The sequence below is a fragment of the Actinacidiphila sp. bgisy160 genome (assembly GCF_965342435.1).
GTDB lineage: Bacteria > Actinomycetota > Actinomycetes > Streptomycetales > Streptomycetaceae > Actinacidiphila.
Genome location: NZ_CBDRCM010000061.1, coordinates 1 through 43,820 on the forward strand (window position 1 = coordinate 1; position 43,820 = coordinate 43,820).

At 70.1% G+C, this 43,820-nt stretch carries 51 protein-coding genes, 2 tRNA genes and 1 pseudogene; 31 read left to right on the forward strand and 23 right to left on the reverse strand.

Annotated features, from left to right (window positions below; translation table 11 throughout):
* The 3 genes from ACRWNP_RS31555 to ACRWNP_RS31565 all read left to right on the forward strand — a co-directional run.
* Positions 1 to 485: hypothetical protein (locus ACRWNP_RS31555; protein ID WP_431967439.1), on the forward strand; the 485-nt coding region annotated here is incomplete at its 5' end.
* 91 nt (positions 486 to 576) lie between these two features.
* Entirely contained in the window at positions 577 to 738 is a 162-nt protein-coding gene (locus ACRWNP_RS31560) for a hypothetical protein (RefSeq protein WP_431967440.1), read from the forward strand.
* 1,761 nt (positions 739 to 2,499) lie between these two features.
* Positions 2,500 to 3,258 carry a DUF6928 family protein gene (locus ACRWNP_RS31565; RefSeq protein WP_431967442.1) on the forward strand — a complete coding sequence of 253 codons (759 nt, stop codon included), beginning with the start codon at positions 2,500 to 2,502 and terminating at the stop codon, positions 3,256 to 3,258.
* A gap of 137 nt (positions 3,259 to 3,395) precedes the next feature.
* On the opposite strand, the gene ACRWNP_RS31570 is transcribed toward ACRWNP_RS31565, so the two are convergent.
* From ACRWNP_RS31570 to ACRWNP_RS31590, 5 genes are all read right to left on the reverse strand, one after another.
* Positions 3,396 to 3,755 carry a MafI family immunity protein gene (locus ACRWNP_RS31570; RefSeq protein ID WP_431967444.1) on the reverse strand — a complete coding sequence of 120 codons (360 nt, stop codon included), beginning with the start codon at positions 3,753 to 3,755 and terminating at the stop codon, positions 3,396 to 3,398.
* 159 nt (positions 3,756 to 3,914) lie between these two features.
* Positions 3,915 to 4,496, reverse strand: a complete 582-nt coding sequence (locus tag ACRWNP_RS31575) for a hypothetical protein (RefSeq protein ID WP_431967446.1) — start codon at positions 4,494 to 4,496, stop codon at positions 3,915 to 3,917.
* Between the two features lie 182 nt (positions 4,497 to 4,678).
* Positions 4,679 to 4,957 (reverse strand): hypothetical protein, encoded by a 279-nt coding sequence (locus tag ACRWNP_RS31580; RefSeq protein WP_431967448.1) that lies wholly within the window; start codon positions 4,955 to 4,957, stop codon positions 4,679 to 4,681.
* Positions 4,958 to 5,317: 360 nt separating this feature from the next.
* Positions 5,318 to 5,701 carry a hypothetical protein gene (locus ACRWNP_RS31585; protein ID WP_431967450.1) on the reverse strand — a complete coding sequence of 128 codons (384 nt, stop codon included), beginning with the start codon at positions 5,699 to 5,701 and terminating at the stop codon, positions 5,318 to 5,320.
* Positions 5,698 to 6,168, reverse strand: a complete 471-nt coding sequence (locus tag ACRWNP_RS31590) for an NUDIX hydrolase (protein WP_431967452.1) — start codon at positions 6,166 to 6,168, stop codon at positions 5,698 to 5,700. The genes ACRWNP_RS31585 and ACRWNP_RS31590 overlap by 4 nt, the downstream gene beginning before the upstream one ends.
* Positions 6,169 to 6,186: 18 nt before the next feature.
* Between ACRWNP_RS31590 and ACRWNP_RS31595 the strand changes: the two genes are divergently transcribed.
* From ACRWNP_RS31595 to ACRWNP_RS31650, 12 genes are all read left to right on the forward strand, one after another.
* The gene (locus ACRWNP_RS31595) at positions 6,187 to 6,966 is read left to right on the forward strand and encodes a GntR family transcriptional regulator (protein WP_431967454.1); all 780 of its coding nucleotides are present in this window, start codon (positions 6,187 to 6,189) and stop codon (positions 6,964 to 6,966) included.
* A 140-nt stretch (positions 6,967 to 7,106) separates the two neighbouring features.
* On the forward strand, positions 7,107 to 7,457 hold the full coding sequence (locus tag ACRWNP_RS31600) for a hypothetical protein (RefSeq protein WP_319133853.1): 351 nt from the start codon (positions 7,107 to 7,109) through the stop codon (positions 7,455 to 7,457).
* 3 nt (positions 7,458 to 7,460) lie between these two features.
* Complete coding sequence (locus tag ACRWNP_RS31605; protein ID WP_431967456.1) at positions 7,461 to 8,819, forward strand: FtsK/SpoIIIE domain-containing protein; 1,359 nt, start codon at positions 7,461 to 7,463, stop codon at positions 8,817 to 8,819.
* Between the two features lie 86 nt (positions 8,820 to 8,905).
* Positions 8,906 to 9,571, forward strand: a complete 666-nt coding sequence (locus ACRWNP_RS31610; RefSeq protein ID WP_431967457.1) for a DUF2637 domain-containing protein — start codon at positions 8,906 to 8,908, stop codon at positions 9,569 to 9,571.
* 20 nt (positions 9,572 to 9,591) lie between these two features.
* Positions 9,592 to 9,786, forward strand: coding sequence for a hypothetical protein (locus ACRWNP_RS31615; protein WP_431967459.1), 195 nt, complete (start codon positions 9,592 to 9,594; stop codon positions 9,784 to 9,786).
* Between the two features lies 1 nt (position 9,787).
* Positions 9,788 to 9,979: a mobile element transfer protein gene (locus ACRWNP_RS31620; RefSeq protein WP_431967461.1), complete on the forward strand. Its 192-nt coding sequence runs from the start codon at positions 9,788 to 9,790 to the stop codon at positions 9,977 to 9,979.
* A gap of 11 nt (positions 9,980 to 9,990) precedes the next feature.
* Positions 9,991 to 10,146: a hypothetical protein gene (locus tag ACRWNP_RS31625; protein WP_431967463.1), complete on the forward strand. Its 156-nt coding sequence runs from the start codon at positions 9,991 to 9,993 to the stop codon at positions 10,144 to 10,146.
* Positions 10,147 to 10,157: 11 nt separating this feature from the next.
* Positions 10,158 to 10,481, forward strand: coding sequence for a SpdD-like protein (locus ACRWNP_RS31630; protein WP_431967465.1), 324 nt, complete (start codon positions 10,158 to 10,160; stop codon positions 10,479 to 10,481).
* 94 nt (positions 10,482 to 10,575) lie between these two features.
* Positions 10,576 to 10,764: a hypothetical protein gene (locus ACRWNP_RS31635; protein ID WP_431967467.1), complete on the forward strand. Its 189-nt coding sequence runs from the start codon at positions 10,576 to 10,578 to the stop codon at positions 10,762 to 10,764.
* On the forward strand, positions 10,761 to 12,152 hold the full coding sequence (repSA, locus tag ACRWNP_RS31640; protein ID WP_431967469.1) for a replication initiator protein RepSA: 1,392 nt from the start codon (positions 10,761 to 10,763) through the stop codon (positions 12,150 to 12,152). Before ACRWNP_RS31635 ends, repSA begins: the two co-directional genes overlap by 4 nt.
* The gene (locus tag ACRWNP_RS31645) at positions 12,149 to 12,340 is read left to right on the forward strand and encodes a helix-turn-helix domain-containing protein (RefSeq protein WP_329187345.1); all 192 of its coding nucleotides are present in this window, start codon (positions 12,149 to 12,151) and stop codon (positions 12,338 to 12,340) included. The genes repSA and ACRWNP_RS31645 overlap by 4 nt, the downstream gene beginning before the upstream one ends.
* Complete coding sequence (locus ACRWNP_RS31650) at positions 12,340 to 13,494, forward strand: tyrosine-type recombinase/integrase (RefSeq protein WP_431967471.1); 1,155 nt, start codon at positions 12,340 to 12,342, stop codon at positions 13,492 to 13,494. Before ACRWNP_RS31645 ends, ACRWNP_RS31650 begins: the two co-directional genes overlap by 1 nt.
* 71 nt (positions 13,495 to 13,565) lie before the next feature.
* Here ACRWNP_RS31650 and ACRWNP_RS31655 read toward each other — a convergent pair.
* Both ACRWNP_RS31655 and ACRWNP_RS31660 read right to left on the reverse strand, forming a co-directional pair.
* Positions 13,566 to 13,638: transfer RNA gene (locus ACRWNP_RS31655), tRNA-Arg, on the reverse strand.
* Between the two features lie 88 nt (positions 13,639 to 13,726).
* Positions 13,727 to 14,236 (reverse strand): MarR family winged helix-turn-helix transcriptional regulator, encoded by a 510-nt coding sequence (locus ACRWNP_RS31660; protein ID WP_431967473.1) that lies wholly within the window; start codon positions 14,234 to 14,236, stop codon positions 13,727 to 13,729.
* 100 nt (positions 14,237 to 14,336) lie between these two features.
* Between ACRWNP_RS31660 and ACRWNP_RS31665 the strand changes: the two genes are divergently transcribed.
* From ACRWNP_RS31665 to ACRWNP_RS31675, 3 genes are all read left to right on the forward strand, one after another.
* The gene (locus ACRWNP_RS31665; RefSeq protein WP_431967475.1) at positions 14,337 to 14,747 is read left to right on the forward strand and encodes an organic hydroperoxide resistance protein; all 411 of its coding nucleotides are present in this window, start codon (positions 14,337 to 14,339) and stop codon (positions 14,745 to 14,747) included.
* A 249-nt stretch (positions 14,748 to 14,996) separates the two neighbouring features.
* Complete coding sequence (locus ACRWNP_RS31670; RefSeq protein ID WP_431967477.1) at positions 14,997 to 15,626, forward strand: TetR/AcrR family transcriptional regulator; 630 nt, start codon at positions 14,997 to 14,999, stop codon at positions 15,624 to 15,626.
* A 121-nt stretch (positions 15,627 to 15,747) separates the two neighbouring features.
* Positions 15,748 to 17,259 carry an MFS transporter gene (locus ACRWNP_RS31675; protein ID WP_431967479.1) on the forward strand — a complete coding sequence of 504 codons (1,512 nt, stop codon included), beginning with the start codon at positions 15,748 to 15,750 and terminating at the stop codon, positions 17,257 to 17,259.
* A 112-nt stretch (positions 17,260 to 17,371) separates the two neighbouring features.
* Here the strand turns inward: ACRWNP_RS31675 and ACRWNP_RS31680 are convergent.
* Both ACRWNP_RS31680 and ACRWNP_RS31685 read right to left on the reverse strand, forming a co-directional pair.
* A pseudogene (locus ACRWNP_RS31680) lies at positions 17,372 to 18,140 on the reverse strand (dioxygenase family protein).
* A gap of 10 nt (positions 18,141 to 18,150) precedes the next feature.
* The gene (locus ACRWNP_RS31685; RefSeq protein ID WP_431967481.1) at positions 18,151 to 18,801 is read right to left on the reverse strand and encodes a GTP cyclohydrolase II; all 651 of its coding nucleotides are present in this window, start codon (positions 18,799 to 18,801) and stop codon (positions 18,151 to 18,153) included.
* 100 nt (positions 18,802 to 18,901) lie between these two features.
* On the opposite strand from ACRWNP_RS31685, the gene ACRWNP_RS31690 reads away from it, so the two are divergent.
* Positions 18,902 to 19,402 (forward strand): MarR family winged helix-turn-helix transcriptional regulator, encoded by a 501-nt coding sequence (locus ACRWNP_RS31690; RefSeq protein ID WP_431967483.1) that lies wholly within the window; start codon positions 18,902 to 18,904, stop codon positions 19,400 to 19,402.
* 12 nt (positions 19,403 to 19,414) lie between these two features.
* Here the strand turns inward: ACRWNP_RS31690 and ACRWNP_RS31695 are convergent, their stop codons facing one another.
* Positions 19,415 to 19,942, reverse strand: a complete 528-nt coding sequence (locus tag ACRWNP_RS31695; RefSeq protein WP_431967485.1) for an N-acetyltransferase family protein — start codon at positions 19,940 to 19,942, stop codon at positions 19,415 to 19,417.
* 188 nt (positions 19,943 to 20,130) lie between these two features.
* On the opposite strand from ACRWNP_RS31695, the gene ACRWNP_RS31700 reads away from it, so the two are divergent.
* On the forward strand, positions 20,131 to 21,117 hold the full coding sequence (locus ACRWNP_RS31700; protein ID WP_431967487.1) for a sigma-70 family RNA polymerase sigma factor: 987 nt from the start codon (positions 20,131 to 20,133) through the stop codon (positions 21,115 to 21,117).
* Between the two features lie 199 nt (positions 21,118 to 21,316).
* A complete protein-coding gene (locus ACRWNP_RS31705; RefSeq protein ID WP_431967489.1) occupies positions 21,317 to 21,526 on the forward strand; it encodes a hypothetical protein in 210 nt (69 codons plus the stop codon).
* Between the two features lie 11 nt (positions 21,527 to 21,537).
* On the opposite strand, the gene mscL is transcribed toward ACRWNP_RS31705, so the two are convergent.
* Both mscL and ACRWNP_RS31715 read right to left on the reverse strand, forming a co-directional pair.
* A complete protein-coding gene (gene mscL / locus ACRWNP_RS31710; protein WP_431967491.1) occupies positions 21,538 to 22,017 on the reverse strand; it encodes a large conductance mechanosensitive channel protein MscL in 480 nt (159 codons plus the stop codon).
* Positions 22,018 to 22,205: 188 nt separating this feature from the next.
* Positions 22,206 to 22,787, reverse strand: coding sequence for a hypothetical protein (locus ACRWNP_RS31715; RefSeq protein ID WP_431967493.1), 582 nt, complete (start codon positions 22,785 to 22,787; stop codon positions 22,206 to 22,208).
* 220 nt (positions 22,788 to 23,007) lie between these two features.
* On the opposite strand from ACRWNP_RS31715, the gene ACRWNP_RS31720 reads away from it, so the two are divergent.
* Positions 23,008 to 23,691, forward strand: a complete 684-nt coding sequence (locus ACRWNP_RS31720) for a helix-turn-helix domain-containing protein (protein WP_431967497.1) — start codon at positions 23,008 to 23,010, stop codon at positions 23,689 to 23,691.
* A 38-nt stretch (positions 23,692 to 23,729) separates the two neighbouring features.
* On the opposite strand, the gene ACRWNP_RS31725 is transcribed toward ACRWNP_RS31720, so the two are convergent.
* The 5 genes from ACRWNP_RS31725 to ACRWNP_RS31745 all read right to left on the reverse strand — a co-directional run bounded on the left by ACRWNP_RS31725 (position 23,730) and on the right by ACRWNP_RS31745 (position 29,239).
* Entirely contained in the window at positions 23,730 to 24,590 is an 861-nt protein-coding gene (locus tag ACRWNP_RS31725) for a universal stress protein (protein ID WP_431967499.1), read from the reverse strand.
* A gap of 88 nt (positions 24,591 to 24,678) precedes the next feature.
* Positions 24,679 to 25,692, reverse strand: a complete 1,014-nt coding sequence (locus ACRWNP_RS31730) for a zinc-dependent alcohol dehydrogenase family protein (RefSeq protein ID WP_431967501.1) — start codon at positions 25,690 to 25,692, stop codon at positions 24,679 to 24,681.
* 121 nt (positions 25,693 to 25,813) lie between these two features.
* The gene (locus ACRWNP_RS31735; protein WP_431967503.1) at positions 25,814 to 26,146 is read right to left on the reverse strand and encodes an FmdB family zinc ribbon protein; all 333 of its coding nucleotides are present in this window, start codon (positions 26,144 to 26,146) and stop codon (positions 25,814 to 25,816) included.
* A 66-nt stretch (positions 26,147 to 26,212) separates the two neighbouring features.
* Positions 26,213 to 27,568 carry an MFS transporter gene (locus ACRWNP_RS31740; protein WP_431967505.1) on the reverse strand — a complete coding sequence of 452 codons (1,356 nt, stop codon included), beginning with the start codon at positions 27,566 to 27,568 and terminating at the stop codon, positions 26,213 to 26,215.
* A gap of 171 nt (positions 27,569 to 27,739) precedes the next feature.
* Positions 27,740 to 29,239: a potassium/proton antiporter gene (locus ACRWNP_RS31745; protein WP_431967531.1), complete on the reverse strand. Its 1,500-nt coding sequence runs from the start codon at positions 29,237 to 29,239 to the stop codon at positions 27,740 to 27,742.
* A gap of 166 nt (positions 29,240 to 29,405) precedes the next feature.
* On the opposite strand from ACRWNP_RS31745, the gene ACRWNP_RS31750 reads away from it, so the two are divergent.
* On the forward strand, positions 29,406 to 32,231 hold the full coding sequence (locus tag ACRWNP_RS31750; RefSeq protein WP_431967507.1) for a penicillin acylase family protein: 2,826 nt from the start codon (positions 29,406 to 29,408) through the stop codon (positions 32,229 to 32,231).
* Between the two features lie 65 nt (positions 32,232 to 32,296).
* Here the strand turns inward: ACRWNP_RS31750 and ACRWNP_RS31755 are convergent, their stop codons facing one another.
* Entirely contained in the window at positions 32,297 to 32,893 is a 597-nt protein-coding gene (locus ACRWNP_RS31755) for a 5-formyltetrahydrofolate cyclo-ligase (RefSeq protein WP_431967509.1), read from the reverse strand.
* Positions 32,894 to 32,973: 80 nt separating this feature from the next.
* Here ACRWNP_RS31755 and galU point away from each other — a divergent pair, with 80 nt between their 5' ends.
* From galU to ACRWNP_RS31790, 7 genes are all read left to right on the forward strand, one after another.
* Positions 32,974 to 33,882, forward strand: a complete 909-nt coding sequence (galU, locus tag ACRWNP_RS31760) for a UTP--glucose-1-phosphate uridylyltransferase GalU (RefSeq protein WP_431967511.1) — start codon at positions 32,974 to 32,976, stop codon at positions 33,880 to 33,882.
* On the forward strand, positions 33,879 to 35,222 hold the full coding sequence (locus ACRWNP_RS31765; protein ID WP_431967513.1) for a molybdopterin molybdotransferase MoeA: 1,344 nt from the start codon (positions 33,879 to 33,881) through the stop codon (positions 35,220 to 35,222). The genes galU and ACRWNP_RS31765 overlap by 4 nt, the downstream gene beginning before the upstream one ends.
* 56 nt (positions 35,223 to 35,278) lie before the next feature.
* Positions 35,279 to 35,761: a cyclic pyranopterin monophosphate synthase MoaC gene (gene moaC / locus ACRWNP_RS31770; protein WP_431967514.1), complete on the forward strand. Its 483-nt coding sequence runs from the start codon at positions 35,279 to 35,281 to the stop codon at positions 35,759 to 35,761.
* Positions 35,758 to 36,246 carry a MogA/MoaB family molybdenum cofactor biosynthesis protein gene (locus ACRWNP_RS31775; protein WP_431967516.1) on the forward strand — a complete coding sequence of 163 codons (489 nt, stop codon included), beginning with the start codon at positions 35,758 to 35,760 and terminating at the stop codon, positions 36,244 to 36,246. The genes moaC and ACRWNP_RS31775 overlap by 4 nt, the downstream gene beginning before the upstream one ends.
* Positions 36,243 to 36,863 carry a GNAT family N-acetyltransferase gene (locus ACRWNP_RS31780; RefSeq protein WP_431967533.1) on the forward strand — a complete coding sequence of 207 codons (621 nt, stop codon included), beginning with the start codon at positions 36,243 to 36,245 and terminating at the stop codon, positions 36,861 to 36,863. Before ACRWNP_RS31775 ends, ACRWNP_RS31780 begins: the two co-directional genes overlap by 4 nt.
* A gap of 140 nt (positions 36,864 to 37,003) precedes the next feature.
* Positions 37,004 to 37,873 carry a divisome protein SepX/GlpR gene (gene sepX / locus ACRWNP_RS31785; RefSeq protein WP_431967518.1) on the forward strand — a complete coding sequence of 290 codons (870 nt, stop codon included), beginning with the start codon at positions 37,004 to 37,006 and terminating at the stop codon, positions 37,871 to 37,873.
* Between the two features lie 61 nt (positions 37,874 to 37,934).
* Positions 37,935 to 38,008 (forward strand) — tRNA-Ala (locus ACRWNP_RS31790).
* A gap of 252 nt (positions 38,009 to 38,260) precedes the next feature.
* On the opposite strand, the gene ACRWNP_RS31795 is transcribed toward ACRWNP_RS31790, so the two are convergent.
* A complete protein-coding gene (locus ACRWNP_RS31795; protein ID WP_431967520.1) occupies positions 38,261 to 40,030 on the reverse strand; it encodes a hypothetical protein in 1,770 nt (589 codons plus the stop codon).
* Complete coding sequence (locus tag ACRWNP_RS31800) at positions 40,027 to 41,007, reverse strand: hypothetical protein (protein WP_401973403.1); 981 nt, start codon at positions 41,005 to 41,007, stop codon at positions 40,027 to 40,029. The genes ACRWNP_RS31795 and ACRWNP_RS31800 overlap by 4 nt, the downstream gene beginning before the upstream one ends.
* On the opposite strand from ACRWNP_RS31800, the gene ACRWNP_RS31805 reads away from it, so the two are divergent.
* The gene (locus ACRWNP_RS31805; protein WP_431967523.1) at positions 40,990 to 41,361 is read left to right on the forward strand and encodes a helix-turn-helix domain-containing protein; all 372 of its coding nucleotides are present in this window, start codon (positions 40,990 to 40,992) and stop codon (positions 41,359 to 41,361) included. The two genes, ACRWNP_RS31800 and ACRWNP_RS31805, sit on opposite strands and share 18 nt — an antisense overlap.
* A gap of 190 nt (positions 41,362 to 41,551) precedes the next feature.
* Here ACRWNP_RS31805 and ACRWNP_RS31810 read toward each other — a convergent pair whose 3' ends face one another.
* The 3 genes from ACRWNP_RS31810 to ACRWNP_RS31820 all read right to left on the reverse strand — a co-directional run bounded on the left by ACRWNP_RS31810 (position 41,552) and on the right by ACRWNP_RS31820 (position 43,556).
* Positions 41,552 to 42,115, reverse strand: coding sequence for a hypothetical protein (locus ACRWNP_RS31810; protein ID WP_431967525.1), 564 nt, complete (start codon positions 42,113 to 42,115; stop codon positions 41,552 to 41,554).
* Positions 42,116 to 42,493: 378 nt separating this feature from the next.
* Entirely contained in the window at positions 42,494 to 42,976 is a 483-nt protein-coding gene (locus ACRWNP_RS31815; RefSeq protein WP_431967527.1) for a hypothetical protein, read from the reverse strand.
* 112 nt (positions 42,977 to 43,088) lie between these two features.
* Positions 43,089 to 43,556, reverse strand: a complete 468-nt coding sequence (locus ACRWNP_RS31820) for an NUDIX domain-containing protein (protein ID WP_431967529.1) — start codon at positions 43,554 to 43,556, stop codon at positions 43,089 to 43,091.
* Positions 43,557 to 43,820: the final 264 nt, after the last annotated feature.

A 43,820-nucleotide genomic window follows, 5' to 3' on the forward strand; every position in this document is an offset into this window, starting at 1 on the left:
CTGCTGCACCCGAGATCCAAGCAGAGGTGACTATGGAACGGCACCTGCTGGAATCGCTGTTGGCCGGTGACGACCAGGCGTCCGTGATGGCTCTGGCCACCCTCCGCAGCGGCGCCACCTACTGGGTGGCAGACCGTGCACAACCCGCAGGCCAGCATGCCGGAGTCTTCAAGCACCGACTGCAGCGCATGCGGATGCACGGACTCGAACCCCTTGGACTGGAAAGAGCAGTGCAGCTCATCCGCGAACATGGCCGGCCGGTGCGCACAGGGCTGATCGATTCTGCCGACCGGACATGGATCACCCTGCTCTTCCTCACCGAGGACGGCAGCGCACTAGTGGCCTGCGCTGGCTGGCCGCTGCCGTTGGTGGCCCAAGAGCCACCACTTCAGGAGCGAGGTGGGGCGATCACCGGCCTGAACTGTGGATTCCCCGCCTTGGACGGAGTGGCCGGCGTGTTCCCCTGCACACCGCGATGCCCCTGACTCCCCGTCCGTTCTGGCACGAGAGTGGCACGGGCCCGCACGCCAGGGCAGGAGCGAGGGAGCTCTAGCTAGGATCTTGCGGGGAGGACTTGTGACTGACGAAGACCCAACTGCAAGCGCATCCCTTGGCGTTCGTGGAGCTGCAGGCGTGATCCTGCTGATTCTTGCGCTCGTTGCCGGGGTGCTGATCGTCCTTCTGCTGCCCTACTTGCCGGCACTCGTGGAATGGGCACTCGTGGGCGAGGAAGTTTAACGCCTGCCCCGCTCCACCCGCGACCGTCCCGGCCACGCCGACCGGGGTCCGATAGCCACGGATGCCTACCGGGTCGGTACCCACAGCATGACGACTATGAAGATCCACACCGGAATGGCGAGAGCCACGACCATCCCAGCAAGAGACCCCACACGGTCAGTCTGGCGCTCGTTCTCGCGTAGTCGTCGCTCTTGGGCACACCTCATTCGACCGTTACTGGGGTCTGCTGCACGCCCGACCGAACATACCCGCGTATGGATTGTGCTCACCGGTGTCGGGGTTGATGCCTACTGCCAATAGGCGACGGGCCTCACGCACGTGAACGAAGCACGGAATCCGCCTCCGGCGCTCCACATGCCGAACTCACCCTGGAAGAGACGGAGGAGGTACTCGACCACGCCGCAGTCGTGGAAGTGCCCTCCCAGGTCGCCACGGCTCCACCCTGCCACGGGCCAGTCGGGCCGCCGGTGGTCAAGAGTGGTTGCGGCGGTTGCTGTATTTCACTGCTGTACACGCTGCCATGCCGGGACTCGCTGCTGGCACCAAGCCAAGCGATCTGTCACGGGCAATCCGGGGTGCCTGTCGACAACCTACGTTCGTGGTCGATGGAGCTGAGGAGGGGCCAGGATCGCCAGCCCGTGATCACCGAGCCTCCCGCTCGCGTTCCTTCGGTCGGCGCCGAGACGGCCCGGGCGGCCTGCCCGTCCGATCAGAGCGACGCGCTCGGCGGCGTCGTCGCTCCCGCCACCGGCGCCCCGCATCGGAGATCGGCCCACCAGCCATCAGCAGGCCCGCAAGGAACGCACAGTCCGCGAGACTCTTGGCCACGCCTAGCAGTCGTGCTAGGTCCCATGACCCGATGGTTATCAACGGCCAGGCGACCAACACCGGGCCCGCCATTCTCCGCCACAGCGGGCGCCTCTCTTCCATGTGCCGGACGGTACCTGGCCGCTGCGGCGCGGTTCTCACGCGGTCGGTGCGTAGAGGCTTTGGGCGGGAGCCGCCATGGGGCGAGAGATCGGGGCCCGTACGCTGGCCGCGAATCGGGCTGGCTCCTTGCCTGCCCGCAATAGCCCGATGTGGGCCACGATCTTCGAGGCTCGCCCCGTGGTGGCTGCCTAAAGCATCGGAGCGTCGGCCGCCCCAGCCACCGCGGTTCTCGCCTTCATGCTCTCGGCCTACCCATGCTGGCGCGCGGCGGCGGACGGCCGTGCCGAGCGGGACGGAGGCAGGAGCGTGGGCGCGGCCGGACGCGGGCCGCGCGCCCGGCGGAGCGTGAGCGACGCCGGGTGCCTTGATGAAGTAGAGAAACTCTTACCGCGCTAGTGCCTCAGTGTCGCGAGGCTGCCTTGGTTGAGCGCGATGCGTGTGGCGAGGTCGTGTAGTGAACACTCGATCTGAGCGTTCGGGATGGGCCTGAGGTCCGTGATGTCTGGGGCCCGTCAAAAAGGCCCGCACCATGATCGGTGCGGGCCTTTTCCCTTGTGCCCCAGGCAGGATTCGAACCTGCGACACCCGCTTTAGGAGTTCGATCGGGGCCTGAGGCAGCGTGCCGGAACGGGCCCTCGTGGCTACTCGGCAATCCGGTTGGAGATGCTGCTGTCCGCCCTTGTTCCGGGTCGTTGATGTCAGCTGGTGATGTCAGCCGTGCGGCCTGCGCGCTAACGGGCAGTGCTGTTGCCCGCTCGCGGCTTTGGGTGCGTGTCAGTGTGTGCGGCTATGGTGCGTCTGCCACCAAGGGCAACACTCTGGGGAGGGGCTTTGGGCGCCAAGACGGGACTGCTGGTGTACGCCGACGGCGATGTACCGGGGTTGCTGCGACGAGTGGGGGCGGCGGACCTTGATCGGACGGCCACCATGATGCGCCGGCTCTACCCGGGCTGGGGGATCGAGGAGTGCGAGGGCTCGACCCTCTGGGACGGCGTGTACCCCCCGAAGGGGACGGCGTACGCGGCCAGCTGGCCGGGCGTGGAGGTCATCGGAGATCAGAGGGTGATGATCGACGCACCTTCCCAGCTCCCCGAACACCTCGTGGCGGCAAGCGCCGGCCGACGGCTCGTCCTGCACGCCATGCACAGCGTCGTCGACTGGCTCGCGTTTGCCGTGTGGGAAGACGGACGCCTCGTCCGCTCCCTGAGTCTGTCGCCGGACAGCGGCGTCATCGAGAACATCGGCGAACCGCTCCCCTTTGAACTGCCCTACTGGGCCGGAGACCGCCCGGCCGACGTCGTCCCGTGGCCGGGCGAGGAGGAAGAGCCGTACGCCCTGCCCTTTCACCCCTTGGATCTGGGCGAAGACGCGCTGCGCGCGCTCTGCGGCTTCATCCAGGAGGGCCGTCCCGAGCCCGATGACGTCGACGCAGACGCCATCAAGCTGTACGGATTCCATGTGCGGGACCCACAAGGGCCTGATCCTGCGGAACAGGAAGCGGAGTTGCGCAGAGCTGTGGAAGCCATGGATCCGCCGCGCGTCTACACACTGGGCCCTGACGGCTCACTGATAGAGCGCGACGGCCTTTAGTTCACGACCTCTTCGTCCCGAAGCAATGCGCGCGACCCTGTGACCTGGGGTCGAATGATCCGTGACCTGCGGGAACTGTTCCTGGGCGTCCGTGGTTGTCCGCATCGGTGCGGGGTCGTTGTAGCGCAGTTAGACACTCAGCCCGGCTCGGCGCTGGGTTCGACTCTGGCGCTTGGTTGCTCGTTTTCGGAGGCTGCGGCGAGATGACGGCGGCAGAGGTCGGCGGCCGTGAGGTGGGACTCGTGTAGAGCGTGGCTGTATAGCCGCATCTCGCGGGCCGCGCGGTCCAGGTGCTGCCAGAAGATGAGCGGGAGGTTCAGGTCGTAGCCGAGATCGACCAGGCAGTCGAAAGCGAGTCCGAATTCGTTGTGATCCAGGAACTCGACCGTGGTTGATAGGTCGAGGCTCGGGAGCCCCGCCAGTTGGTCCTGGGCCGCAGCGAGGTGGGCGCGTGTCCGGTTCCAGCTGACCTGGAGGCTCTCGCGGTCGTCGTTCATTGCGCCAGTGTCGCCGGTGCTGGTGGTGTCACAGCGGATGACCCTCTCGATGCGAACTATGGGCGCGATGGTCGCTGAGGTCGGGCAGCTACGTCGGCCGGTCGTCCAAGGTTCGTGGCGGTTGGTCGAGGGCGCGGTGGTTGCTGTACTTCGCTGCTGTCAATCGAGAAAGTAAGACCAGAACGGGATCTGGACGTATCGGTGGTCATCGGGCGTCGGCACAGGGCGGCCAAACTCGTGATGGAAGTAGTCGACCAGATCGGTGCCGTAGTAAATGATGTCCGTCTGGTACATCGACAACACTGGCGTACCGGTCCGGTCTGAATCGCCCAGTAGGTACCGGTGTGAGTAAATCGGCACCATCACGGGGACTTTGGCCATGTAGGTGCGGGCCAAGTCCAACGCGTCTTGAGCGGCCGCCGGCCGCGGAACCCAGTCTGGGTGCCAGAAACCGTTTCGCTCCACGTCGAACAGCACGCCCTCCACCGGCCAGGACAGGCGCCCCGCCAGATCCTCTGGGTCCCCGTCGCGCCAATCGGGCCAACTCTGGCTGCCTACCGGCAGACCCTCACCGAGAAGGGCCCGATGCTCCGGAGCGAAACGGAATCCCCAGCGCTCCTCGACTCCATCGAGTTCCCGCTCGCTCATGCCCTGCTCGATCTCGACCCCGGCATGGAGCATGGAGAGCAGTGCGCGGGCATCTTTCGGGGTCAACGGGTTCTCAGGGCTGATTGCAGTCATGATCGGAACGGTAGAGCATCCGGGCGGCGACCAGGAAGGTCAGTTCTTCTGGAAGTGGTGCGGCAAGCGTCCCACCTGGGCGGGTCTGTCGCGCCCGGCTTATGACCTGCGTCGATGCCGTGAACGGTTGTCATCGTGTGTCAACGTTGGCTCACCTCGGACGGCCCGGAGACGGCCCACGTTCAATCGGACTCGTGTACCTCTTGATCGTCGTCATCCTCGGCCGAAGCTGCGATCAGGCGCCGACGAGCTTGCTCAAGTCGACCAACGTAGTCCGGCATGAAGATCTCTGGCAGCGTGGTTTCTAGGGTGCCCGAGATCGCGTACACAGCAGACCAGACTGCCTTGTCTGGCACGATCGCGCTCAGCTGGTCGGACTTCATCATCACTTCGTACAGCCAGTCCGACAGCACGAACGCTTGATCGCGGGTGAGCTTTATGATCACCGGTTCCTCGTCCACCCGGGCACCGTACCTCGCGGTCGGTGTGGAGAGGCTTTGGGCTGGAGCTGCCATGGGGCGAGAGATCGGGGCCCGTAAGCTTGCGGCGACTCGGGCGGTCTGTGGACCTGCCCGCTAAGGCCCGATGTGGGCCCCGATCTTCGAGGCTCGCCCCATGGTGGCTGCCTAAAGCATCGGAGCGCCGGCCGTCCCAGCCACCGCAGTTCTGACCTCATGCCCCTCGGCCTACCCTCGCTGGCGCGCGGTGGCGGACGGCGCGCCGAGCGGGGCGAAGACTGGAGCGTGGGCGCGGCCGGACGTCGGCCGCGCGCCCGGCGGAGCGTGAGCGACGCCGGGTGCCTTGATGAAGTAGAGAAAGTCTTACCGCGCCACGTTCTGGGCTGTGTTGCCGCGTTCCGCGCGGAACTCGTCCAAGAGGCTGAAGAACAGATCCAGGGGCGGAGTGCCCGCCGCTTCTGCTGCCAGTTCGATCTCCCTTGACCAGCCTAGGGAGCTCTCGTAGCCCAAGTCGAGCCGCAGCCCGAGCCACTTGTTGAACGGTCCGCCGGGGTCGAAGTCTGTCGTCGACGGAATCCCGTTGATCTCGCATGCCACGCGGTACCCGTACAGGACCGAGGCGAGGTGATGGATGGAACTGCCTCGCACGTACATGCCTGGCCGTAGGCGCACGTCATCGAGGTAGTCGTGTACGTCCTTCAGCTCGTGCAAGGGTCTCGGCCGGGGGAGCTTGGGACTGCTGGTCATGCTGATGCCTCCAGGAGCCGCCGGCCGTCGTGACTTCGGACGTGCGGCCCTGCTCCGTCCAGTGCATCGAGCAGGCGGACCGCGTAGACCTCGCCCATCCGCTCGGAGACTTCTTCGGGCGTGAGCCAGTCGACTGCCGTGGACTCGTCGGAGGTGCGCTCGGTGCCGCCGGAGGGCTTGCAACGAAAGACCAGGGCGACGATGCCGCGGGTGGTGTTCTTGTAGACCCCGGTGAGCTGGTCGACCTCGACGTGGATGCCGGTCTCTTCCCAGACTTCGCGCTTCACGCCGTCTTCGGGTGCCTCGTCCAGTTCCAGGACGCCGCCCGGGAGTTCCCAAGTTCCGTTGTCGGCACGGCGGATCGCCAGGAGCCGGCCGTCTTCGCGCACTACGGCTCCCGCCACTGATACGGAGTGCAGCGCTGGCGTCGGTGTGGGCCCCTGCGATTTACTCATGTACAGGAGCATAGGAGGGGGAGAAGGACTATGGGAACTGCGGTAGGAGGGGCGAGGTCGGTGCCTCGGTATGTGGAGATCGCCGATGAGATCGTTCTGCAGATCCGGCAGGGTGTTCTCAAGCCTGGCGATACGGTGCCGAGTGAGTCGGAACTGATGGACCGCTACGGCGTCTCCGGTGGCACGATCCGCCGAGCGATGACGGAGGTCCGCGCGAGCGGCCTGGTGGAGACCCGGCACGGCAAGGGCTCGACGGTCAAGGACCGCCCGCCTGTGCGGCATCGGTCGTCGGACCGCTTCCGTCGCTCGCTTCGCCGGGGTGGCAAGGCCGCGTACCTGGCCGAGTCCGAGCAGTCCGGCGCAACGGCGAAGGTCAGCGTCCTCTACATCGGCCCCGTGGAGGCCCCCGAGGACATCGCCGAACGGCTCGGTGTGGAGGCCGGCGCCAAGGTGCTGGCCCGGCGGCGGCTCTACTTCCGCAACGGCACCCCGGTCGAGACGGCCACTTCGTACCTGCCGTGGGACGTGGCAAAGGACATCCCCGAGCTGTTCGCCGAGAACCCGGGCGGCGGTGGCATCTACGCCCGACTGGAAGACCACGGCCACGAGTTCGCAGAGTACGTCGAGACCTTGCAGGCCCGGCCGGCCTCCAAGGCAGAGTCCTCGGAACTGGCGCTCAGCCCCGGTGCACCGGTGATCCACCTCATCCGCAACGCGGTCACCGTGGACGGCCGGGTCGTGGAGGCGTGCGACACGCTCATGGCCGCTGACCAGTTCGTCTTCACCTACCGCATCCCCGCCGTCGACTGACGCTTACTCAACTCCTTGCAGCCCGCCGTGATTTCTTCTTCGCGGCGGGTTGACTCATGTATAGGAGTCGGGCACTCTTCTTCATGTCACTCCTGTGCATGAGTGACTGAGTCGAAGCCTCTATAGAGGAGTGATCTCCTGTGCGTCAGATCCCCGTCGACACCTCCGCCGCCACCGTGATGGTCGCCCAGCCGCCCCAGCCCAAGGTCCGCGACCGCCGCACCGGCGAGATCGCCACCGACGCCGAGACCGGCGCGACGCTGATGACCGTGGACGTGATGTTCGCGGCGAACGGAGAGGTCGAGATCCTGTCGGTCACGGTCCCGCAGCCGGGCATTTCCGGTGAGCTGGTGATGGGCACCCCGGTCGCGATCACCGGCCTGGTCGCCCGGCCGTGGGAGAACGAGTTCAACGGCCAGCGCCGCCACGGGATCAGCTTTCGCGCGGTCGCGGTCACCTCGCTCGCCGCCGGCACCGCGAAGGCGGCCTGACCCATGACCCGCCTCGCGGTCGCGCTGCTGCTGGTCGCCGCCATCGCCCTGATCCTGCGGTGGCGGCGCCCCGCCTGGTACTGGCTGACCTTCGGCGTCACCCTCGCCGTCCTACGGGTCCTGGTCCGCTACGGCTCAGTGATGGAGGCGTGCGGGCTGACCGTGCCTCCGTCCCGCTGGCGCCTGGCCCTCGCCCGGGTTACCAACCGCCCCGCACCCACCTCGCGGGCCCCGCGCATCCTGCGCCTGCGCCCCACCCGCACCGGCCTGGTCCTGCGGTTAGGACTGCGCCCGGGACAGGACGCCTTCGACGTCGCCGCCTCCTGCGACCGGCTGCGGCACTCGTTCGGCATGTACGGCGTCACCTCACGCGAGCTGCGCTCGGGGGTGGTCGAGCTGCGGATGACCGGATACGACGTCCTCAAGCGGGTGCAGATGCCCGCGAAGATCGAGCGCACCCCGATGCGGGTCCCGGTCGCCCTGCGCGAAGACGGCGCCGTCCACTACCGCGACTACCGCACCGTCCCGCACGCCCTGACCCTCGGGGCAACGAAGTCCGGGAAGTCGGTGTACCAGCGGAACCTGGTCGCCGAACTGGCCGCGCAGGATGTCGCCCTGGTCGGTATCGACTGCAAGCAGGGTGTGGAGCTGTTCCCGCTGGCCCGCCGGTTCTCCGCACTCGCTGACAACCCCGACACCGCCGCCGACCTCCTCGACGCCCTCATCGACCGGATGGAGGCCGTCTACCAGCTCATCCGCGCCGAGCAGCGGATCACCGCCGACGTGCCCGATGCGGAGATCGCCGCCGACATCTGGGACCTGCCCGACCACCTGCGGCCGACCCCGGTCGTGGTCCTGGTCGACGAGGTCGCCGAACTCGCCCTGTTCACCACCAAGGACGAAGAGAAGCGCCGCGACCGCATCATCACCGCACTGGCTCGCCTCTCTCAGCTCGGCCGCGCCGCTGGCATCTACCTGGAGATCTGCGGACAGCGCTTCGGCTCCGAACTCGGCAAGGGCATCACCATGCTCCGCGCCCAGCTCACCGGCCGCACCGCACACCGCGTCAACGACGAACCCAGCGCGAACATGGCCTTCGGCGACATCGCCCCCGACGCCGTCCTCGCCGCCATCCAAATCCGCCCCGACACCCCCGGAATCGCCGTCACCGGCGACTCCACCGGCGGATGGGCCCGCATCCGCACCCCCCACACCACGCTCCGCCAGGCCGTCAACGCCTGCAACCGGCACGCCGACCGCACCCCGGACGTGCCCGAACTCGCATCGTTCCGGCCCGCCCTGGCCAACCTCGCCCCGGTGACCGCCCTGGCCGCCAAGACGACGGCCCCGGCTGCGGCCTGATCTCTCCGCGCCCCAACGGCCGGCGCGACCGCCTCGCGCCAAGGTCCCTACCCCTCCCATGCCGCATACCAGGAAGGAGACCGACGATGCCCCGCAAGCTCCGCGTGGACGCCGTCCTCGTACAGGCCGTGATCGCCGGTGCCCTGTCCTTCGCCCACCTGCACGACCTCGCAGCCGCCGCCGGACAGAGCGGCTGGAAAGCCTGGGCCTACCCGGTCTCCGTGGACCTGCTCCTCGTTGCCGCCTGGCGACGGCTCCGCATCCTCCGAACCGACGGTGCCCCGGTGCGTGCCGCGTGGCTGTGGTTCGCGGTGGCCCTGTCCGCCTCCCTCGGGGCGAACATCGCCACCGCGGGGCTCCTCGACCTGGACCACGTTCCGGGCTGGCTGAGCATCCTCGTGGCTGGCTGGCCCGCCCTGGCCTTCCTCGGCGGCACCCTTCTCGTCCACGCCCCCCGCCACCAGACACCGGCACCCGCTCCGGCCCCGGAGTCTTCCGAGACGGCCAGCGTCGAACGCGCCCCTGAGCCCGCGCCGGTGCCGGAAGCCGTCGAGGCAAGCGAGCCCGTCCCGGCCCTGCCCGCCCCCGCGCCGGCCCTTCCGGCGGTCCCGGCCGCGCTCGTGGCCCACGCCCGCAAGGTCGCCGACGACCATTACGCCCGCACCGGGACTGCGATCGACACCGACACGCTCCGCGTCCGGCTCGGCGTCCCCGCCCAGCTGGCCGACGCCATCGCCGCCCAGCTCGCCTGACCCGGAAGGAACTCGCCGCCATGACGCGTGACCCGGCCGGCCTGACCGCCGCCGACTACCTCGACAGCGCCCGCGAGATGACCACCGCGGGTCGGCCCTACCTCGCCCACCTGCTCGCCGAGGAAGCCGCCCGCCTCACCGCCGACCCGGCCACCGCCGCCAGCATCCGCGCCTCGTTCCCCGACCCGGCCACGACCCGAAAGGAGACCGACTGACATGCCCGCCCGCGACTTCTTCCACTCCGTGATGCGCATCGGCCCGGTGCAGATCGGCACCCACCGCGACCGGCACGGCCAGACCAAGCACGCCGCGGTGTGCACCAACGACCGCTGCGGCTGGTCCGCCGACTACTCCAGCCAGTCAGCCGCCCAACTGGCCGCCCGCACCCACCGCTGCACGGTCCGATAGGAGGCAGACCCGTGGACGTCCCGCTCTGGTTCGCCCTGATCGTCGTCGGCTACCTCGGCTGCAAACTCATACGCCCGCCGCTCTGGCTCGTCCTGGTGCTGCTCCTGGGCGGCTACCTCATCGCCGACAGCCTCCTCGCCCCTGCCATCGACACCGTCATCAAGTAGGGAGACCGCTCATGCTCCGCCCGAAGATCCCCACCAACCCCACACCTACCGGCACCGTGATGCCGCTGCCCGTCGAGCCCGTCGTCGGTGTCGTCCAGCCCACCCCGGCGCCGGCACCCGCGCCTGTTCCCATGGCTGCGACGTCGTCCCGGCCCGTCGTGCAGCTCACCCCGGGCGCCCTGATCGCGCTCGTCGGCAGCGGCACCGCCGTGGTCCTGGTCGTCGGCACGGTCCTGGTCTCCATGCTCCTGGCGGTCGCCGTCACCGCCGCCTCGGTCGCCGTCTGCGCCGTCGTCCTGCGCTCGATGCTCAACGGCCAGCACAAGCACCGTTGACCGGCCCCCGGGGCGGCCTCGATACCGCCAAGCATCACACCGCCCCGGGAGCCGTGCCCCTGCCCGAACCAGAGATCCGGAAGGAACCCCCATCATGACCCACCCCACACCCCCGGCACGGATCTGCCCGGCCTGCGACGGCTTCGCCTCCGCCGCCATCACCCTCGGCGGCCGCGACCGGCACGGCCACCTGCGCACCCTCACCGTCCACTGCCCGAACTGCCACGGCACCGGCACCCGCTCCCCCCGCACGGCTGCCTCAATCGCCGGGGGCCGCGCGTGACCGACACCGCGACCCTCGCGGGCCTGGACCCGACTACCCTCGGCGACCTGCTGCGGGTGGCCGGGTCCCCCGGCTTCCACCGCTGGGAAGACCAGATACGCCGCACCGGCGGCTGCTCCGACCCCATCCACCTGAGCGGCTGGACCCTCACCAAAGATCGCACGACCGGCGAGACCCTCCACCACTACTCCACCGAACACGAGCCCGGCGGACGCCTCCGTATCGCCTGCGGCAACCGCCGCGCCTCCCGCTGCCCGGCCTGCGCCTGGACCTACGCCGGAGACACCTACCACCTCATCCGCGCTGGCCTCGCCGGTGACGACCGCCGCGACATCCCCGCCACCGTGCGGGATCACCCCCGGGTCTTCGCCACCCTCACCGCCCCCTCGTTCGGGCGCGTCCACAACCGGCCCGACACCGGACGCTGCCGCTGCGGCACCCGACACGCGGCCGACGACCCGGCACTCGGGACCGCGCTCGACCCGGCCACCTACGACTACGCGGGGGCGGTGCTGTTCAACAACCACGCCGGGCAGCTGTGGCAGCGGTTCACCAACCGGCTCCGCCGCGAGATCGCCGCCCGCGCCGGCCTCACCCAACGCGCCCTGGCAGAGGTCCTGCGCGTCTCCTTCGGCAAGGTCGCCGAATTCCAAAAGCGCGGAGCCGTCCACTTCCACGCTGTCATCCGCCTCGACGGCCCCGAAGGCCCCGACACCCCGCCCCCGTTCTGGGCCACCACCCAGTTACTCGAGGACGCCGTCCGGGCTGCCGCACGCCACGGCTACACCTCGATCACCGTCCCCGCCGCCGGTGACCAACCGGCCCGCACCTTCCGCTGGGGGACCCAGCTCGACGTCCGCCCGGTCAAGGCGTTCGGGGACGGCTCCGACATCACCGAACAGGCCGTGGCCTCCTACGTCGCCAAGTACGCCACCAAAGCCGCCGAGAACACCGGCACCCTCGACCGCCGCATCGGCGAACTCGCCGAACTCGACCGCCACCAGGTGCCCGACCACGCCCGCCGGCTCATCCAAGCCTGCCGCGACCTGGACGACCTCTACCCCGACCGGCGGCTGTGGGCCTGGGCACACATGCTCGGCTTCCGCGGCCACTTCTCCACCAAATCCCGCCGCTACTCCACCACCCTCGGGGCGCTGCGCCAGGAACGCGCCGACTACCGCGCCGCCCAAGAGCACGCGGACCTCGGCCTGGAGCCCATCGAGCCGGACACCGTCCTGGTCCTGGCCGACTGGCAATACGCCGGCCACGGCCACACCCCCGGCGAATCCCTCCTTGCCGCGTCGATCGCCCGGGACCTCCAGCTCAACCGTGAAACCGCCCGTGAAGCCCTGCGCGACCAACTGGCCCTGGAAGGAGCCGCAGCATGACCACCGCCACCGCGGAACTGCTGACCGTGCCGGAAGTCATGGCCCGGCTCAAGCTCGGACGCTCCACCGTCTACGACCTGATCCGCTCGCGCCGCCTGGTCTCCATCACCATCGGCCGCGCCCGCCGCATCCCCGCCGACGCCCTACGGGACTTCATCGCCCACGAGACCGAGGAGGCCGCTGCCTGATGCCCGGACAGCGCAAGCGCAACCCCAACGGCGCCGGCACCATCACCAAGCGCAAGGACGGCCGCTACCAAGCCGCCGTCTACGTCCTCCAACCGGACGGCACCCGGGCCCGCAAGTTCGCCTACGGCAAGACCTGGGCCGAGTGCGACGCCAAGCGCCGAGAACTCCTCGATAAGGTCGACAGCGGCATTCCCGTGCCCACGCGATCCGCCAAGCTCTCCGAGTGGCTGCCGTACTGGCTGGAGAACATCGTCAAACCGCGTCGCAAGCTCAGCACGTATGACAAGTACGAAGCGCACGTGCGTCTCTACCTCGTGCCCCGGCTCGGGTCGAAGCGCCTGGAGTCCCTGAGTGTCCCTGACGTCCGCCGCTTCCTGAACGGCCTGGAGCGCGACACCACCGGCCCAACCGCCAAGGAGTCCCACCGTGTTCTGCGTACGGCGCTCTCGGCGGCCTGCCGCGAGGAACTGGTGGCCCGCAACGTGGCGGCGTTGGTCGAGCCGCCTCGGCCTCGGGCCCGTGAGCTGAGCCCATGGACACTCGACGAGACGCTGACCTTCCTCGCCGTTGCGCGCAAGGACCCGCTCTACGCGGCCTTCGTGCTCGCCATCGCCATGGGCCTACGCCGGGGTGAAATCGTCGGGCTCCGTTGGGCGGACGTCGACCTGGACAAGCGCGTCCTCTACGTCCGGCAGCAGACGCAGCGCCGGCGCGGAGTGCTCTACGACGACGACCCCAAGGGCCGCCGTCGTCGGGCGGTGCCGATGCCCGCGCTGTGCATCGCGCCTCTGCGCTGGCACCGGATGCGGCAGGCCGCCGTCCGGCAGCGTGCGGGGGAGCAGTGGCAGGGGAACGGCGACTACGTCTTCACCACCCGGACCGGTCGACCGATCGAGCCGCGCAACCTCTACCGCTCGTTCACCCGGGTCGCAGACAGCGCCCAGCTCCGCGTCATCCGGCTGCACGACGCTCGGCACGGCTGCGCCACGCTGCTGACCGCGGCCGGCGTGGCTCCCCGCGTGGTGATGGAGATCCTCGGCCACAGTCAGATCAGCATCACCATGGACGTGTACACACACGTCGTGCAGGACACTCAGCGCGAGGCCATCAGCCACATGGACCGGCTGTTGAGGAGGCGTGTCGACCGCGGCTGACCGCCGCCGTTGATGTCGAAAGTGGATGTCAAAGGCCCCGGACCTTGATCGGTCCGGGGCCTTTTCCCTTGTGCCCCAGGCAGGATTCGAACCTGCGACACCCGCTTTAGGAGAGCGGTGCTCTATCCCCTGAGCTACTGAGGCGGAAGCGTTGGACAGCCTAGCGGATGCGGCTCAGGGGCGTGCCGTCGATTGCCGTGAGTCCCGGCTGCGTGGCGCCGTGCGAGGGGCGTCAGCCGCAGGGCGGGTCGTCGTCAAGGTCGTCGTCGAGACCGGCGGCGGTGAGGTCGGCGGCGGTGAGGGCGGCGGTCAGGCGGTCGACGCGGGCGCGCAGGTCGTTGATCTCCTCCAGGCCGAGACCCGTGGCGGCGGAGATGCGGCGCGGGACCTGGAGGGCCTTGTCGTGGAGCGCGGCGCCGGCGTCGGTGAGATGGACGGTGACGGAGCGCTCGTCGTCGGCGGAACGCTCACGGCGTACGAAGCCGGTGGCCTCGAGGCGCTTGAGGAGCGGGGAGAGGGTGCCGGAGTCGAGGCGCAGGTGCTCGCCGATCTTCTTGACCGGCAGGGCGCCGTGCTCCCAGAGCACGAGCATCACCAGGTATTGGGGGTAGGTGAGGCCGAGGTCCTTGAGCACGACGCGGTAGACGCCGCCGAAGGCGCGCGAGGCGGCGTGCAGAGAGAAGCAGATCTGGTTCTCGAGCCGGAGGTGGTCCCCGGCACGGGCGGGCGCGGTGGCGGTCATGGGTCCAGGGTAGCCCGACTGCGCGTTTTAGTTGTGCACAATCAAGTTGTGTGCTCTACTTGTCGTCAACGGAACCGCAACCGATGAAAGAGGACGTTCCATGGACGCGCTGTACACCGCTGTCGCCACCGCCAACGGCCGCGACGGGCGCGCCGTCAGTTCCGACGGACAGCTCGACCTGGCGCTGGCCATGCCGCCGGCGCTCGGCGGCAATGGTCAGGGCACCAACCCCGAGCAGCTCTTCGCCGCCGGCTACGCCGCGTGCTTCGCCAGCGCCCTCGCCCTGGTCGGGCGGCAGGCGAAGGTGGACACCAGCGAGATCTCCGTGACCGCCGAGGTGACCATCGGCAAGGACGAGACGAGCTTCGGGCTGGCGGTCGTGCTCCGCGCCGAGCTGCCGTCGGAGCTGGAGAACGAGGCCGGCCGCGCCCTGATCGAGCAGGCCCACCAGGTGTGCCCGTACTCCAAGGCGACCCGGGGCAACATCCCGGTCGAGCTCGTCGTGGAGTAGTCATCGGGAAGTACGGACGGGAAGTGCTGAAGGCCCCGGGCGCGCGGTAGCGCCCGGGGCCTTCGGGTGTGCGCGGGGCCGGTCCGGAGGCGGCTCAAGCGCTGCCGCGATGACCGGTGTTGATTGTGACTCAGGTCACAAGCGGTCTCGAAATATCCGGGGAACGGCTCCCCGTTTACACCTACGTCGCACAAACGGGGAGTTGCTCCCCGGAACCGAGCGCCACCGAGACAGAGAGGAGTGCCTGCCGTGACAGTCGCCACCGTGAAGCTTCGCGCGGACGCCACGCGCAACCGTGAGCGGATCATCGTCGCCGCACGTGAGGCGCTCCTCGAGCACGGTGTCGACGCCCCGCTCGACGAGATCGCCAAGCGGGCCGGCGTCGGCAATGCCACCGTTTACCGGCACTTTGCCGACCGCCAGGAGCTCTCGCTCCACGTGACTTTGTCGGTGATGGACCGGATCACTCAGCGGGCCGAGGAGGCGCTGGCGCAGGAGCCGGACGCCTTCGACGCGCTGCGCCGTTTCGTGCACGAGGCGGCCGACGAGCGTGTGGGTGCGCTGTGCCCGATGCTTTCCACCGGATTCGGCAAGGGGGACGCGCGGCTCGAAGAGCGCCGCATACGCTTGGAGCACGCGATTGAGGAGCTGATGGCCGCCGGGCGGCGGTCCGGACGGCTCCGCGCCGACATCGACGTCGGCGACGTGATGGTGGCCGTCAGCCAGCTGACGCGGCCGCTGCCCGGTAAGCACTGCGGCAGCATGGACCGCTTCATCCGCCGTCATCTGCAGCTGTTCGTGGACGGCCTGGAGACGCCGGCGCGCTCCGAACTCCCGGGTGACTCCGCCACTTTCGAAGATCTGCGGCAATGTCGCTGAGCTCCGCCTGCCGAACGGGCGCCCTCGCGTAATTCACTCGCCCACAACATTTCCGTTACGTATCGTAAGTCCTCTTCGTCTTCAATGTCGTCATCTCTTCGTACCGTTAGTGAGTTCACCCATGCCTGATACGGCACACGCCCAGCGCTGGAAGGCGCTGGCCTTCATCGCGATAGCCCAGCTGATGGTCGTCCTCGACGGCACCATCGTGAACATCGCGCTTCCCTCCGCCCAGACCGACCTGGGCATCTCCGACGCCAACAAGCAGTGGGTCATCACGGCCTACGCGCTGGTCTTCGGTGGCCTGCTGCTCTTCGGCGGACGCATCGCCGACCTGTGGGGCCGCCGCCGCACCTTCGTCACCGGCCTGATCGGCTTCGCCGCGGCCTCCGCGGTCGGTGGCGCAGCCGCCAACGAGGCGGTCCTCTTCGGCGCCCGAGCGCTTCAGGGTGCCTTCGGCGCGCTGCTCGCGCCGGCCGCGCTGTCGCTCCTCGCGGTGATGTTCACCGAGGCCAAGGAGCGCGCCAAGGCGTTCGGCATCTACGGCGCCATCGCCGGTGGTGGCGGTGCCGTCGGTCTGATCCTCGGTGGTGTGCTCACCGAGTACCTGGACTGGCGCTGGACGTTCTTCGTCAACATCCCCTTCGCCGCCGTCGCCGCGTTCGGTGCCATGCGCTTCGTCCAGGAGCCCGCCGGCAGCCGCAACAGCAGCGGCCTGGACATCCCCGGCGTCGTGCTGGCCACCGCCGGCCTGGTCTCCCTGGTCTACGGCTTCACCCGGGCCGAGACCCACGGCTGGAGCGAGGGCACCACCATCGGCCTGTTCGTGGCAGCGGTCGTGCTGCTCGTCGCGTTCGTGGCCGTCGAGGCCCGCGTGAAGGCCCCGCTGCTGCCGCTGCGCGTGGTGACCGACCGCAACCGCGGTGGCGTCTACCTCTCGCTGGGCCTGGCGATCATCGCGATGTTCGGCCTGTTCCTCTTCCTCACCTACTACCTGCAGGTCGTCCAGGGCTACTCCGCGCTGAAGACCGGCTTTGCCTTCCTCCCGATGATCGCGGGCATGATCACCGGCTCGACGCAGATCGGCGCGCGCCTGATGACCCGCGTCCGTCCGCGCCTGCTGATGACCCCGGGCTTCCTGGTGGCGGGTCTGGGCATGCTGATCCTGACCCAGCTCTCGGTCGACAGCTCCTACGCGGGCCTGGTCCTGCCGGCCGAGATCCTGCTCGGTCTCGGCATGGGTACGGCCTTCATGCCGGCCATGAGTCTGGCCACGCACGGTGTCGAGCCGCGTGACGCCGGTGTCGCCTCCGCCATGGTCAACACCTCGCAGCAGGTCGGCGGTGCCATCGGTACGGCGCTGCTGAACACCATCGCGGCCAGCGCCACCACCACCTGGGTCGCTGCGCACGCGGCCGAGGCCCGCACGCTCGGCAAGCAGGGCTTCGTCAACGCCGCGGCCGTGCACGGCTACTCCACCGCGATCTGGTGGGCGGTCGGCATCCTGGCCCTCTCCGCGATCATCGCCTTCACCTTCGTCAACACCAGCGGTGGCGGCGGTGTGGTGGCGGCGTCCGGCAACAAGGACGCCGAGGACGCCGAGGAGGTCGCCGTCCCGGTGATCGCCCACTGACGGACGCGTCGACGACGACGGCACGCCGGACGGCGAGCACGGCGAAGGGCCCCGCTTCATGGGAGGAAGCGGGGCCCTTCGCATTGCGTGAGACTGCCGGGCACCATCGGCCCTACTGGCCGAACTGGACGGACCGCTTGGCCAGGCCCATCCAGAAGCCGTCGATGACGCTGCGCTGGTCGCCGAGGTCGTCCCCGGCCGCACCCATCGTGATGAACAGCGGCGCGAAGTGCTCGGTCCGCGGGTGGGCGAGCCGTCCGGCGGGGGACTTGTGCTCGAAATCCAGCAGGGCGTCCACGTCGTGTGCGTCCAGCGCGCGGTGCCCCCAGTCGTCGAACTCCGCCGACCAGCCCGGCACCCCGCCGGCGTGCCGCAGGGCGGCCAGGTTGTGGGTGAAGAAGCCGCTGCCGACGATCAGCACGCCCTCGTCGCGCAGGGGGGCGAGCCTGCGCCCGATGTCCATGAGCTTGTGCGGGTCGAGGGTGGGCATCGCGACCTGCAGGACGGGGATGTCCGCGTCCGGGTACATCTGCACGAGCGGGACGTACGCGCCGTGGTCCAGGCCCCGGTCCGGGGTGTCCTGGACAGGGGTGCCCGCGCCGCGCAGCAGTTTGCGGACGGAGTCGGCCAGCGCGGGCGCGCCGGGGGCCCCGTACCGCACCTCGTAGTAGCGGCGGGGGAAGCCCCAGAAGTCGTGGACGAGCGGGACGGTGGTGGTGGCGCCGAGTGCGAGCGGGGCCTCCTCCCAGTGCGCGGAGACCATGAGGACCGCCGTGGGGCGGGGGAGCCCCGGCGGACCAGGCGGCAAGCTCGCCCGGCCACACCGGGTCGTCGGCGAGGGGCGGGGCGCCGTGCGAGAGGTAGAGGGCGGGCATGCGCATCGGGGGTTCCTCAGGCCGGGAGGTCGAGGGTGTGGTGGGTGTGCTCGGCTTTGGCGCGCAGGTAGCGCACGTTGTCCTCGGACAGGTGTACCGCGGTCGGTACCTGCTCGGTGATCGTGACGCCGAGCGCGGACAGCTGCGCCGCCTTGTCGGGATTGTTGCTGAGCAGGCGGACGGCGTCGACGCCGAGGGCGCCGAGCATCTGGGCGGCGGCGGTGCAGTCGCGTTCGTCGTCGAGGCGGCCGAGGGCGCGGTTGGCGGCGTAGGTGTCCAGGCCGCCGTCCTGGAGGGCGTACGCGTCGATCTTGGCGTACAGGCCGATGCCGCGGCCCTCCTGGCGCAGGTAGAGCAGGTGGCCGCCGGTCTCGGCGATGCGCTGGACGGCTTCGCGCAACTGGGGGCCGCAGTCGCAGCGCGCGGAGCCGAAGACGTCGCCCGTCAGGCACTCGGAGTGCGGGCGGACCAGCGGCGACGCCGCGCCCTCGTAGGGGCCGAGGCCGAGCGCGATGTGCTCCTTGCCGTCGGCGAGGCCGGTGAAGGTGAAGACGTCGGCCGGGGTGCTCCAGCCGTCGGGGAACCGCAGGGGGATCCGCACCCGGGTGCGGATGGCCGCGGGCGGTGGGGCGGGGGCTGCGTCCGGTGCGGTCTGGGCGGTCGTCATACGGGTCCCTCGCCTGAAGAGTTCCTTGAAGGTTCAAGCCGGCGAGGGAAACGTACCGCGATTGCTTGAAAGTTCAAGGTCTACTTCGTAGAGTGTGGTCATGACCACGAGAGCCCCCGAACCCCGCTGGCTGAGCGAGGAGGAGCAGTGCGCCTGGCGCGCGTACATGGCGGCCACACAGTTGGTCTCGGACGCACTCGACCGGCAGCTCCAGCGTGACGCGCGGATGCCCCACGCCTACTACTCGCTGCTGGTGTGGCTCTCGGAGACCCCCGACCGCCGGATGCGCATGACGGAGCTGGCCGAACGCTCGAAGATTACGCGCAGCCGGCTCTCCCACGCCATATCCCGGCTGGAGGAGAACGGCTGGGTCCGCCGGGAGAACTGCCCCTCCGACCGCCGCGGCCAGCTCGCGGTGCTCACCGACGAGGGCTTCGCCGCCCTCGCCGAGGCCGCTCCCGGCCATGTGGAGGCGGTGCGCGGAGCGATCTTCGACCGGCTCTCGGAGGAGCAGGTGCGCCAGCTCGGTGAGATCTGCCGGGTCATCGCCGAGGGACTGCAGCCGCAGAACGGAGCGATGGACCTTCCCTGGCTGCGCTGAACGCGCGCCGGTTCAGGCCAGGTCCTTCTCGTACCAGGCGACGTCCCAGTAACGGCCGAACTTCCGGCCGACCTCGCGGTAGACGCCCAGCGGGCGGAAGCCGAAGCGGGTGTGCAGGCGGACGGACGCCTCGTTGGGCTGCGCGATCCCGGCGTAGGCACGGTGCAGGTCCTCGCCCCGCAGGGCCTCGAAAAGCGCCGTGTAGAGCAGGGTGCCTACGCCGCGGCCCCCGGCCTCCGGGGCGCAGTACACGGAGGTCTCCACGGAGGTGGAGTACGCGGCCTTCGGGCGGAACGGGCTGCTCGTGGCGTATCCGAGCAGGGTGTTCGTGCCGTCCGGTTTCGTCTCGTGGGCAACCAAAAGGCGGTGCGGTCCGTCTTCCGGGTGGGAGAGCAGCCAAGGGCGGCGCTGCTCCAGGGACAACGGCTCCAGGTCGAAGGTGATCGGCGTCTCACGGACGTAGTGGTTGTAGAGGTCGGTGAGGGCCTGTAGGTCCTCCTCCCCACCCGGCCTGACCTGCACTTCGGCGAACTCGGACAATGATCCACCTCCGGCTGTGGCCGGACAGGGTACTGCAAGATCGTAAAAAACGGGGCGGCGCTTGGGAATTGTGTCCGGATTCCAGTCGTTATCTCTTTTCGAGTGGGCAGCCGAAAGGCACGCGCGAAGCTGCTGAGGGGCAGCTCATTCGATCCGACACCCGACCGAACCTTCGCAAGGGAGCACGCATGGCAACCCGTGCCGTCGCCCGCAGCACCGCAGGCGGGAAGAGCAGCGCTCGCGCAGGCCACGGCGAGATGGCCGACCGTGACCTCGTCGGCATGTACCTCGACGAGATCGCGCGGACGCCGCTGCTCGACGCCGCGCAGGAAGTCGAGCTTTCCAGGGCGATCGAGGCCGGCGTCTACGCCGAGCAGCTCCTCGCAGGCGAGGAGCTGGGTCAGGGAGCGGACGCCGGACGAGAGGAACTGGAGGCGATAGCCGCCGCGGGTGCGCGGGCCAAGGACGTCTTCATCCGTTCCAACCTGCGCCTGGTCGTCGCCGTCGCGCGACGTTATCCGCGCAGCGGCCTGCCGCTGCTCGACCTCATCCAGGAGGGCAACGCAGGCCTGGTACGCGCCGTCGAGAAGTTCGACTACACCAAGGGCTTCAAGTTCTCCACGTACGCGACGTGGTGGATCCGTCAGGCGATCACCCGGTCCATCGCGGACCAGTCGCGCACCATCCGGCTCCCCGTCCACCTGGTGGAGGAGCTGGGCCGGGTGCGCCGGGTGCAGCGTGAGTTCAACCGTGAGCACGGGCGGGACCCGGAGCCCGCGGAGATCGCGGCCGAACTCGGCTCCACCCCGGAACGGATCTCCGACGTACTGGACTGGGCGCGCGACCCCGTGAGCCTGAACATGTCGGTGGATGACGAGGGCGAGACCCAGTTCGGCGATCTCGTCGAGGACACGTCGGCGGCCTCGCCGGAGGACTCCGTACTCGTCATGCTGCGGCGTGAGGAACTGGAGGATCTGATCGACCGGCTCGACGACCGGACGGCGTCCATCATCCGGGCGCGGTACGGGATCGTGGACGGCCGCGAGCGCACGCTGACCGAGGTCGGCAAGCAGCACGGGCTCACGCGTGAGCGGATCCGGCAGATCGAGAAGCACGCGCTGGCGGACCTCAAGCGCATGGCGCGCGCAACGGGGCTTTCCATAGAGGCGGCCTGACCCAGGCGGGCGCCGCTTCCGGCGCCCGCGCCACCACAGACTCGAGCCCCGGTGCCACCCCCCTGCGCCGGGGCTCGACCCCTTCCCCGGGGCGGCTCGATCGGCTTCATGGCCCGCCCGGCCCGGTCGTGCGTCGCTCGTGTGCGTGCGGCCGGGCCTTCGTCATGGCCGGGCGTCGCCCGCCCGTACCCTGGACGGCATGAGCAGCACCCCTGACCCTGCCACCGGGCCCGCAGCGGCCCCCGACCCACGGGCGCCGCGAGACCCCGCCGCAGCGCTGATCTTCGACGACCCGCTGGATCGGCAGTCGTCCGACGACACCGACACCGGCTGGGGCGAGCGCCCCGGCCAGGGTGGTGCGGGAGATCTCGCGCGCTTCCTCGACGAGAAGCCCCCGCACCACATCTGAGGCGGAGCTCGCTACGGATGCGTCCGGTTGGTGCCGCCGTAGCCGTAGGGGGAGGGAATCCCGGGAGCGCTGCCGTGGCCCTGCTGCTGGCGGGCCAGCAGATCGCGTATCTCGGTCAGCAGCTCCAGCTCCGTCGGAGCGGCCACTGCCTCCTCCTTGCCCGCCCTGCGCCGCTCGTTGAGCTTGTTCATCGGCAGGATCAGCAGGAAGTACACGACCGCGGCCGTGATGAGGAAGGTCAGCGCCGCGCCGGCGACCGCGCCCCACAGGAGGCCCACACCCTTCGTGAGCTCGCCGTTGACGACCGTGCAGGGCGGCTCGATGCAGAGGGTGTAGCCGTCGAGGTTCTTGGTGCCGATGGCACCGATCACCGGGTTGATGAGGCCCTTCACGAACGCGTCGACGATCTTGCTGAACGCGGCGCCGACGACGACGGCCACAGCGAGCTCGACGACATTGCCGCGCAGCAGGAAGGCTTTGAAGCCCTTCAAGGGACGATTTCCTTTCGAAGAACGACCGTGCAGTTCGGCCCGAGGGACCCGTGGGGCCCGGTGGTGTCCGCCGGGCGCCGCCGACGCGAGGGCCGGCGGTGACGGAAGTGGGTGAGCGGTTCGGCCTCCGAGGGTAAGGGGTGCGCGCCACCACCCACCCCGCCGGTTGCCTTTCCCACGCCGTACGGCTAACGCAGCGCCACAGCCAGGGGCGAGCCGGCCGCGGCACCGGACAGCGCGGCCGCCGTCCGCCGCGGGACCGACAGCACGATCAGCGCTCCGCCGCCCCCGCCGCCGTCAAGGCCGGGGGCGGCGGCGCCCTCGGCGGCGGGGAGGGGCACCGCCACCACGGGCGCCCCGCGCGCCACCACGCGCGCCGCCGCGAGGATGTCGACCCGGTCACCGGGCCGCACCAGCCCGGCCGCCGCCGCGTCCGCGATGCGCACCGGCGCCCGCACCATGTCCCGCGCCGCAGCGGCGGGCACGGGAGCGGGGCCTTCCCGCCCCGGCCGGCCGGGCTGCGAGTCCGTCCGGGCCGCCGCGGCGGCCAGCGCGGCCGCGGTCATCGCCAGGCCCGCGGCCATCATCCGCCGCCGGCGGCGCAGCACGTGGCGCAACCGGTGCCGCCCGCCGCCCGCCCTGATCGGCGCGAACACCGGGACCAGGCACGGCGCGGGCGCACCCGCCCCCGCGGGTGGCACCGGAACGCCACCGCGATCCGCCCACAGCGCGGCTCCACCGCTGTCCACCATCTCGACCACCCCCGTCATCGGGCCCTCGTCCGCCGGCGCATCCGGCCTCGCAGGACCACCATGGCGCATCGCGCCGACGCGGCCCGGCGGCCTGTGGAGTACCCACCAGTTGTGGATAACTCGGTCACCCGTTCGAGGGGACGGGCTCGACGGGTCTGGCGGTGCGGCGCCCGCGGTGGTGTGCTTGCTGGTAGCGAACCGAAGCGTCCAGTCAGTCCGAGAGCGGGAGGTGGTCGACGTGCCCAGGCAGTCATTGCGCGACGGCCCGTCCGAGAGGTCGAGAGCCCATCCGGGGGATGTCAGCCGTCGCGTCGCTCAGCGGCGAGAACAACTGGGGCTCAGCCGCGAGGAAGTGGCCGCCAAGGCCGGCATGACGCCGAGCTATGTGCGGTACGTGGAGGAGCAGTGCCACCACACCATCGGGACCAACGCCCTGCTCCGGCTCGCGGGCGCGTTGCGGACCACCGCCAGCCATCTGCTGGGGGGCGACGCCGAACACCTCCCCCCGGAGACGGAGGCCTCCGGGCCGCCGGTGATGGAGGAACTGCTGTCGGAGGAGTGCTGGACCCGGCTGTCCGGCCATGACGTCGGCAGGATCGCGCTCACCACCGGCAGCGGGCACCCCGCGGTCGTCCCGGTGAACTACGCGGTCGTCGACGGTGCCATCGTCTACCGCACCGCTGCGGACGCGCCCCCGTCCCTGGCCAGGGGCAGCGAGGTCGCCTTCGAGGTCGATCAGCTCGATGCCTGCCTCAGTGCGGGATGGAGCGTGCTCGTCCTCGGGGTTGCCGAGCACGTCGTCGATCCCGAGGACGCCCGCGCGCTGGAGACGCATCCCGGCCCGTGGTCCGGGGGTGAGGACGATCTGTGGATACGCATCGTCCCCACCCACATCACGGGCAGCCTCATACGCACTGTGTAGCGCGGAGGGGCCGTCGCGGCCCGCCGAGGGGGGATCGATCAGGCTCGGTGGAAGACCGCTACGGGACAGTGCGCGTGATGCAGCACGGCGTGCGTCACATGGGCCAGCCGACCGTCGGTGCGCTGATGCCGCCGGGCACCCGCGACGAGCAGATCGGCATGGGCCGAGGCATCCACCAGCGCACCGCTCGCGGAGGTGGCCTTGACCAGGTCCACGGTCACGGTGAGGTCCGGGTACTCCCCGCGGATCGTGTTGGCGACATGCTGTTCCGCCGCCGCCTCCCGGTCACCGACCGACGTGGCGTCGTCCAGCCCGGGCACCATCTCGCCCACCGCCCCGAGCAGGCTCCACGCGGTCAGGAGGCGCAGGGTGGCCTTCCGCAGCCGGGCCTCGTCGGCGGCGAAGCGCACGGTGGCCAGATCCGTCTCATCCTTGATCCCGACCAGGACGACACCGGTGGACGGTTGCTCGCTGCCGCGCACGACGACCACGGGCCCGTGCGCATGGGTCGCCACCCGCAATCCGACCGAGCCGAGCAGCAGGGCGTGGAAGCCTCCGCGTCCACGGCAGCCGACGACGGTCAGGCTCTCGGGCCCTGAGTGCTCCAGGAGGCTTTCTGTGGGCTTGCCCTTGTCGAGTGAGGTGGAGACCGTCAGGTCCGGGTAGCGGGCGGTGGCCGACGCCGCCGCTTCGTCCAGCAGCGCGCGGCCGCCGTCGAGGACGAGCTGTGCGGTCTCGGGGGACAGATTCCTGCCGGAACGGGTCTCGACGCCGACCGCGTGCAGGATGTGCAGCGGGCGATCGCGCAGCACGGCCTCACCGGCGGCCCACAGCACCGCAGCGGTGGCGCGGGGCGAACCGTCCGTGCCGACCACGACTGGTCCGTGGCTGGTGTCCATGGCGGTGCCTCCTTGTGGCTTTCGCTCCGCTCGGCTCCGTTCCCCACCCCGCCCCGTTCACCTCTCGGTCCACGCTTCAGCGCACGTCTCAGCCCGGCACGAGGACCGCCGCACCGTTGACGCGGTCGGCGGCCAGGTCGGACAGCGCCCGGTCCGCGTGGTCCAGGGGATAGGGAGTGGCGGTCACCTGGATCCCGATTCTGGCGGCCAGGGCCAGGAACTCCTGCCCGTCCTGGCGTGTGTTGGAGGTGACGCTGCGCAGATTGCGTTCCTGGAACAGATGGCGCTGGTAGTTCAGCGCCGGGATGTCGCTCAGGTGGATGCCCGCGACCGCCAGCGTGCCGCCCCGGTCCAGGGCCGCCAGGGCCGGCGGCACCAGATCGCCGACCGGCGCGAAGAGGATGGCCGCGTCCAACGGCTCCGGCGGCCGGTCCGCCGCCGCTCCCGCGGAGGCGGCACCGAGCTCCAGCGCGAGGTCCCGCGCCCGCTCCGACCGGGTCAGTACATGCACGGTGGCCCCCTCGGCCAGCGCGACCTGGGCGGCGATGTGCGCGGAGGCGCCGAAGCCGTAGATGCCCAGCCGTCCCCCGGCCGGCAGGTCGCTGCGGCGCAGGGCGCGGTAGCCGATGATGCCCGCGCACAGCAGCGGCGCCAGGTGCACCGCGTCCCGGCCGTCGGCGTCCTCGGGCAGCGCGTAGGCGTAGTCCTCGGGCACGGAGGTGAAGTCGGCGAAGCCGCCGTCGGCGTCCCAGCCGGTGTACAGCGAGTACGGGCACAGGTTCTCGCGGCCGGTCAGGCAGTAGGCGCACTTCCCGCAGGTGCCGCGGAGCCAGGCGATGCCCACCCGGTCGCCCTCGGCGAAGCGGCTGACGAGCTCACCGCCGCCGATGACCCGTCCCACCACCTCGTGACCGGGGACGGTCTCCCGGCGGTGCGGCGGCAGGTCCCCCTCCGCCAGGTGCAGATCGGTACGGCACACGCCGCACGCCTCCACGCGCAGCAGCAGTTCGCGCGGTCCGGGCACCGGCTTGGGGCGCCCGACGCGTACCAGCGGCTCCGTGATCATGGGCCCGGGCCGGTCGACGACCCAACCACTCAGCATGTCTCCAGTCTGCGACCGGAGGCCGGGGCGCTGCAGCACGAAACCGGTCGCGCGGGTACGCCGAAGGCCCCCGTCGCCCACGACGGGGGCCTCCTTCAGGCCAGGGTGCCGTCGGCTCCGCTCAGGCGGCCGAGGTGCTCGCCGAGCTCGTGGAGCCGCTGGAGGTGCTGGTGGAACCGGTGGATCCACTGGAGGAGCCGGAGCCGCTCTTGGAGTCCGAAGAGGACTTCGACTCCGAGGCGCTGCTCTTGGCGGCCGGCGTGCTGCTGGACGACGAGCCGCGGCTGTCGGTCCGGTAGAAGCCGGATCCCTTGAAGACGACGCCGACCGCGGAGAAGACCTTGCGCAGCCGGCCGTTGCAGGCCGGGCACTCGGTCAGCGGGTCGTCGGTGAACTTCTGCACCGCCTCGAGGCCCTCGCCGCAGGCGGTGCACTGGTACTGGTACGTCGGCACTTGCTCCTCCTGGCACTCTGACTCAGTGAGTGCTAACGACGGTCAATAGTGCAGTATTCCGCGGCGTCAGTCCACCGCGACCGGCTCGCGGTGACCGATGCCACTGCCCTGGCCGGTCCCGGCGCCGCGTGCCGCGACCACTTCGGACGGCCTCGGCGCGAGCCGTTCGCGCAGTGCCAGCACGGTGAGGAGTGCCAGCCCGGTACCCGCCAGCGGCACGGTGAATCCGGCGCTCGCCCCGATCCCGTCGGCCAGCCGCCCGGCCGCGGTGGCCGCCGCCGCCTGGCCCAGCGCCACCGCGCCGGTCAGCCAGGTGAAGGCCTCCGTGCGGACCCCCGCGGGCACCAGCGACTCGACCAGGGTGTAGCCGGTGATCAGGGCCGGGGCGATGGTGAGCCCGACCAGCAGCCCGAGCCCGCCCAGCAGCGGCACGGCGTGCGCCGCCCACAGCATCGAGGTGGCCAGGGTCAGCGCCGTGTAGCCGACGACCATGCGCCGTTTGGGCCCCGACTTCCAGGCGACCGCGCCGCACGCCAGCCCCGCGAGCATGTTGCCGGCCGCGAAGGTCCCGTAGAGCAGGCCGTTGATGCCGGGCCGCCCGATCTCCTCCGTGAAGGCCGTCACGGAGACCTGCATGCCGCCGAAGACGGCGCCGATCCCGAGGAAGGCCACGGCCAGCACCCGCACGCCGGGCACGGTCAGCGCGGAGGCCTCACGCTTCCGGGCGCCCGGTACGGACCGGGAGGGTGCGGGTGCGGTCCGCCGCTGGGCGGCGAAGAGCAGGCCGCCGGCGAGCGTCAGCACGGCCTCGGACAGCAGCCCGGCCGCCGGATGCACCCCGGTGGCCAGCGCCGTGGCCAGCACCGGTCCGATGACGAAGGTGAACTCGTCCGTGACCGACTCGAAGGCCGCCGCCGTCTGCAGCAGCGGTGACCCGGCCGGCAGCGTGGCCGCCCAGCGGGCCCGCACCATGGGCCCGACCTGCGGGACCGAGGCGCCGGTGGGCACCGCCACCGCCAGCAGCGCCCACAGCGGCGCGTGCGCCAGCGCGAGCACGGCGAGCATCGTCCCGGACGCCGCGTGGACGAGCACCCCGGGCAGCAGCACGGCACCCTGGCCGAAGCGGTCGGAGAGCTTGCCGCTCTGCGGGGCGAACAGCGCCATGGAGACGCCGGTGACGGCCGAGACGGCACCGGCGGTGCCGTAGGAGCCGGTGGTGTGCTGCACCAGCAGCACGATGCCGATGGTCAGCATCGCGAAGGGCTGGCGCGCCGCGAACCCGGGCAGCAGGAAGGTCCACGCACCCGGCGTGCGCAGCAACTGCCCGTATCCCGGGCGCGTCGCGGCACGGGAACGCCGGGAGGAACCCGAAGGACGGGGTGATCGGGACGAACGGGACGTACGAGTGACCGTGGATACCACGGCCGGGCCTTTCCGCCGCCTGGTAGCGCACCCTGGACGCCTGGTCGCGTTCCTGTGCGCCGAGAGCTGTCCTCTCGCGCATGACCGAGGTAGATACCGGGCTGTCCGGCCGCCGGGCGGTCGCGCCAGCTCTGCGTCAGGCAGAGTTGGTGGTGACTGTCGACAGTCATGCTAACGGCCGGCACCACCGCCCGATTCCAGCCATCCGGCCAGCTTTCCGCCGCGTCCCACCGCACGCAGCCGTGCCTCCGCCTTGTCCCGCACCGGGTCGGTGGCGACGACGAGAAGTTCGTCACCATGCCGCAGCACCGTCGTCGGCAGCGGGACGAAACTCTTGTTTTCGCGGACGACCAGGGTGACCGCCGCGCCCGGCGGCAGCCGCAGTTCGCTGACCTCCACGCCGTGCATGCGCGAGCGTGGCGGGATCCGCACCGACAGCAGGTGCCCGCGCAGCCGCTCCAGGGGCGCGGACTCGATCCCCAGGTCCTCCGCGGCCCCCGGGTCCCCGAGCCGGAGCCTGCGGGCGACCCAGGGCAGTGTCGGACCCTGCACGAGGGTGTAGACGATGACCAGGACGAAGACGATGTTGAAGATGCGCTCGCTCTGCCGGACGCCCGCGACCATGGGGATCGTGGCCAGGACGATGGGCACCGCCCCGCGCAGCCCGGCCCAGGACAGCAGCACCTGGTCGCGGAAGGGCGTGCGGAACGGCAGCAGGCTCGCCGTCACCGACAGCGGCCGCGCCACGGCCGTCAGGACCAGACCGACCACGAGCGCCGGCACGATGTCGTCGCCGAGCTCGTGCGGGGTCACCAGCAGGCCCAGCAGCACGAACAGGCCGATCTGCGCCAGCCAGGCGAGCCCTTCCGCGAAGCCCCTGGTGGCCGGGCGGTGCGGGAGTTTGGCGTTGCCCAGCACGACGGAGGCGACGTACACGGCGAGGAACCCCGAGCCGTGGGCGAGCGCCCCGCCCGCGTAGGCGAGGACGGCGATCGCCAGGACCGCGATCGGGTAGAGGCCGGAGGCGGGCAGCGCGACGCGGCGCATCGCGAACGCGCCCAGCATGCCGATCGCCAGGCCGATCGCGGCGCCGATGGCCAGCTCCAGGGCGATCTCGCCCAGCAGCAGGCCCCAGTTGTGCACCGGCCAGTGCTCGGAGAAGGCGACGACAAGGATGACCACCGGGGCGTCGTTGAAGCCGGACTCCGCTTCGAGCACACCGGTCACCCGGCTCGGCAGCGGCACCCTGCGCAGCACCGAGAAGACGGCCGCCGCGTCGGTGGACGAGACGACCGCGCCGATGAGGAGCGACTGCCGCCAGTCCAACCCGACCAGGTAGTGCCCCGCGGCGGCCGTGATGCCGACGCTGACCGCGATGCCCAAGGTCGCCAGGACCGCCGCCGCCGGAACCGCCGGTTTGATCTCCCGCCACTGCGTGCCGAGACCACCCTCGGCCAGGATCACCACAAGTGCGGCATACCCCAATACTTGGGTCAATGCGGCGTTGTTGAAGGCGACTCCCAGTCCGTCCTGTCCTATCGCGACCCCAATGCCCAGATAGAGGAGCAGGCTGGGCAGGCCGCTGCGCGAGGAGAGGCGCACGGCGACCACCGCTATGAGCAGCACAAGGGCGCACATCAGCAGGAGTTCGTTGAGGCGGTCGACAGTCAGGAGCCGGTCCTTTCGGCGAAGTTCATTGCCTTACCTAATATTTTACCTGTGCTTGGGGTTGTGGCGATCTCCGTCCACAGGACCGGACACCGCCTGGGGGGCTACGGGTCGGTGCGCCTAAGGTGGCCCCTAGCAATCGGTCCACCCTGCCTTTCGAAGGACATCGATGCCCGCCAAGAAGAAGTCCCGCCGCACGCGCCTCATCGTGATCGGGGTCGTGCTCGTGCTCGTGGCGGGCATCGTCTACGGGTCGTACTGGAGTGTCGCCACCGTCCGCGCCTCCCTCCCGCAGACCACCGGAACCCTGCAGCTCAAGGGCCTGGCCAGTGCCGTCCAAGTGAAGCGCGACGGCAACGGCATCCCGCAGATCTACGCCGACACCGCCGAGGACCTGTTCCGCGCCCAGGGCTACGTCCAGGCCCAGGACCGCTTCTACGAGATGGACGTGCGCCGGCACCTGACCGCCGGCCGGCTGTCGGAGATGTTCGGCAGCGGCCAGGTCGAGACCGACGCCTTTCTGCGCACGCTCGGCTGGCGCCGGGTCGCACAGCAGGAGTACGACACCAAGCTGTCGGCCACCACGAAGAAGTACCTCCAGGCCTACTCCGACGGCGTCAACGCCTACTTGGACGGCCACTCCGGCGCCGACCTGTCCGTCGAGTACGCGGCGCTGAAGTTCAGCAACGACTACGTGCCGGAGAAGTGGACCCCGGTCGACTCGGTCGCCTGGCTGAAGGCGATGGCCTGGGATCTGCGCGGCAACATGCAGGACGAGATCGACCGCTCGCTGCTGTCGAGCCGGCTGAACCGCGCGCAGATCGATCAGCTCTACCCCGCCTACCCGTACGCCCGGAACAAGCCGATCGTCGAGGACGGCAAGGTCAACGAGTCCACGGGCGATTACGAAACGGCCGGAACCATCACAAAAGCGGGCACCAGTCCCGGATCCGGTACGGGCGCCGACACGAACACGGGCGGCACCGGCACCGGAACGGAGGCCGGCACCGGCACCGGCACCGGCACCGCCTCCACCTCCGAGGCGACCTCGAACGTCCAGTCCCAGCTGTCGTCGCTCTCCGACACCCTCGACGAGATCCCGGCGCTGCTCGGCCCCAACGGCAACGGCATCGGTTCCAACTCCTGGGTCGTCTCCGGCGAGCACACCACCACCGGCAAGCCGCTGCTGGCCAACGACCCCCACCTCGCCCCGCAGATGCCCTCGCTCTGGTACCAGATGGGCCTGCACTGCAACAGCGTCGGCAAGTCCTGCCCCTTCGACGTCGCCGGCTACACCTTCTCCGGCATGCCCGGTGTGATCATCGGCCACAACCAGTCGATCGCCTGGGGCATGACCAACCTCGGTGCCGACGTGACCGACCTCTACCTGGAGAAGGTCACCGCCGACACGTACCTGTACGACGGCAAGCAGCAGCGCTTCAAGACGCGCAAGGAGACCATCAAGGTCGCCGGCGGTGGCGACCGCACGATCACGGTGCGCAGCACCGACAACGGCCCGGTGATCTCCGACCGCAGCGCCGAGCTGCGCACGGTGGGAGACCAGGCCCCGGTGCCGAACTCCGCGCCGGACCGCGGCGACGGCTACGCGGTCTCCCTCAAGTGGACCGCGCTCTACCCGTCCAACACCGTGGACGCGGTCTTCGAGCTCGACACGGCGACCGACTGGAAGCAGTTCCGGGCCGCCGCCCGCGACTTCGCCGTCCCGTCCCAGAACCTGATCTACGCCGACGACAAGGGCGCCCACGGCCACATCGGCTACCAGGCCCCCGGCTGGATCCCGGTCCGTGCCGCGGGCTACGACGGCACCTACCCGGCCCCCGGCTGGGACCCGCGGTACCAGTGGAAGAAGCCGATCCCCTTCTCCGCCATGCCGTACGACTACGACCCGAAGCGCGGCTACATCGTCACCGCCAACCAGGCCGTGGTCGACCAGCAGAAGTACCCCTACCTGCTGACGGAGGACTGGGGTTACGGCATGCGCAGCCAGCGGATCGACGACCTGATCCAGTTGAAGATCAGGGACGGCGGCCTGGTCTCCATGGACGACATGCAGGAGATGCAGGGCGACAGCTTCAGCGTGGTCGCCAAGAAGCTCGTGCCGATGCTGCTGAAGATCAACATAAAGAACGACAAGGACGACTACGTTCGCGACGCCCAGAAGCTGCTGGAGGGCTGGGATCTCAACCAGGACTCCGACTCCGCGCCCGCGGCCTACTTCAACGCCGTCTGGCGCAACATCCTCAAGCTGGCCTTCGGCAACAAGCTGCCCAAGGAACTGCGCCCCCAGGGCCAATGCCTGACCGTGCCCGCCGCCGACCAGACCGGTCCGGTCGACGACCTCGGCGGCGCGCCCAAGCTCGTGCGGGAGTGCGGCCGGCGTGCCGCCGACCAGGCGCAGCCGGACGGCGGCGACCGCTGGTTCGAGGTCGTGCTCTCGATCCTCGACGACGAGGACAACCCGTGGTGGACGACCTCGCCCACCGCCTTCTACGACAAGGACAGCGGCCGCGCCCGCACCACCCGTGACGAGCTGTTCGCCCAGGCCATGAAGGACGCCCGCTACGAGCTGACCGCCAAGCTGGGCAAGGACATCGACACATGGAGCTGGGGCCGCCTCCACACACTGGAGCTGCGCAACCAGACCCTGGGAACCGGCGGCCCGGCCGTCGTCCGGTGGCTGCTCAACCGCGGTCCGTGGCAGATAGGCGGCGGCGAGGGGGCGGTCAACGCGGCCGGCTGGAACGCGGCGGGCGGCTACGAGGTCGTCTGGGTGCCGTCGATGCGGATGGTGGTCTCGCTCGACGACTTCGACAAGTCCCGGTGGATCAACCTGACGGGAGCCTCCGGCCACGCCTACAGCTCCCACTACACCGACCAGACCACCAAGTGGGCCAAGGGCGAGCTGCTGCCGTGGGTCTTCACCAAGCAGCCTGTCGACGGGGCCACGGAGGACACCCTGGCGCTGACGCCGTAGCCCGCGCGGGCGGCGCGTGGCGACAACCGTGACGACAACGGGGGGCGGGCCGTTCGGCCCGCCCCTCAGCGCTTCCCGAAGCGCCGTACGCCCACCGGGGTGACCACCGCGTCGACCGGCCGGTCGTGCGGCTCGTCGGGCAGCCGGTCCAGCACCTCGTGCGCGTACAGCAGCACCACCAGCGCGGGCCGCACCCCCGCAGCGTCCAGCCGGGCCAGCACCCGGTCGTACGAGCCCCCGCCACGGCCCAGGCGCAGCCCCCGGCCGTCGACGGCCAGTCCCGGGAGCAGGACCGTGTCCGCCCCGGTCACCGCGGCGGGGCCCAGTCGCGGGCCGGTGGGCTCGTACAGGCCGCGGGCGGTCCGCACGAGGGCGCCGGAGCCCTCGTAGGCCGCCCAGTCCAGGTCGTTGTCCGGCAGCAGGACCGGCAGCAGCACCCGCTCCCCCCGCTCGCGCAGTACGTCGAGCAGCGCGCGCGTGCCGGGCTCACCACCCATCGACACATAGGCCGCGACCGTCCGGGCCTCCGACAATTCGGGCAGATCGAGGGCGTGTTGCGCGATCGCCCGTTCGGCCTCGGTACGGTCATCCGGAGTCAACCCGCGCCTCACCTGGAGGAGGCCTTCCCGCAATTCCCTCTTGCCGGCGTTGTTGTCACTCATCGGACGCGCAACCGCCGCCTATCGGCATCAAGCAACCGGAACTTCATCTTCACCTCATATGCAGCGGTTATCGTTGCCCCATGACTCACGCACGTACCAGGATCAGCAAGGCTGTCATCCCTGCCGCCGGGCTTGGCACCCGTTTCCTACCCGCCACGAAGGCGACTCCCAAGGAAATGCTGCCGGTGGTCGACAAGCCCGCCATCCAGTACGTCGTCGAGGAAGCCGTCGCCGCGAACCTCTCCGACGTCCTCATGATCACCGGCCGGAACAAGCGGCCGCTCGAGGACCACTTCGACCGCAACTACGAACTCGAGTCCGCGCTGTCCGCGAAGGGCGACGAGGCCCGCCTGGCGAGGGTTCAGGAGTCCAGCGACCTCGCCACCATGCACTACGTCCGCCAGGGCGACCCGCGCGGCCTCGGCCACGCCGTGCTGTGCGCCGAGCCGCACGTCGGCGACCAGCCCTTCGCGGTGCTGCTCGGCGACGACCTGATCGACCCGCGGGACCCGCTGCTCGGCCGCATGATCGAGGTGCAGGAGCAGCACGGCGGCAGCGTCGTCGCGCTGATGGAGGTCGACCCGAGTCAGATCCACCTCTACGGCTGCGCCGCCATAGTCCCCACTGGTGACGACGACGTGGTCCGCGTGACCGACCTCGTCGAGAAGCCCGCGCCGGGCGAGGCCCCCTCCTCGTACGCCGTCATCGGGCGCTATGTGCTGGACCCGTCCGTCTTCGCGGTGCTCAGCAAGACCCAGCCCGGCCGCGGCGGCGAGATCCAGCTGACCGACGCGCTGCGCGAACTGGCCCAGGAGGACGGCCCGGACGGCCCCGTGCACGGTGTCGTCTTCACCGGCCGGCGCTACGACACCGGAGACCGCGGCGACTACCTGCGTGCGATTGTCCGACTGGCATGCGAACGTGATGACCTGGGGCCGGACTTCCGGTCCTGGCTGCGCACGTACGTCAGCGAGGAGATGCAAGATTGAGCAGTGGCACGGCCGACCGCGTCTGGTCCGTCTCGGAGCACCTCGACAACATCCTGCGGCAGCTGAAGCCGCTGGAACCCATCGAGCTGCAACTCCTCGACGCCCAGGGGTGCGTCCTCGTCGAGGACGTCATGGTGCCCGTCGCGTTGCCGCCCTTCGAGAACAGCTCGATGGACGGCTACGCGGTGCGCACCACCGACACCCAGGGCGCCGACGCATCCCATCCGGCCGTGCTCACCGTCATCGGTGACGTGGCGGCCGGCAGCGGCGAACTGCCCACCGTGGGCCCCGGGCAGACCGCCCGCATCATGACCGGCGCCCCGCTGCCCCCCGGTGCCGAGGCCGTCGTCCCCGTCGAGTGGACCGACGGCGGCACCGGCGGCGCACCGGTCGTCGGCATGCCCGCCGCGAGCCGCAGCCCCGACGCCGTGGGCGGCGAGGTCCGTGTCTACCGGCCCGTGGGGCCGGGCGACCACGTCCGGGCCCGGGGCAGCGACGTCGCCGCGGGCGAGCTGGCGCTGAGCGCCGGCACGGTGCTGGGCCCGCCGCAGATCGCCCTGCTCGCCGCCGTCGGCCGGGCCACCGTACGGGTGCGGCCGCGGCCGCGGGTGGTCGTGGTCTCCACCGGAAGCGAGCTGGTCCCGCCCGGCGAGGAGCTGGGCCCGGGCCGCATCCACGACTCCAACAGCTACATGCTCACCGCCGCCGCCCGCGAGGCCGGCGCCCAGTCGTACCGGGTGGGCGCGGTCGCGGACGACGCCGAGACCTTCCGGGCCACCGTCGAGGACCAGCTGATCCGGGCGGACATCCTGGTCACCACCGGCGGCGTCAGCGTCGGCGCGTACGACGTGGTGAAGGAGGCCCTCGGCGAGGAGATCGAGTTCCGCAAGCTGGCCATGCAGCCCGGCAAGCCGCAGGGCTTCGGCTTCATCGACGCCGGCGCCCGCAGCGAGGCGGAGGGTGACGGCGGGGACGCGGAAGCCGCGCCGCCCGAGCCCGAGCGCACCCCGCTGCTCGCCCTGCCCGGCAACCCGGTCAGCGCCTACGTCTCCTTCGAGCTGTTCGTCCGGCCCGCGATCCGCACCCTCATGGGCGTGGAGCCGGTCTTCCGGACGACCGTACGGGCCGTCTGCGAGGGTGACCTGACCTCCTCGCCCAAGGGAAGGCGGCAATTCCTGCGCGGCCGCTACCACCCCGCCACCGGCCGGGTCACCCCCGTGGGCGGCGCCGGATCCCACCTGGTCAAGGCCCTCGCCCACGCGAACTCGCTGATCGTGGTGCCCGAGGACACGACGGAGGTCGCGGCGGGCTCGGAGGTCGAGGTCGTGCTGCTCGACTGAGCGGGTACCGTTACTGCCCACGCGAGCACGCGGCGAGCAGTGGGAGTGCCGTACCGATGACAGAACAGCAGCATCTGACGCACATCGACGAGGCGGGGGCGGCCCGCATGGTCGACGTCTCGGACAAGGACGTCACCGCCCGCACCGCGCGTGCCACCGGCCGGGTCCTGGTGTCGCCGCGCGTCATCGAGTTGCTGCGGGGCGAGGGCGTGCCCAAGGGGGACGCCCTCGCCACCGCGCGCATCGCCGGGATCATGGGCGCCAAGCGCACTCCCGACCTCATTCCGCTCTGCCACCCGCTGGCGGTCTCCGGGGTGAAGGTCGACCTCGCCGTCGGCGACTCCTGCGTGGACATCACGGCCACCGTGAAGACGACCGACCGCACGGGCGTCGAGATGGAGGCCCTCACCGCGGTGACCGTCGCCGCGCTGACGGTCGTCGACATGGTCAAGGCCGTCGACAAGGCCGCGGTCATCACGGACGTACGGGTCGAGGAGAAGACCGGCGGCAAGTCCGGGGACTGGAGCCGCACCCGATGAGGGCACTCGCGATCACCGCGTCCAACCGCGCGGCCGCCGGGGTCTACGAGGACCGCGGCGGCCCGCTGGTCGTCGCCGGGCTGCGGGAGATGGGCTTCACCGTGGACGGACCGCGCGTCGTCCCGGACGGGGAGCCCGTCGGCAGCGCGCTCCGGGAGGCCGTGGCCGAGGGGTACGACGTGGTGGTCACCACCGGCGGCACCGGCATCTCGCCCACCGACCGCACCCCGGAGGTCACCCGCGCCGTCCTCGACTACGAGGTCCCCGGCGTCGCCGAGGCCGTCCGCGCCGCGGGCCGCGAGAAGGTGCCGACGGCCGCGCTGTCCCGTGGCGTCTGCGGTGTCGCCGGGCGCACCCTGGTGGTGAACCTCCCCGGGTCGACCGGTGGTGTCAAGGACGGCCTGGCCGTCCTGGCCCCGATCCTCGTCCATGCCGTCGAGCAGATCCACGGCGGCGACCACCCTACGACTGGGAGACCGAGCTGAACGGGTCCTGGCCGGCCGAGCTGGCGGACGCGGACGTCCTCCTCCGCCCGATAAGGATGCGCGACCAGCGGGCCTGGCGCGAGGTGAACCGGCGCAACCGCGAATGGCTGCGGCCGTGGGAGGCCACCGTGCCCCCGGCGCCGCCCGGTCACCTCACCCAGCGGCCCACCTACCGGCAGATGGTCCGCCAGCTGCGCCACGAGGCCGCCGCGGGCCGCATGATGCCGTTCGTCGTCGAGTACCAGGGACGGCTGGCCGGACAGCTCACCGTCGCCGGGATCACCTGGGGCTCCATGTGCAGCGCCCATATCGGCTACTGGGTCGACGAGGCCGTCGCCGGCCGCGGGGTCATGCCCACCGCGGTCGCGCTCGCCGTCGACCACTGCTTCCGCGCGGTCGGACTGCACCGCATCGAGGTCTGCATCCGGCCGGAGAACATGCCCAGCCGGCGGGTGGTGGAGAAACTCGGCTTCCGCGAGGAAGGGCTGCGCCCCCGCTATCTCCATATCGACGGAGCTTGGCGTGACCATCTGGTCTTCGCGTTGACGGCCGAGGAGGTGCCGGAGGGAATGCTCCACCGCTGGCACCAGGCCCGACCTGGCACGGCTCACAAATAAAATGTCTGTTCGAAAATGACCGCCGATCCGACTCCGACTTGAACGCAATCAGAAAAAAATTTCGGAGTATCAGCCAGATCGTGCGACACACCGCGCCAAATTGCGTATGCCCTGTCGCGAACCCCCCTACCGTGTGATGCGTGAGCAGCAGCGGCCTCATCTACGCAGTCATCGTCGGGGCCTGGGCTGCCTACTTGGTGCCGATGTGGCTCCGTAGGCAGGACGAGCTCAACGAAGCGCGCCCGACGGAACGCTTCAGCACCGCCATCCGGCTGTTGTCCGGGCGTGCGGCACTGGAGCGCAAGTACGCCAAGACGGCGGACCCGGAATCGGAGGCCGAGGCGGAGCCCGCGGTCGACGTCCGGGCCCTCGCCGTACCCGCGACGGAGGTGAAGCCGAAGTCCCGGCAGAACGTGAAGGCGGGGAATCCCGGCAAGCGGGCGAAGCGGGGCGGGACGGCGAATCCCGGGAAGGCGAACAAGCCCAATCCGCGGGCCAAGGTGCTCGCCGCCCGCCGCCGCACCATCACGCTGCTCTTCCTGGGCTTCACCGCGGGCATGATCGTCGCCGCCGTCGGCGGCGTCGCCTTCCTGTGGGCCCCCGCCGCGCCCGCCGTGCTGCTCACGTTCTACATCGCCTACCTGCGCGCCCAGGAACGCCGCCGCTTCGAGGTCAAGATCGACCAGCGCCGCGCCGCCGACGCCGCCAAGCGCCTGCGTGAGGCCCGTACGACCCGCGAGCCGGTCGCCGAGGCGCCCGATGCGAACGAGCCCGCGCCGCCCGCCGAGGAGCCCGCGACGGCCGACCGGCGCGCCCTCGTGGAGCAGACCGACCACGCCGAGTGGGTCGACCAGCAGCGCATCCCCGCCGAGGACACCTGGGAGGTCCCGGCACCGCGGCCCACCTTCTCCACCGCCCCGGTCACCCCGCGCCGCTCCCGAGACCGCTCCCGCACCCCCCTGTTCGACCAGCAGGCCGACCGCGACCGCCCCCGCGCCGCCAACGAGTGACCTCCCGGCGGCGGGGGCGCGGAGCACCCCCGCCGGGATGCTAGAGTTTTCCTCGTTGCAAGGGCCTGTGGCGCAGTCCGGTAGCGCACCTCGTTCGCATCGAGGGGGTCAGGGGTTCGAATCCCCTCAGGTCCACAGCACGGGCCGTTCACGACTTAGGTCGGAAACGGTTCACGAGATCCCATCCAGATCGGTTGTCTGGATGGGATTTCCTGCATTTCAGGCTAGGTACGGCACGGATGCCGCTTCGGGAAGCCCCGTCCGGTGCCGAGGGCACGGCGAGCGGAGCCGGCGATGGTCGCGCGGGCATGGCGAAGCGGCCGTGGGACCGGAGTGCTGGTGGTCCCACGGCGCGGCGGTGTGGCTTCGCTTGTGCCTGCCGGACGTCTACGTGGCGGGGTTCTCGGGCGGCGGGGTGACGATGTCGCTTTCTTCGAGGACGTCCGTCGCCTCGTACGGATCGGGCGTCTCGGGCACCTCGCCGATCGTGTAGTACTCCGCCTTCCACAGGCGTCGCTCGCGGAGGAACGACTCGATGGTCCTCACGTTCTCGACCATGAGCTGGACGGCGGTCAGCAGGGTCTGCGCCACCCGTCCGCGACTCTGCCGCTTCTCGCGGGCGTGCAGAAACGTGTCGACGTTCTTGGCGCGGCCGTTGAGCCCTTCGATGTGGCTGCGCAGGCCGCGGTAGGCGCGTTGCCAAAGCGCCCGGCCCCAGGGGAGTTCCTGGCGCAGTTTGGGCATCACGTCGGCCGGCACTGTCACCGTGGACTGCTGGCAGATGGCGGGACGTTGGTGCTTGGGACTGTCGGGCGGTCGCACCGTTGGGCGTGCCCCCGGATGAGCGCGACGGGCGCGCGGATTGTCCAGGTCGACGGTGTGCGCGGCACGGCCTGGACGTCGAGGCTGTGTGCGACGCCGCGATCGGTCGGCGTCCGCGTCGCGCTCCTGGGCCCACGGGCAGGTGACGCGCGGGCTGGTGCCTGCTGCGGGGCACTGGCGGCGTTCCAGACCGCGGTGGTCTGCCGACTGCTTCAGGGGCAGGACGTAGGGGTCTGCCTGGACGATGAGCGGCAGCAGTTCCTCCCTCTGGGAGCTGCCCTTCGCGGCGGACATCTGGTGGTAGGCGTCGATGATCCGCTGCGGTGTGTGGGGGCACAGCAGGTCGCCCGCGATGGCGATGGTTCCCTCGGGGGCGTCCTTCTCCTTCTTGACCATGGTGGTCTTGTAGTCGAGGACGACCTTGTAACCGAGGGCGCGTACGGGGGCGTGGAAGTTCTCGACCTTGGCATCGGAGTAGGCGAGGTCCCCGGCGATGAATCCCTTGACGGGCCAGAGCCGCTGGACGATCTGCAGCAGGCGCACGGCTTGGGGACCGATGTCTTTGCTCGGCGCGTGGACGGCCATGCCCATGCACAGTTGGGGGTAGCGACGGGAGGTGGCCGGGTCGCTGTGTCCCGCCACCAACAGCGTGGCGCTGTAGCCGAAGGTCTCATCACCGCCGCCGGAGACGTGCAGGCCGGCCGTCACTTCGAGCGACGCGTGTCGCCTGGTGCTCGGCCGGGCCCAGGTAGGGACCGCGGTTGTGTCCACCGACAGATCGCCACGCCAGTCGTCCATCAGACCGCGGGCGACGGCGACGCGGACGGGCACCAGGACAAGCCGGTTGGCGATCCGCGAAAGCGCGTGCGAGGCATCGAGATTGCGCGGATGTGCCCAGGCCAGACGGTACGGCTCTGTTTCGTGGCGGGCCATCCGGGTCCGCCGGTCGTGCCGGGCCGGGTCCAGCAGAGTCGTGATGCGGGACCACGCATCGTAGAAGCGCTTCGCCGAGGCGTGCGTGGCATCGATGTCCGTCGCATCGACCGGCCTGAGCTCGAAGTACTTCAGCCAGTGCTTACGCAGCCGGAACTGCATGCACTCCCAGGCGTCGTCGATGTTCGTACTGCGTGTCTCGCGAGCGGCGAGGATCAGGCCGACCAGCACGGTTTCGGCCAGAAGACCGCGAGGGCCAGGACGGGCGGCCCCCAACGGGGCGAGGTCGTCGAGAATGCCGCTGGCCCGGACGAGGTCGCGGACCTGCCGCACATGGCGGTCGTTGAGCTTGGAGGGATGCGGTGACGGCGCGGGCCTGCGCTCTTCACGCTTGTGCGTCATGCCCACCCCCGAAGCAGGCGAACGGCGGCGTCTTTGGAGATCTCGGGCACCCAGGCCAGGTAGGGAGCGAGAGAGGCGGCGGACTGCAGGCCGGCAGCCTTGGCGACGAGGTCGGAAGGGACGCGGTCGCGGAGGAGGGAGACGATCCAGGTCGCGCGCAGGCGTCTCATGTCCGGGACGGGGACCTTGCGATCACGAGGCCGGTTTCTGTCGACCCAGTTGCTGATCGCGTTCTTCGGGTGCTCCACCTCGCGGTCCGGGGCGTACAGGTACCGGTGGCCCGCGGTGCTGGCGAGTTCGGCGAGGGTCTCCTCCCAGAGCGACCGGCAGACGATCAGCCGGTCGCTGCCAGGAACGCGGACGACAACCGCATCGCTGGTCAGGACGTGAATGTCTGTCCCGCGCACAGCGAGCATCTCTGCGGGGAACAGGCCGCAGCCGGCACCCAGAGCAAGCATCGCCCGGGCGTTGCCACGGCCGGTGGGGGTGGGCGGAAGGTTGTCCGCCCACACGGCCAGGCGGGTGAGGGCGCTCGCGCTGTAGGGCCGCGCGCGGGATCGGTCGGCGCTCAGGTGCGGCCGCGCCGGCTCGCCGCGCTCGACCCAGACCAGCACCTCGCGGACCCTGCTGAGCAGCGATGCGTAGGTCTGGAGCGTGCTCGGAGCGTGCTTCGTGCCCGTCAGCAGGCAGTGGGTGATGGTCGACTGGTCCAGCCACACAGCCGGGTCGCGGGGCACGCCCGCTCGCTCGGCATGGACAGCGAGCATCGCCACCACACGCAAGACCGTGGTGAGCCGGTACGGAACGTGGTCGGCCACGGTCGCGACCAGCATCCGCACGCCGTCGGCAACCGCCTCCCACTCCGGCGGTGCGTCTTTCGGGCGGTACCGCAGGATCGCATGACTCATCTCTGGCTCCAGCACGACATGCCACGAATAGCGGCTAATCAAATAGCCGCATTGCTGGACATAGTGCACATCGACGTGGAGGAGCGCATCTCGATGCCCGGTGGCACGCACCGCAGCACGGCCCCGAGGGACTTTGCCGTGGACCCGGACCTGTGGCCCCACGCGCCGCTGCCCGGGCACCCGCAGGCGGGTGTCGTCCAGGCCCTCGCGCGGGCCCTGGAGCGCGAGATGGCGCGTCAGGGCCTCAGCCTGAGGCAGTTGGCGCAACTGAGCGGGATCAACCGGCAGGTCATCGCGAACCTGCTCCGGGGGGACAGTTGGCCCGACGTCGTCACCGTCAGCCGCCTTGAGGACGGTCTCGGGATGCCGCTGTGGCCCGGGGCGACGAGCCCGGCGTCGGCCGTCGCTGGAGACATGAAGTGACACGTATGCCTACTTTCCGCACATTCTAAGGTGGAATGGCAGGGTGAAATCGGCCACGCGCCCCCGAGCGGAGATGCTCTCCACTAATCTCGGGTGTACGTGAACCATGATCAGGGGCACGTGAGGTGCCGCCGGGCTCCACCCCGGCGGCACCACCCCTGAAATGACGATCAAGGGCGCGTGGTCTGCGTCAGGCGGCCTCCGAGATGTTGTCGGCGCGAGCGATCTCGTAGACACCGCGGGAGACCTTGACCACAAGGCCCTTGCGTGCCAGACGATTCAGGGCCGTTCGGACGTTCTCGGTGGGCCGCTTTGAGCTGCGCAACTTGTCGGTTCTTCCCTGATCTCTCAGGCGGTTGATCGCTTCCAGGACGTCACGGACGCGCAGGGGCCGGTTCGCGCTTGCCATGAGGTTCATGATCAGGTCCGGAAGCGTTGCCGTGCCTGACTCGTTATCGACTTCCGTCACGGCAAGCTGAGGATCGTCTGATGGGGTGAGGTCCTCAGCCTCTGCGTCCTGACCCTCGACGGTTTCGCCCTCAGTCGCTTCGCGTGGTTGCTGCGGAGAGACGCCCAGGTCGGGCAGCGACTCGATGAGTGACGTGTAGAGGGCCTCGAGACGGGCCAGGCGCCCCTCGGCTTGGGCGAGTTGCGATCGCAGAGTGGAACAGCCCTCGTGCTGCTCCTTCATCTGCTCGTGCACCAAGGTCAGGGTGTCCAGCACGGCGGAATGCGCGCCTGATTCCATCGGCATGCTTCCTCCTGCGTCACGGCCAACATCAACCAGGCGCAAGCGTAGGGGACTTGTCGGGTATGACGGGCCAAGATCCAGGAAATCCGGCGACGGAAAACAGACCTTGCCAGACACGGTCGGTTCTGGACTGCACGCGACGGTTGCAACCGACCAGGCGCCTGGTCTGGTTGCGACTGCCGGACTGCCTGGAACCGAGCCTGACGGGTCGGTCTCTCCTGTCGTTGTGCGTGCTTGGGGCGGATGTACCAGTCGGCCATGCGAGCCGGCTCGGCGTAGCTCGACTGGGGTTGCGTCCGCAGCGCCGGGGCGGGTGCCGAGACGCTCGTGCCTGGACTGCGCGATCGACGTACTGAAGTCCCTGAGGGGTGCCGGCATTTGCTATCCGCTGGCTGTGACGGCCTCTGATTGCAAAGCGATCCGGCGAGCTGCGGCGGCAGTAGTCTGCTCGGGCCCGAACTCGGCGACCAAGCGGTCCAGCAGCGTGTTCAGACGCGCGGCCTCATCGGCTCGATCTCGGGACATGCCGTCCCGCAGGGCCCGAGTCGCGTACTCATCCGGATCCTGCCCGGAGGCTGCAGCGGCATATCGCACCCTCGCGTAGACCTCGTCGCTTACTTGCACACTGAGCAAGTGCATGCCGTCCTTGCCGGGATATGCGGTGGACAAGGTGTCGATGGGCAGCAGGTCGCCCAGTGCGGCCCAGACGCCGCTCAGAGCAACCTGTCGGTTCGCAGTGCTGATCACGGTGAGCAGACGGGTCCGGTCGGCCGAAACCGCCAGCGGGATTGCGCATTTGTGTCGGGCAGCCCTGAGCTCTCTCTTGAGGGCTGGGCGAATCAAGGTGACCTCGATGGCGTGCACTGGCATAGCCGCTCCTTGTGGGGGATCTATATGGGAGTCCGTCGATGGGAGCAGTCGGATACGAGTCATCGCCCGCAATTGGCCAGACGCCGCCGACGCTCTTCGACGGATCTCAGAAGAGCGTGATCGGTCCGGCCGGCAGCCACCCGTCGAGGTAGCCGTCGACGAGATCGGTGGTGCGGTCGGAGTGCGGTTCCCGAAGGACATCGCCAAGTACCGCGCGCGGCGTCCACCGAGCCGTCAGGTCAGGGCGGTCGGCGGCGAACGGGTCCGAGCGCATTGGGGAGCCGATGCGCGCCAGGAAGACGTGCTCCTCCAACCGTACGGCCGATGTGCCGTCCGGGGGACGGGCCCAGCGCCGCCCGATCACGGAGCCCCAACGCACGGCTCGCCCTCTGAAGTAGCGTTCCGCCACTCGAGCAGCGGCTTCCGCGTAGGACTCCGTGGATCTGACGGAACTTTGCGGCAAGGCCCAATGCGAGGGGTCCGACTCAGGGCGCTGGAAAAGAGCCACTTTCTCATCAGCGTCGATCGCGACGAGGGCGGCGATGCGGCGAAAGCGAGGAGCAGGGACATCCATGAGAGCAGCATTGAGTGTGGTTAGACAAATAGCCACTGGATTGAGCCGGGAGGGTGGTCGGGGTCCTCGCAGCGGGCCGCAGTGCCAGGCCAGGCTGACGTCACTGCCAGAGAGCCGGCTCTCCAGCGGCGCTGAGCTCGTGGGTTACTGGCGGCAGCATGGCCAGGTGAGAGTCGGCGGCTCTGGTCGACCGCCTATGGGCACAGCTGGTAGCCCCATGAATGTGTCCGGCGGTGTCGAGACCCTGCGGGGCTTGGAGTGTCC

Coding starts and splice junctions, on each gene's coding strand:
- ACRWNP_RS31570 (WP_431967444.1), bottom strand. CDS start 3,755: ATGAACGACGACCGCGAGAGCCTCCAGGTCAGCTGGAACCGGACACGC.
- ACRWNP_RS31575 (WP_431967446.1), bottom strand. CDS start 4,496: ATGACTGCAATCAGCCCTGAGAACCCGTTGACCCCGAAAGATGCCCGC.
- ACRWNP_RS31585 (WP_431967450.1), bottom strand. CDS start 5,701: ATGACCAGCAGTCCCAAGCTCCCCCGGCCGAGACCCTTGCACGAGCTG.
- ACRWNP_RS31590 (WP_431967452.1), bottom strand. CDS start 6,168: ATGCTCCTGTACATGAGTAAATCGCAGGGGCCCACACCGACGCCAGCG.
- ACRWNP_RS31595 (WP_431967454.1), top strand. CDS start 6,187: ATGGGAACTGCGGTAGGAGGGGCGAGGTCGGTGCCTCGGTATGTGGAG.
- ACRWNP_RS31605 (WP_431967456.1), top strand. CDS start 7,461: ATGACCCGCCTCGCGGTCGCGCTGCTGCTGGTCGCCGCCATCGCCCTG.
- ACRWNP_RS31610 (WP_431967457.1), top strand. CDS start 8,906: ATGCCCCGCAAGCTCCGCGTGGACGCCGTCCTCGTACAGGCCGTGATC.
- ACRWNP_RS31615 (WP_431967459.1), top strand. CDS start 9,592: ATGACGCGTGACCCGGCCGGCCTGACCGCCGCCGACTACCTCGACAGC.
- ACRWNP_RS31620 (WP_431967461.1), top strand. CDS start 9,788: ATGCCCGCCCGCGACTTCTTCCACTCCGTGATGCGCATCGGCCCGGTG.
- ACRWNP_RS31630 (WP_431967465.1), top strand. CDS start 10,158: ATGCTCCGCCCGAAGATCCCCACCAACCCCACACCTACCGGCACCGTG.
- ACRWNP_RS31635 (WP_431967467.1), top strand. CDS start 10,576: ATGACCCACCCCACACCCCCGGCACGGATCTGCCCGGCCTGCGACGGC.
- ACRWNP_RS31645 (WP_329187345.1), top strand. CDS start 12,149: ATGACCACCGCCACCGCGGAACTGCTGACCGTGCCGGAAGTCATGGCC.
- ACRWNP_RS31650 (WP_431967471.1), top strand. CDS start 12,340: ATGCCCGGACAGCGCAAGCGCAACCCCAACGGCGCCGGCACCATCACC.
- ACRWNP_RS31660 (WP_431967473.1), bottom strand. CDS start 14,236: ATGACCGCCACCGCGCCCGCCCGTGCCGGGGACCACCTCCGGCTCGAG.
- ACRWNP_RS31665 (WP_431967475.1), top strand. CDS start 14,337: ATGGACGCGCTGTACACCGCTGTCGCCACCGCCAACGGCCGCGACGGG.
- ACRWNP_RS31675 (WP_431967479.1), top strand. CDS start 15,748: ATGCCTGATACGGCACACGCCCAGCGCTGGAAGGCGCTGGCCTTCATC.
- ACRWNP_RS31685 (WP_431967481.1), bottom strand. CDS start 18,801: ATGACGACCGCCCAGACCGCACCGGACGCAGCCCCCGCCCCACCGCCC.
- ACRWNP_RS31690 (WP_431967483.1), top strand. CDS start 18,902: ATGACCACGAGAGCCCCCGAACCCCGCTGGCTGAGCGAGGAGGAGCAG.
- ACRWNP_RS31700 (WP_431967487.1), top strand. CDS start 20,131: ATGGCAACCCGTGCCGTCGCCCGCAGCACCGCAGGCGGGAAGAGCAGC.
- ACRWNP_RS31705 (WP_431967489.1), top strand. CDS start 21,317: ATGAGCAGCACCCCTGACCCTGCCACCGGGCCCGCAGCGGCCCCCGAC.
- ACRWNP_RS31715 (WP_431967493.1), bottom strand. CDS start 22,787: ATGACGGGGGTGGTCGAGATGGTGGACAGCGGTGGAGCCGCGCTGTGG.
- ACRWNP_RS31725 (WP_431967499.1), bottom strand. CDS start 24,590: ATGGACACCAGCCACGGACCAGTCGTGGTCGGCACGGACGGTTCGCCC.
- ACRWNP_RS31730 (WP_431967501.1), bottom strand. CDS start 25,692: ATGCTGAGTGGTTGGGTCGTCGACCGGCCCGGGCCCATGATCACGGAG.
- ACRWNP_RS31750 (WP_431967507.1), top strand. CDS start 29,406: ATGCCCGCCAAGAAGAAGTCCCGCCGCACGCGCCTCATCGTGATCGGG.
- ACRWNP_RS31755 (WP_431967509.1), bottom strand. CDS start 32,893: ATGAGTGACAACAACGCCGGCAAGAGGGAATTGCGGGAAGGCCTCCTC.
- galU (WP_431967511.1), top strand. CDS start 32,974: ATGACTCACGCACGTACCAGGATCAGCAAGGCTGTCATCCCTGCCGCC.
- moaC (WP_431967514.1), top strand. CDS start 35,279: ATGACAGAACAGCAGCATCTGACGCACATCGACGAGGCGGGGGCGGCC.
- ACRWNP_RS31775 (WP_431967516.1), top strand. CDS start 35,758: ATGAGGGCACTCGCGATCACCGCGTCCAACCGCGCGGCCGCCGGGGTC.
- ACRWNP_RS31795 (WP_431967520.1), bottom strand. CDS start 40,030: ATGACGCACAAGCGTGAAGAGCGCAGGCCCGCGCCGTCACCGCATCCC.
- ACRWNP_RS31810 (WP_431967525.1), bottom strand. CDS start 42,115: ATGCCGATGGAATCAGGCGCGCATTCCGCCGTGCTGGACACCCTGACC.
- ACRWNP_RS31820 (WP_431967529.1), bottom strand. CDS start 43,556: ATGGATGTCCCTGCTCCTCGCTTTCGCCGCATCGCCGCCCTCGTCGCG.